Annotated in this window: 69 protein-coding genes and 1 tRNA gene (2 of these 70 only partly in view); 46 read left to right on the plus strand and 24 right to left on the minus strand. The window is 61.9% G+C overall.

Going from position 1 to position 51,889, the window contains the following annotated elements:
• The 3 genes in view from NGM28_RS03700 to NGM28_RS03710 are tightly spaced (at most 3 nt apart) and all read left to right on the plus strand, a layout consistent with a single transcriptional unit that may run on beyond the window.
• Positions 1 to 574, plus strand: partial view of a tyrosine-type recombinase/integrase gene (locus tag NGM28_RS03700; RefSeq protein ID WP_252088723.1) — the end only. It extends 728 nt beyond the left edge of the window; the window shows 574 of its 1,302 coding nt (coding positions 729-1,302); the start codon falls outside the window, past its left edge; the stop codon is at positions 572 to 574.
• Positions 571 to 888: a hypothetical protein gene (locus NGM28_RS03705; protein ID WP_104444119.1), complete on the plus strand. Its 318-nt coding sequence runs from the start codon at positions 571 to 573 to the stop codon at positions 886 to 888. The genes NGM28_RS03700 and NGM28_RS03705 overlap by 4 nt, the downstream gene beginning before the upstream one ends.
• Before the next feature lie 3 nt (positions 889 to 891).
• The gene (locus NGM28_RS03710) at positions 892 to 1,275 is read left to right on the plus strand and encodes an antiterminator Q family protein (protein ID WP_104444118.1); all 384 of its coding nucleotides are present in this window, start codon (positions 892 to 894) and stop codon (positions 1,273 to 1,275) included.
• A gap of 72 nt (positions 1,276 to 1,347) precedes the next feature.
• Here the strand turns inward: NGM28_RS03710 and NGM28_RS03715 are convergent, their stop codons facing one another.
• Positions 1,348 to 2,553 carry a PAS domain-containing sensor histidine kinase gene (locus tag NGM28_RS03715; protein WP_252088724.1) on the minus strand — a complete coding sequence of 402 codons (1,206 nt, stop codon included), beginning with the start codon at positions 2,551 to 2,553 and terminating at the stop codon, positions 1,348 to 1,350.
• Between the two features lie 1,238 nt (positions 2,554 to 3,791).
• Here NGM28_RS03715 and NGM28_RS03720 point away from each other — a divergent pair.
• From NGM28_RS03720 to NGM28_RS03865, 31 genes are all read left to right on the plus strand, one after another.
• Complete coding sequence (locus NGM28_RS03720) at positions 3,792 to 4,115, plus strand: phage holin, lambda family (RefSeq protein ID WP_252088725.1); 324 nt, start codon at positions 3,792 to 3,794, stop codon at positions 4,113 to 4,115.
• A 3-nt stretch (positions 4,116 to 4,118) separates the two neighbouring features.
• Positions 4,119 to 4,499: an HNH endonuclease gene (locus tag NGM28_RS28780; RefSeq protein ID WP_502943819.1), complete on the plus strand. Its 381-nt coding sequence runs from the start codon at positions 4,119 to 4,121 to the stop codon at positions 4,497 to 4,499.
• Positions 4,399 to 4,866 carry a hypothetical protein gene (locus NGM28_RS03725; protein ID WP_252088726.1) on the plus strand — a complete coding sequence of 156 codons (468 nt, stop codon included), beginning with the start codon at positions 4,399 to 4,401 and terminating at the stop codon, positions 4,864 to 4,866. Before NGM28_RS28780 ends, NGM28_RS03725 begins: the two co-directional genes overlap by 101 nt.
• A gap of 36 nt (positions 4,867 to 4,902) precedes the next feature.
• Positions 4,903 to 5,379 (plus strand): phage terminase small subunit P27 family, encoded by a 477-nt coding sequence (locus NGM28_RS03730; RefSeq protein ID WP_252088727.1) that lies wholly within the window; start codon positions 4,903 to 4,905, stop codon positions 5,377 to 5,379.
• Between the two features lie 8 nt (positions 5,380 to 5,387).
• Positions 5,388 to 7,124, plus strand: a complete 1,737-nt coding sequence (locus NGM28_RS03735; protein ID WP_252088728.1) for a terminase large subunit — start codon at positions 5,388 to 5,390, stop codon at positions 7,122 to 7,124.
• Between the two features lie 9 nt (positions 7,125 to 7,133).
• On the plus strand, positions 7,134 to 7,277 hold the full coding sequence (locus tag NGM28_RS03740) for a hypothetical protein (protein ID WP_178082049.1): 144 nt from the start codon (positions 7,134 to 7,136) through the stop codon (positions 7,275 to 7,277).
• Complete coding sequence (locus NGM28_RS03745) at positions 7,274 to 8,500, plus strand: phage portal protein (RefSeq protein ID WP_252088729.1); 1,227 nt, start codon at positions 7,274 to 7,276, stop codon at positions 8,498 to 8,500. Before NGM28_RS03740 ends, NGM28_RS03745 begins: the two co-directional genes overlap by 4 nt.
• 3 nt (positions 8,501 to 8,503) lie before the next feature.
• Positions 8,504 to 9,121, plus strand: coding sequence for an HK97 family phage prohead protease (locus NGM28_RS03750; protein WP_252088730.1), 618 nt, complete (start codon positions 8,504 to 8,506; stop codon positions 9,119 to 9,121).
• A 15-nt stretch (positions 9,122 to 9,136) separates the two neighbouring features.
• Positions 9,137 to 10,363, plus strand: coding sequence for a phage major capsid protein (locus tag NGM28_RS03755; protein WP_252088731.1), 1,227 nt, complete (start codon positions 9,137 to 9,139; stop codon positions 10,361 to 10,363).
• A gap of 14 nt (positions 10,364 to 10,377) precedes the next feature.
• A complete protein-coding gene (locus NGM28_RS03760) occupies positions 10,378 to 10,761 on the plus strand; it encodes a head-tail connector protein (RefSeq protein ID WP_252088732.1) in 384 nt (127 codons plus the stop codon).
• On the plus strand, positions 10,758 to 11,129 hold the full coding sequence (locus NGM28_RS03765) for a head-tail adaptor protein (RefSeq protein WP_252088733.1): 372 nt from the start codon (positions 10,758 to 10,760) through the stop codon (positions 11,127 to 11,129). The genes NGM28_RS03760 and NGM28_RS03765 overlap by 4 nt, the downstream gene beginning before the upstream one ends.
• Before the next feature lie 73 nt (positions 11,130 to 11,202).
• A complete protein-coding gene (locus NGM28_RS03770) occupies positions 11,203 to 11,541 on the plus strand; it encodes a hypothetical protein (protein WP_252088734.1) in 339 nt (112 codons plus the stop codon).
• A 9-nt stretch (positions 11,542 to 11,550) separates the two neighbouring features.
• Entirely contained in the window at positions 11,551 to 12,150 is a 600-nt protein-coding gene (locus tag NGM28_RS03775) for a phage tail terminator protein (protein ID WP_252088735.1), read from the plus strand.
• On the plus strand, positions 12,147 to 12,326 hold the full coding sequence (locus tag NGM28_RS03780) for a DUF2635 domain-containing protein (RefSeq protein ID WP_252088736.1): 180 nt from the start codon (positions 12,147 to 12,149) through the stop codon (positions 12,324 to 12,326). The genes NGM28_RS03775 and NGM28_RS03780 overlap by 4 nt, the downstream gene beginning before the upstream one ends.
• On the plus strand, positions 12,323 to 13,819 hold the full coding sequence (locus tag NGM28_RS03785; RefSeq protein ID WP_252088737.1) for a phage tail sheath subtilisin-like domain-containing protein: 1,497 nt from the start codon (positions 12,323 to 12,325) through the stop codon (positions 13,817 to 13,819). Before NGM28_RS03780 ends, NGM28_RS03785 begins: the two co-directional genes overlap by 4 nt.
• Positions 13,820 to 13,875: 56 nt before the next feature.
• Entirely contained in the window at positions 13,876 to 14,223 is a 348-nt protein-coding gene (locus NGM28_RS03790; protein ID WP_252088738.1) for a phage tail tube protein, read from the plus strand.
• The gene (locus NGM28_RS03795; protein ID WP_252088739.1) at positions 14,223 to 14,522 is read left to right on the plus strand and encodes a phage tail assembly protein; all 300 of its coding nucleotides are present in this window, start codon (positions 14,223 to 14,225) and stop codon (positions 14,520 to 14,522) included. The genes NGM28_RS03790 and NGM28_RS03795 overlap by 1 nt, the downstream gene beginning before the upstream one ends.
• Before the next feature lie 198 nt (positions 14,523 to 14,720).
• Complete coding sequence (locus NGM28_RS03800; RefSeq protein ID WP_252088740.1) at positions 14,721 to 16,913, plus strand: phage tail tape measure protein; 2,193 nt, start codon at positions 14,721 to 14,723, stop codon at positions 16,911 to 16,913.
• Positions 16,910 to 18,274: a DNA circularization protein gene (locus tag NGM28_RS03805; RefSeq protein ID WP_252088741.1), complete on the plus strand. Its 1,365-nt coding sequence runs from the start codon at positions 16,910 to 16,912 to the stop codon at positions 18,272 to 18,274. Before NGM28_RS03800 ends, NGM28_RS03805 begins: the two co-directional genes overlap by 4 nt.
• Before the next feature lie 4 nt (positions 18,275 to 18,278).
• Positions 18,279 to 19,391, plus strand: a complete 1,113-nt coding sequence (locus tag NGM28_RS03810) for a phage baseplate assembly protein (RefSeq protein ID WP_252088742.1) — start codon at positions 18,279 to 18,281, stop codon at positions 19,389 to 19,391.
• The gene (locus NGM28_RS03815) at positions 19,388 to 19,879 is read left to right on the plus strand and encodes a phage baseplate assembly protein V (RefSeq protein WP_252088743.1); all 492 of its coding nucleotides are present in this window, start codon (positions 19,388 to 19,390) and stop codon (positions 19,877 to 19,879) included. The genes NGM28_RS03810 and NGM28_RS03815 overlap by 4 nt, the downstream gene beginning before the upstream one ends.
• A gap of 5 nt (positions 19,880 to 19,884) precedes the next feature.
• Entirely contained in the window at positions 19,885 to 20,280 is a 396-nt protein-coding gene (locus tag NGM28_RS03820; protein ID WP_502943824.1) for a phage GP46 family protein, read from the plus strand.
• Positions 20,270 to 21,310, plus strand: coding sequence for a baseplate J/gp47 family protein (locus NGM28_RS03825; protein ID WP_252088745.1), 1,041 nt, complete (start codon positions 20,270 to 20,272; stop codon positions 21,308 to 21,310). Before NGM28_RS03820 ends, NGM28_RS03825 begins: the two co-directional genes overlap by 11 nt.
• Complete coding sequence (locus NGM28_RS03830; protein ID WP_252088746.1) at positions 21,301 to 21,897, plus strand: YmfQ family protein; 597 nt, start codon at positions 21,301 to 21,303, stop codon at positions 21,895 to 21,897. Before NGM28_RS03825 ends, NGM28_RS03830 begins: the two co-directional genes overlap by 10 nt.
• Before the next feature lie 6 nt (positions 21,898 to 21,903).
• Entirely contained in the window at positions 21,904 to 23,508 is a 1,605-nt protein-coding gene (locus NGM28_RS03835; protein WP_252088747.1) for a hypothetical protein, read from the plus strand.
• The gene (locus NGM28_RS03840) at positions 23,508 to 23,924 is read left to right on the plus strand and encodes a tail fiber assembly protein (RefSeq protein ID WP_252088748.1); all 417 of its coding nucleotides are present in this window, start codon (positions 23,508 to 23,510) and stop codon (positions 23,922 to 23,924) included. The genes NGM28_RS03835 and NGM28_RS03840 overlap by 1 nt, the downstream gene beginning before the upstream one ends.
• 56 nt (positions 23,925 to 23,980) lie before the next feature.
• Positions 23,981 to 24,403 carry a structural protein gene (locus NGM28_RS03845; RefSeq protein WP_252088749.1) on the plus strand — a complete coding sequence of 141 codons (423 nt, stop codon included), beginning with the start codon at positions 23,981 to 23,983 and terminating at the stop codon, positions 24,401 to 24,403.
• A gap of 17 nt (positions 24,404 to 24,420) precedes the next feature.
• The gene (locus tag NGM28_RS03850) at positions 24,421 to 24,948 is read left to right on the plus strand and encodes a DUF2514 domain-containing protein (RefSeq protein WP_252088750.1); all 528 of its coding nucleotides are present in this window, start codon (positions 24,421 to 24,423) and stop codon (positions 24,946 to 24,948) included.
• Positions 24,932 to 25,120, plus strand: coding sequence for a hypothetical protein (locus NGM28_RS03855; RefSeq protein ID WP_252088914.1), 189 nt, complete (start codon positions 24,932 to 24,934; stop codon positions 25,118 to 25,120). Before NGM28_RS03850 ends, NGM28_RS03855 begins: the two co-directional genes overlap by 17 nt.
• An 84-nt stretch (positions 25,121 to 25,204) precedes the next feature.
• On the plus strand, positions 25,205 to 25,498 hold the full coding sequence (locus NGM28_RS03860) for a hypothetical protein (protein ID WP_252088751.1): 294 nt from the start codon (positions 25,205 to 25,207) through the stop codon (positions 25,496 to 25,498).
• A 25-nt stretch (positions 25,499 to 25,523) separates the two neighbouring features.
• On the plus strand, positions 25,524 to 25,706 hold the full coding sequence (locus tag NGM28_RS03865; protein WP_252088752.1) for a hypothetical protein: 183 nt from the start codon (positions 25,524 to 25,526) through the stop codon (positions 25,704 to 25,706).
• 468 nt (positions 25,707 to 26,174) lie between these two features.
• Here the strand turns inward: NGM28_RS03865 and NGM28_RS03870 are convergent, their stop codons facing one another.
• The 4 genes from NGM28_RS03870 to NGM28_RS03880 all read right to left on the minus strand — a co-directional run bounded on the left by NGM28_RS03870 (position 26,175) and on the right by NGM28_RS03880 (position 28,768).
• Complete coding sequence (locus NGM28_RS03870; protein WP_240063394.1) at positions 26,175 to 27,020, minus strand: hypothetical protein; 846 nt, start codon at positions 27,018 to 27,020, stop codon at positions 26,175 to 26,177.
• An 8-nt stretch (positions 27,021 to 27,028) separates the two neighbouring features.
• Entirely contained in the window at positions 27,029 to 27,244 is a 216-nt protein-coding gene (locus NGM28_RS03875) for a hypothetical protein (protein WP_240063395.1), read from the minus strand.
• Between the two features lie 114 nt (positions 27,245 to 27,358).
• Positions 27,359 to 27,688 (minus strand): phage virion morphogenesis family protein, encoded by a 330-nt coding sequence (locus NGM28_RS28785; RefSeq protein ID WP_353620508.1) that lies wholly within the window; start codon positions 27,686 to 27,688, stop codon positions 27,359 to 27,361.
• A 33-nt stretch (positions 27,689 to 27,721) separates the two neighbouring features.
• Positions 27,722 to 28,768 (minus strand): sensor domain-containing diguanylate cyclase, encoded by a 1,047-nt coding sequence (locus NGM28_RS03880; protein ID WP_252088753.1) that lies wholly within the window; start codon positions 28,766 to 28,768, stop codon positions 27,722 to 27,724.
• Positions 28,769 to 29,075: 307 nt separating this feature from the next.
• Here NGM28_RS03880 and NGM28_RS03885 point away from each other — a divergent pair, with 307 nt between their 5' ends.
• From NGM28_RS03885 to NGM28_RS03895, 3 genes are all read left to right on the plus strand, one after another.
• The gene (locus NGM28_RS03885) at positions 29,076 to 29,258 is read left to right on the plus strand and encodes a hypothetical protein (RefSeq protein WP_240063397.1); all 183 of its coding nucleotides are present in this window, start codon (positions 29,076 to 29,078) and stop codon (positions 29,256 to 29,258) included.
• Between the two features lie 306 nt (positions 29,259 to 29,564).
• Positions 29,565 to 30,425, plus strand: a complete 861-nt coding sequence (locus NGM28_RS03890) for an RNA ligase family protein (protein WP_252088754.1) — start codon at positions 29,565 to 29,567, stop codon at positions 30,423 to 30,425.
• 14 nt (positions 30,426 to 30,439) lie between these two features.
• The gene (locus tag NGM28_RS03895; RefSeq protein ID WP_240063399.1) at positions 30,440 to 31,585 is read left to right on the plus strand and encodes an AAA family ATPase; all 1,146 of its coding nucleotides are present in this window, start codon (positions 30,440 to 30,442) and stop codon (positions 31,583 to 31,585) included.
• A 70-nt stretch (positions 31,586 to 31,655) separates the two neighbouring features.
• On the opposite strand, the gene NGM28_RS03900 is transcribed toward NGM28_RS03895, so the two are convergent.
• Positions 31,656 to 32,084, minus strand: coding sequence for an anti-virulence regulator CigR family protein (locus NGM28_RS03900; protein WP_252088755.1), 429 nt, complete (start codon positions 32,082 to 32,084; stop codon positions 31,656 to 31,658).
• Positions 32,085 to 32,205: 121 nt separating this feature from the next.
• Between NGM28_RS03900 and fos the strand changes: the two genes are divergently transcribed.
• Positions 32,206 to 32,616, plus strand: a complete 411-nt coding sequence (fos, locus tag NGM28_RS03905) for a fosfomycin resistance glutathione transferase (RefSeq protein ID WP_252088756.1) — start codon at positions 32,206 to 32,208, stop codon at positions 32,614 to 32,616.
• A gap of 11 nt (positions 32,617 to 32,627) precedes the next feature.
• Here fos and NGM28_RS03910 read toward each other — a convergent pair whose 3' ends face one another.
• A complete protein-coding gene (locus NGM28_RS03910; RefSeq protein WP_240063402.1) occupies positions 32,628 to 32,813 on the minus strand; it encodes a hypothetical protein in 186 nt (61 codons plus the stop codon).
• Between the two features lie 355 nt (positions 32,814 to 33,168).
• Between NGM28_RS03910 and NGM28_RS03915 the strand changes: the two genes are divergently transcribed.
• Positions 33,169 to 33,666 carry a GNAT family N-acetyltransferase gene (locus tag NGM28_RS03915; protein ID WP_252088757.1) on the plus strand — a complete coding sequence of 166 codons (498 nt, stop codon included), beginning with the start codon at positions 33,169 to 33,171 and terminating at the stop codon, positions 33,664 to 33,666.
• Positions 33,667 to 33,712: 46 nt separating this feature from the next.
• Entirely contained in the window at positions 33,713 to 34,066 is a 354-nt protein-coding gene (locus NGM28_RS03920) for an SH3 domain-containing protein (RefSeq protein ID WP_240063404.1), read from the plus strand.
• Positions 34,067 to 34,068: 2 nt separating this feature from the next.
• On the opposite strand, the gene NGM28_RS03925 is transcribed toward NGM28_RS03920, so the two are convergent.
• A complete protein-coding gene (locus NGM28_RS03925) occupies positions 34,069 to 34,629 on the minus strand; it encodes a cysteine hydrolase family protein (protein ID WP_252088758.1) in 561 nt (186 codons plus the stop codon).
• A gap of 515 nt (positions 34,630 to 35,144) precedes the next feature.
• Here NGM28_RS03925 and NGM28_RS03930 point away from each other — a divergent pair.
• Entirely contained in the window at positions 35,145 to 35,339 is a 195-nt protein-coding gene (locus NGM28_RS03930; RefSeq protein WP_240063406.1) for a hypothetical protein, read from the plus strand.
• 129 nt (positions 35,340 to 35,468) lie between these two features.
• On the opposite strand, the gene NGM28_RS03935 is transcribed toward NGM28_RS03930, so the two are convergent.
• On the minus strand, positions 35,469 to 36,374 hold the full coding sequence (locus NGM28_RS03935; protein ID WP_240063407.1) for a LysR family transcriptional regulator: 906 nt from the start codon (positions 36,372 to 36,374) through the stop codon (positions 35,469 to 35,471).
• Positions 36,375 to 36,472: 98 nt separating this feature from the next.
• Here NGM28_RS03935 and NGM28_RS03940 point away from each other — a divergent pair, with 98 nt between their 5' ends.
• Positions 36,473 to 37,234, plus strand: coding sequence for a sulfite exporter TauE/SafE family protein (locus NGM28_RS03940; RefSeq protein ID WP_240063408.1), 762 nt, complete (start codon positions 36,473 to 36,475; stop codon positions 37,232 to 37,234).
• 1 nt (position 37,235) lies between these two features.
• On the opposite strand, the gene NGM28_RS03945 is transcribed toward NGM28_RS03940, so the two are convergent.
• The 4 genes from NGM28_RS03945 to NGM28_RS03960 all read right to left on the minus strand — a co-directional run bounded on the left by NGM28_RS03945 (position 37,236) and on the right by NGM28_RS03960 (position 41,600).
• Positions 37,236 to 38,660 carry a GGDEF domain-containing protein gene (locus NGM28_RS03945; RefSeq protein ID WP_240063409.1) on the minus strand — a complete coding sequence of 475 codons (1,425 nt, stop codon included), beginning with the start codon at positions 38,658 to 38,660 and terminating at the stop codon, positions 37,236 to 37,238.
• Between the two features lie 115 nt (positions 38,661 to 38,775).
• Complete coding sequence (locus NGM28_RS03950) at positions 38,776 to 40,605, minus strand: SLC13 family permease (protein WP_240063410.1); 1,830 nt, start codon at positions 40,603 to 40,605, stop codon at positions 38,776 to 38,778.
• Between the two features lie 355 nt (positions 40,606 to 40,960).
• A complete protein-coding gene (locus NGM28_RS03955) occupies positions 40,961 to 41,341 on the minus strand; it encodes a glycine zipper domain-containing protein (protein ID WP_050706284.1) in 381 nt (126 codons plus the stop codon).
• 73 nt (positions 41,342 to 41,414) lie between these two features.
• On the minus strand, positions 41,415 to 41,600 hold the full coding sequence (locus NGM28_RS03960) for a hypothetical protein (protein ID WP_240063411.1): 186 nt from the start codon (positions 41,598 to 41,600) through the stop codon (positions 41,415 to 41,417).
• A 186-nt stretch (positions 41,601 to 41,786) separates the two neighbouring features.
• Between NGM28_RS03960 and NGM28_RS03965 the strand changes: the two genes are divergently transcribed.
• Entirely contained in the window at positions 41,787 to 42,137 is a 351-nt protein-coding gene (locus NGM28_RS03965) for a hypothetical protein (protein WP_240063412.1), read from the plus strand.
• A gap of 142 nt (positions 42,138 to 42,279) precedes the next feature.
• Here the strand turns inward: NGM28_RS03965 and NGM28_RS03970 are convergent, their stop codons facing one another.
• Positions 42,280 to 43,353 (minus strand): PAS domain S-box protein, encoded by a 1,074-nt coding sequence (locus tag NGM28_RS03970; protein ID WP_252088760.1) that lies wholly within the window; start codon positions 43,351 to 43,353, stop codon positions 42,280 to 42,282.
• Between the two features lie 135 nt (positions 43,354 to 43,488).
• Here NGM28_RS03970 and NGM28_RS03975 point away from each other — a divergent pair, with 135 nt between their 5' ends.
• Complete coding sequence (locus NGM28_RS03975) at positions 43,489 to 44,310, plus strand: class I SAM-dependent methyltransferase (protein WP_011533482.1); 822 nt, start codon at positions 43,489 to 43,491, stop codon at positions 44,308 to 44,310.
• 3 nt (positions 44,311 to 44,313) lie between these two features.
• Here NGM28_RS03975 and NGM28_RS03980 read toward each other — a convergent pair whose 3' ends face one another.
• From NGM28_RS03980 to NGM28_RS03995, 4 genes are all read right to left on the minus strand, one after another.
• Positions 44,314 to 45,081: an SDR family oxidoreductase gene (locus NGM28_RS03980; protein WP_011533483.1), complete on the minus strand. Its 768-nt coding sequence runs from the start codon at positions 45,079 to 45,081 to the stop codon at positions 44,314 to 44,316.
• 27 nt (positions 45,082 to 45,108) lie between these two features.
• Positions 45,109 to 46,176: a phosphotransferase family protein gene (locus NGM28_RS03985; RefSeq protein ID WP_252088761.1), complete on the minus strand. Its 1,068-nt coding sequence runs from the start codon at positions 46,174 to 46,176 to the stop codon at positions 45,109 to 45,111.
• A gap of 197 nt (positions 46,177 to 46,373) precedes the next feature.
• Positions 46,374 to 46,691 carry an SCP2 sterol-binding domain-containing protein gene (locus tag NGM28_RS03990; protein WP_125464629.1) on the minus strand — a complete coding sequence of 106 codons (318 nt, stop codon included), beginning with the start codon at positions 46,689 to 46,691 and terminating at the stop codon, positions 46,374 to 46,376.
• Between the two features lie 54 nt (positions 46,692 to 46,745).
• On the minus strand, positions 46,746 to 47,459 hold the full coding sequence (locus tag NGM28_RS03995; RefSeq protein WP_252088762.1) for a histidine phosphatase family protein: 714 nt from the start codon (positions 47,457 to 47,459) through the stop codon (positions 46,746 to 46,748).
• Between the two features lie 200 nt (positions 47,460 to 47,659).
• Between NGM28_RS03995 and sohB the strand changes: the two genes are divergently transcribed.
• Entirely contained in the window at positions 47,660 to 48,676 is a 1,017-nt protein-coding gene (sohB, locus tag NGM28_RS04000) for a protease SohB (RefSeq protein WP_240063417.1), read from the plus strand.
• Between the two features lie 144 nt (positions 48,677 to 48,820).
• Positions 48,821 to 48,894, plus strand: a tRNA-Cys gene (locus NGM28_RS04005).
• 97 nt (positions 48,895 to 48,991) lie between these two features.
• Here the strand turns inward: NGM28_RS04005 and NGM28_RS04010 are convergent.
• The 6 genes from NGM28_RS04010 to NGM28_RS04035 all read right to left on the minus strand — a co-directional run.
• Positions 48,992 to 50,044, minus strand: coding sequence for a site-specific integrase (locus NGM28_RS04010; protein WP_252088763.1), 1,053 nt, complete (start codon positions 50,042 to 50,044; stop codon positions 48,992 to 48,994).
• Position 50,045: 1 nt separating this feature from the next.
• Positions 50,046 to 50,291: a DUF4224 domain-containing protein gene (locus NGM28_RS04015; protein WP_186595520.1), complete on the minus strand. Its 246-nt coding sequence runs from the start codon at positions 50,289 to 50,291 to the stop codon at positions 50,046 to 50,048.
• 37 nt (positions 50,292 to 50,328) lie between these two features.
• Positions 50,329 to 50,706, minus strand: coding sequence for an XkdD/Y8K6 family phage-associated protein (locus NGM28_RS04020; RefSeq protein WP_252088764.1), 378 nt, complete (start codon positions 50,704 to 50,706; stop codon positions 50,329 to 50,331).
• 56 nt (positions 50,707 to 50,762) lie between these two features.
• A complete protein-coding gene (locus NGM28_RS04025) occupies positions 50,763 to 51,170 on the minus strand; it encodes a hypothetical protein (RefSeq protein WP_240063420.1) in 408 nt (135 codons plus the stop codon).
• Positions 51,171 to 51,314: 144 nt separating this feature from the next.
• Entirely contained in the window at positions 51,315 to 51,836 is a 522-nt protein-coding gene (locus NGM28_RS04030) for a DUF1643 domain-containing protein (RefSeq protein ID WP_234561045.1), read from the minus strand.
• Positions 51,833 to 51,889, minus strand: the 3' end of a protein-coding gene (locus NGM28_RS04035; RefSeq protein ID WP_252088765.1) for a hypothetical protein. Its footprint extends 195 nt past the window's final position; the window shows 57 of its 252 coding nt (coding positions 196-252); the start codon falls outside the window, past its right edge — the gene reads right to left on this strand; its stop codon occupies positions 51,833 to 51,835. The genes NGM28_RS04030 and NGM28_RS04035 overlap by 4 nt, the downstream gene beginning before the upstream one ends.

The raw sequence follows: 51,889 nt of genomic DNA on the forward strand, positions 1-51,889 counted from the left end.
AATCGGTGAGACCCGTGTGGCGCGGTGGGCTGATGTCTCGTTGGCGGCGGCCGAGTGGTTCATCCCTGCGGCGAACACCAAGACCCGCACCGAGCACCGCTTGCCTCTGACCGCCCAGCTGCAAGCACTGCTGACCCGGTACCGGGCGATTCAGCAGGCTCAGGGTTACCAAGGTGCCTACCTGTTCCCGAGTCGACGCGGGCTGCCGCTTAGCGAGACGCAGGCCAGTGCCGTCTTCACCCGGTTGGGGCAGGGCGCCTGGACCAGTCACGACCTACGCAAGGTGTCCCGCAGCACCTGGACCGACCTCGGCATCGACGGCCACATCGGCGAGATGCTGCTGAATCACTCGCTGGGCAAGATCGCCAGCACCTACATCCACACCCAGGCCATGCAGCAGCGCCGGGCAGCCCTGGAGAAGTGGCACACCTGGTTAGACGGCATTGGCTTCGGTGCCATTCACGGCCTTACAGAGGCCTTATCCGAGATTTCTCATAACGGCGCGCAGCCCGCTAATGGCGGGGCTTCGAGCGACCTTACCGAATTTGTTACTAGCGAGGATTCGAAAGCATGAAAAAGAGCCACGGACCGGCCCTGAAGAAGCCGGTGATTGAGCTGGCTCAATGCCCTGAATGCCGTGGGAGAGGGCTTATCAAGGGGGTGTTTTACGAGCTGTCATGCGAACGCTGCAACGCCTCGGGCTGGGTGGCGGCTTCAACCGGCGAGGCCTTGGCCCTGAATGACCTGGTGACCCAGCTCAGCATGAGGCTGCAAGCGGCGACACGGCAGATCGAGCAGTTGAGGATGGCGCGGGCCACGGGGCCAGCGGCCGGGTATCAGGAAAGCAACCGGCTCGGCGCTGGTGGCACCAATTACACTGGGGACTGAAGGATGAACATTAGGAAACCGTTGCATCGCCCATTGGGGGACACTGAATACATGCTTGAACAATGGGGTTGGTGGCGGATGGAAGGCATGGGAATACCCGGCTACACGTCGCCAGCTTTTGCCCTGATGCGCGATCATTTGCCGTCGGCTTCCAAGACATTTTCGATTACTGATGAACTGGCTATGACGGTCGACGGAGCCGTGGCTCGCTTGTGCCGGCGTGATCAGCAGATGGGGGATATGGTCTGGCTTTACTATGGTGCCAAGTGGCCTGCCATACGAGTGGGGCGGCATTATGGTTGCAGCGAGATGAAGGCTCGCGAACTCATCAAGGCGGGTGTAGCCTGGATCGATTGTGTGCTGGAAGCTAGTCGGGAAGCAGCATGACTACGTTCTGTGGGAGGGAAAGTCTACTGCGGAATACGGAGCCTTCTTGCCTTTTTGGGCCGGTACTCAGACCTAGTCATTAGGTGGTTCTGCTGAGTGGTCCAGAGTCGTCAGTGTGGGGAATGACGCAGTGAACGTCGTGCCTTTCTCTGCGGAGGAGGTCACGATCACTTCCCCGGAATGAGCTCTCACTATTTCGCGCACGATGAAAAGACCCAGCCCGATGCTTCGGAGGCCTGCATTGTCATGGCTTCCACGTATCATGGGTTCGAACAGATCCTTGATCAGCTCTTCGGGGATCGGCGTGCCTAGGTTGTGGACGGCGAGAATTACCTCCTCATCAGAAATGCGGGATTCTACGGTCACGCTGCCGTTGGGTGCGCCGTAGGCGATAGCGTTGGCAATCAAATTCCCAAGAAGCTGATAGAGCCGGTCGCTGTCCGCGCTGAACTCTCCTTGCCCAGCGATCTGGTGGATGAGTTCGTGGCCTGGGAAAACTAACCGTAGTTCTTCCAGGCACTCCTCCACCAGCATGTGCAGATCGACGGGCTCCCTTGTCACCGCGATGCCACGTCCAACCTGTACCAACGTAAAGTCGAGCAGGTCCGCCACCAGACGCTGTGCCCGGCCTACCGAATGCGTGATGTGGCCTACGGTCTGCAACGTCTTGGAATCTAGGTGCTTGCGTGCCAGTAGGTTGGCAGCCATTTTGATTGCGGCCAATGGGTTTCGTAGGTCATGGCTAACGATGCCTATCATCTGTTCCGCAAATAGGGCCCTGTCTTCCGCTGCCGCATAGGTCAGCCGCAACTTGCCCTGGGCCACGTCCAGGGCTCGCTGGGATTTCAGGTGGTTTGCCAGGTGCCGCTCTGCGAGCATGCGAGCATTGAGCAGCTCTCGTTCATATCGGTTGCGGTCTCGCGTCTTGAAAAGCGTTAGCTCGTGAAAAATACCGCTTGCATGCTCGCACCTGATGCCGTTGAGCATCATTGAAATGAGGTGGCCATCTCGGTGAACGAGGTCGAACTTCACATCTGAAATTGCTCCCTGTACATGCATGAGTGGGAGCCAATGGGTCTGGTGGAAGGCGCGCGCCTCATCGCTCATCAAGGTCTGAATTTGACGATTCAAAAGCTCCTGTTTGGAGTACCCGATCCAGCGGCAAAAGGTCAGATTGACCCTCTTGATAGCGCCGCCTTCCGCCGTCAGCAACAATCCACAGGCGGCATCGTCGAAGAAAATATCGCTGCTGGGTATCGAATCGCTCTCTTCTGCCATGGCGGCAATCACCCTGTGTGGGACATTATCCTGATGACTTTCAACAAGAAATTATAGCCTGCGCCTCGACGTGAAACGCTTTAGAGGAATATTTTGCTACGCTCGTTAATTGGTATTTTCTATTTTTGCCGGTGGTCCGATAAATAATTTCTTGGTCTTAATAAGCGCATACTCAATATAGCTCAGGACTTCTGAGCATTGAGAGGTGTGTATGACCAGAGAAGGGAATAATGGCCAGGGTGGCAGGAGACACGGGCAGGGTGACTTGCAAAACGGTCGAGAAGAGGATGCCAAAACAGCTCGCCCCGACGGCCGCAATGAGTACATTGATAAGCGACCATTTCGAGGCGGGCAGAAGCAAGGTCCGCCGGACCCATCGCGGGCATCCAATGCCGAGCGCTATAGCTTTAACGAGCGCCCACTGGAGTAATTGTGAATTTTTTCCATAAGGCTATTTGAAGAGCTTGTTTATGAATTCGCCTATTTCTGGTGATTACCAAAGAGAGAAGCCCAGCCATGCGCTGGGCTTTGCATTTAACGCGATATGCTCAGTTTCGCTGATTGCTGAGCCTTGAGTGGTTGTTTATCTCCAGTGTTCCAGGTTTCAGACAGTCGGTAGGGCGAGAGCGGTGCCCTGTAACAAAGCGACCGGTGGCTTGAAATAAGAACGAACAGGTTGGTGTCGGTAGTCATCAAATTAGGTGTGACATCTGATAATCCACTTGAGGTATGCCGCTATGAGCAGTGATCCAAGAGAACCGGGCGGAAGGAATCCAAATATCGCTACCGAGCCAGACTCGGTGGATGACGACCCACTCATCGATGAGGAAGAGGATCATGAGGAGGTCGAAACGCAGCGTGTAAATCCAGAAGAGGCGGATATGCCACATGAGTAACGCCCGTTGCTTAGGCCAAAGCCCAGCTTCCGCTGGGCTCTTTCATTTGGCTAGCCCGGGACCTCCTGGCCGCTATTCCTTATTCCTCGCCGCGAAAACAAAGGTTGTCCATATGGAATAGCTCTGTTTTCATAGCAGCGTGTCCGGCTGGCAACGCAACGTGACACTGACAGTTCCCAGCCAAGGAGTTGGTGTTTCCATTCTGCGAATGACGCTTCCACGCAGTGGCTGACCCAGCGTCCGACGATCATGCGGTAAGCTCCCGCTTCCGACTTACTTCGAAAGGCTCGCCACTCCGGCGGGCCTTTTTCATTTGCGCTCCCGATAGCGGGAGGAACTGAGATGGCCCATATGCCTGAGAAAGATCCCGGCCTTTGGGCCGCAGCGCTAGCTTGGCTGATAGCGCACCAACCCCAGCTTTCCACTGGCGGCATTGCCGCCGCAGTGGCCATGTTTCGAGTCATTTATGGAGGTGGCCGAGGCCGAAAAGTTCTGCTCGAAGGCGCCATCTGCGGCCTTATAGCAGTAAGCCTGTTGCCAGTGCTGGAGTACTTCGCTCTACCTGCCAACCTTTCGGTCTTCGCCGGTTGCATGGTTGGTTTCATGGGGGTGGATAAGCTGCGTGAGTACTCCGACCGCTTCATGGGCAAGAAGGTGGAGGGCTGATCTATGCCGCCCAAGGCCAAGCGCCCGTGTCGTGTTCCTATGTGTCCCGGCAAAACCGGCGATAGCCACGGTTACTGCACCGCGCATGGCTCGCTTGCAAGTGGTTGGAGCAACCCAAGCCGTGGCACTGCTGAGCAGCGTGGCTATGACTGGGCATGGCGCAAGCTTGCCAAGGCAGTACTCAAACGAGATCGCTATCTGTGCCAGTGCCATGACTGCAATGGTCGGCGACTGCCGGCCACAGAGGTTGACCATCGCATACCGAAGTTCGAAGGGGGAACGAATGACCCATCCAACCTGTCTGCCATCAATGAAAACTGCCACAAGTTCAAAACGGCGGCAGAGTCGGCACGGGCTCGGTCAGGCCGTCCGCCTGGCGCGTGAGGCAATGCGTTTGCGCGAAAGAGCGATCAAGCGCAGCCGAAGTACCGAGCTGATCTGCCATGGTGACTGGCACCTGGATCGAGCGCTGTACTGCTGGAAAAACATTCATAAGCTTGGAATTCCAGAGCTGATTTCGCGTGTTCAACATGAGTTAGTGGCAGCAATTGACGCATACATGCATGCCGCTGACGGAGTGCCAAAGCGTCCGTTTATACATCTGGCTGCCTTAATCGATGGCGAGAGTCTGCGGGCAAAATTAGCGAAAAGTGGTCAAAAATCGGCCAAATTAGGGGGCGGGGCAAAATCCCTACAGCTTTCGTCTCTCTCCACCGATCGCCCAGCCTTTTTCACACACCCGCGAAATTAAAAAAATCGCATTCCAGAAAATCGGGAGGCCTGAACGATGGGGCGACCCGCGAAACCTACCGCCCTCAAGCTGCTGCAGGGCAACCCCGGCAAGCGAAAACTCAAGAAAGACGGCCCCGCGCCGGCGCCGCTGGCGGAAACCCCAGACACCCCGGAGTGGTTGGGGGAATGGGCTGTTGAAATGTGGGGCACCATCGCGCCCTGGCTGACCCAGACCGGGATCATGACCCGCACCGACACGCACAATCTGGCGGTCTTCTGTGCCGCCTATGAGCGGTGGCGGCTGGCCGAGGAAGAAGTGGCCAGCAAGGGCATCACCGTCGTGGACGCCAAGGGCGTGCTCAAGAAAAACCCAGCCTGCACCGTGATCAACGAGGCGCTGCGTCAGTTGGCCAGCTTCGGGGCAGCCCTCGGGCTGGACCCGGCCAGCCGTGCGCGCCTGATGGGCAGCGGCGGGCCGGAGAAACCAGAAAACCCGTTCATCGTGCTCAAAGGAGGGCGGGCCTCGAAGTGAGTTAGGACATGGCCAGCTACCCGAACGTAAACGCGGCGAACAAGTACGCCCGCGACGTGGTGGCCGGCAAGATCCCGGCATGCAAGTACGTGCGTCGGGCCTGTCAGCTCCATCTGGATGACCTGGCCAAGTCGAAGAAGCGCAATTTTCGCTGGACCTTCGACCGCGACACCGCCGAGCAGGTGGCGGTGTTCATTCAGCTGCTGCCTCATGCCAAGGGCAAATGGGCGGCGCTGCGCGAGCTGATCAAGCTTGAGCCGTGGCAGCTGTTCATTTTCTGCAGCATCTTCGGTTGGGTCGACAAGAAGACCCGCCGCCGCCGGTACCGCGAGGTGTACATCGAGGTACCGCGCAAGAACGGCAAGAGCGTGCTGGCTGCCGGCGTCGGCCTGTACATGCTGGTGATGGATGGTGAATTCGGCGCCGAGGTGTATTGCGGGGCGACCACCGAGCGGCAGGCCTGGGAAGTATTCAAGCCGGCGCGGCAGATGGTGCGGCGCACGCCCGAGCTGGTCGAGGCCTTCGGCATCCAGGTCGCGGCGAAAAACCTGTCGGTGATCGGCGACGAAAGCAAGTTCGAACCCCTGATCGGCGACCCCGGCGACGGCCAGTCACCGAGCTGTGCCATCGTGGATGAGTTCCACGAACACACCTCGGCTGCGCTCTACGAAACCATGCTGACCGGCATGGGCGCTCGCGATCAGCCGATGATGTTTGCCATCACCACGGCGGGCTACAACATCGCCGGACCGTGCTACCTGCAGCGCGCCCAGGTGATCGACAAGCTGGAAGGGACGGTGCCGAACGACGAGTTGTTCGGGATCATCTACACAATCGACGAGGACGACGATTGGAAAGACCCGGCGGTCCTGCGCAAGGCCAACCCCAACTATGGCGTCTCGGTCGGGGCTGAGTACCTGCTGAAACGCCAGGCCGACGCAACGCGTTACCCGTCACGGCAAAACGCGTTCAAGACCAAGCACCTCAATATCTGGGTAAGCGCCAAAGAAGCCTGGCTGAATATGGCCGACTGGGAGGCGTGCGGCGATCCTACGCTGACCCTGGACCAGTTCCTGGGCCAGCGCTGTTGGATCGGCATTGACCTGGCCAGTAAGTCGGATATCTGTGCGGTGTCGCTGGTGTTCCTGGACAAGGTGGAGCTGGTCCCAGGCAGCGGCAAGTGGGTCAACCGCTGGACGATCTTCTGCAAGTCGTTTTTGCCCGAAGGCGCGATAGAGCGGGGCGGGCCGAACAAGGCCGCTTACGAGGCCTGGGCCAACGCCGGGTTGCTGGAAGTCTGCGACGGCGAGGAAATGGACTTCGACCTGGTGCGCGACATGGTGGGCGATTTCGCCGCGATGTTCGATGTGCAGGAGGTGGCGTACGACAAATGGCGCGCTACCCAGCTGGCCCACCAGTTGCAGAAGGACGGCGCCGAGGTGGTCGAGATGGGCGGTGGTGTGGCCAGCATGAACCTGCCCATGCGCGAGCTGGAAGCGGCGCTGTTGTCTGGTCGCGTGCGTCACTCCAGTGACCCGGTGCTGGCCTGGCAGGCCGGCAACGTCGTGGTGCGTCCGTACAAGGGCTGCATCACGCCGATGAAGGCCGACGAAGGCAAGACTGACATGCGCAAAATCGACGGCATTGTTGCCGCGTTGATGGCGATGAACCGTGCCATGGTCAGCGAATTTGAGCCGGAAGGGCTGTTGGCCAGCCTGACCGAAGACGACCTATTAGCTATGTGAGCCCCAACAATGAAATGGCTTCCTGAATCTATCGGGACGGCAGGCTTTTGCCTGTTCGTCGCGGGCCTCTACGTCCAGTTCGGGGCGGGGGTGGCCCTGATGGTCGGTGGCGGCCTGATGGTGGCCGGTGCCGCCAAGGCGGTGTGGCGATGATCCTGGGCGCGATGTTCGAGCAGCGCAGCAGCCTGGAAGTGCCCAGCACGCCGATGAACAGCAAGGAGCTGACCGAATACCTGTTCGAAGGGCAGGGCATCAGCGTCAGCCCGGCTTCGGCCATGCGCCTGACGGCGGTGTATGCCTGCATCTACGTGCTGTCCAGCTCCATGGCCCAGCTGCCATTGAGCGTGCTGCGCAAGGTCAACGGGCGGATCCAGGTGGCCACCGACCATCCGGCTCATTACCTGCTGCACGATGAGCCGAATACCTGGCAGACCTCCTACCGCTGGCGGGAAACCAAGCAAGCCCATGTGCTCGGCTGGGGCAACGGCTACACGCGCACGGTGCGCAGTCGCCGCGGTGAATTGTTGTCGCTGGAAATGCACGAGCCGCAACACACCGAGCTGGTGAAGAACGGCAATCGCTGGGTGTATTCGACCCAGGATGAGGACGGCGCGCCGCTGGCCGTGTCACCCGAGGACATGATTCACCTGCGCGCCATCGGCTCGCACCGGCGCATGGGTATCAGCCCCATCCGGCAGAACGCCGACACCATCGGCCTGGGCATGGCCACGGTGCGCTATGGCAAGGAGTTTTTCGAAGGTGGCGGCCGCCCGACTGGGCTGGTCACTGTCAAGGACGGGAAGCTGGATAACGCCAGCTGGGAGCGCCTGAAAACGGTCTGGCGCGCCGCCGTGGAACGGCTCAAACGCTCGGACAACAAGACGCTGCTGTTGCCCGCCGACCTCGATTACAAGGCGCTGACCATTGCGCCCGAGGATGCGCAATTTCTCGAGACTCGCAAGCTGACCCGCAGCGAGATTGCCAGCATCTTCAACGTGCCGGCGCACATGATCAACGACCTGGAAAAGGCCACGTTCTCGAACATCAGCGAACAGGCCATCCAGTTCGTGCGCCATACGGTCATGCCGTGGGTGAAGAACTGGGAGGAAGAAGTTAACCGCCGCGTCTTCACCCGCGCCGAGCGCATGGCCGGCTACTACGTCAAGTTCAACCTGGCTGGCCTGTTGCGCGGCACCCCGAAAGAGCGCGCCGAGTTTTACCGCATCGCCATTCAAGACGGTTGGATGAGCCGCAACGAAGTGCGCGTGCTGGAAGACCTCAACCAGCTGGAAGGCCTCGACTCGATGTTGCTCAACGTCAACACGCAGTTGCTCGGCGCCGACGGCAAGCCGTTACCCGTAACGAAGCAGGAATAACCCATGAGTGAATTCGAACAACGCATGTTGCAGGCACAGCATTGCGAGCTTCGTGCTGTCCAGCCGGATGACCAGGGCAGCGCACCGAAGATCGCCGGCTATGCCGCTGTCTTCAACCAGCGTAGCGACCTGTTGGGCGGCACCTTCGTGGAGATCATCGCCCCGGGCGCGTTTGATGACGTGCTCAATCAGGACACCCGTGCGCTGTTCAACCACGACCCGACTTACCTGCTGGGCCGCACGGCCAGCGGCACGCTGCGCCTGACCGTGGATGAGCGCGGCCTGGCCTACGAAATCGACACGCCCAATACACAGACCATCCGCGACCTGGTGGTCGAGCCGCTGCGCCGTGGCGACATGAGCGGCAGCAGCTTCGCCATGCGGGTGGCCAAGGGCGGCGATACCTGGCACGAAGAGAAAGACGGCCTGATCGTGCGCACCATTTTCAGGATCGCCGAGCTACGCGACGTAGGGCCGGTGGCGTTCCCGGCTTACCCCGACTCCAGCGCTGCCCAGCGCTCCCTGACTGCCTGGAAGCAGGCGCAAACCGAAGGCGACGAAGCCCGCGCAAATTTCGAGCGCGAGGCCCGCGAGCGCCTGCTTGACCTAACTGAACTGTGATCCCAAGGGGGAGCTATGACCCTGCAACAACTGAAAGAAGCCTATAACAAGCTGTCGGCCGAAATGCGCTCGCTGCACGACACCACCCCGGACGACGGTTGGACCGGTGAGGTCCGCGCCAAGTGGGAGGGCATGAAAACCGACCTCAAGGGACTCAAGGACAAGATCGAGCGCGAAGAAGAACTGCGCGCCCAGGATCAAAGCTTTGTCGAAGGTCTGGACCGTGACCGCCCGAACAAAACGCCGGAGAACGAAGCCGACACCGAGCAACGCAGCGCCTGGGACAACTGGGTACGCAGTGGCATGGAGGGGCTGAGCGCTGAACAGCGTTCCATGGTCCTGCAGATGCGCGCCCAGGGCACCAACCCGAGCGAGGCGGGCGGCTTCACCGTACCGACCACCCTGCAGGCGCGGGTGATTGAGTCGCTGGTGACCTACGGCGGTATTGCTTCGGTGTGCCAACTGCTGCAGACCGACAACGGCGCGCCAATTGCCTGGGCCACCAGCAACGGCGGCGAAGAAGAGGGCGAGCTGATCGGCGAGAACAAGGCCACTGGCGAAAAGGACGTCGAGTTCGGGATGGGCACCCTGGGGTCGCACACCATCAGCTCGAAGATCATCCGCGTCTCTGAACAGTTGTTGCAGGACTCGGGTATTGACATGGAAGCCTTCCTGGCCGGCCGCATCGGCAAGCGCGTGTCGCGTACCCGTAACCGCCTGATCGTCCAGGGCACCGGCGCCGGTGAAACTGCCGACGCGCCGGCGCAGCCGAAAGGCTTGGAATACTCGACTCCTCAAGGTGCCATGACGGCCAAGGCCACCGCCTTCACCTGGCAGGAGGTCAACAGCCTGATTCACTCCATTGACCCGGCGTATCGTGCGGCCGCCAAGTTCCGCTTGGCGTTCAACGACAAGACGCTGCAGGCGATGGAAGAAATGGTGGACGCCAACAACCGCCCGCTGTGGCTACCTGGCATCGACAGCGACCGTCCGGCCACCATCCTCAAGCATCAGTACGTGATCGATCAGGCGATTGCTGATATCGGCGCCGGCAAGAAATTCATGTATGCCGGCGACTTCAACGAATTGGTGCTGCGCGCGGTGCGTAGCCTGACCCTCAAGCGCCTGGTGGAGCGTTACGCCGAATACGGCCAGGTTGGCTTCCTGGCCTTCGTGCGCTTCGGTCTGGTACTGCAGGACACAGCCGCCATCAAGCACCTGGTGGGCAAGACCGCTGCCTAACGGGAGGGCTGCCGATGCTGACGCTTGAGCAAGTCAAGAGCCATTGCAAGCTGGAACTGGACGAAACCGAGGAAGACACGCTGCTGCAGGCCTACGCCCGCGCAGCACGTCGCCAGGTCGAGAAGGACAGCGGCCGGCGGTTGTACTGGGTCACGCTGCCGGCCGACGCGCCGGCCGACGCGACCGGCGATGAAGCCTACCTGCGTGGGCTGCTGCCGATCGATGCGCCGGAGAACGCGTTACCCGTAACGGATGACGTGGAGCTGGCCATGCTGCTGTTGGTCGCCCACTGGCACCGCAACCGCGAGCCGGTCACCGAGTCGACCAGCGGTGGCACCAAGGCGCTACCGCTGGCCTATGACGCCCTGGTGCAGCCATACCGCTGGTTCATGCTGTGAGGGAGCCGGAAGCGGGCGAACTGCGCACCCGGGCGGTGGTGCGCATCCGCAACGACACGCCCAGCGGTCCCAGCCTTGAATCGCACTTCGAGCCGGTGGCCAAGCGCTGGTGCAAGATCGAGCCATTAGGCACGGCCACTTATACCGGGTTGGTGCAGACCGGCACGACCATCACGCACCGCATCTACTGCCGGTTCGTGCGTGATCTCGACACCCGGCATGAGCTTGTCGCTGGCGGTCGGGTGTTCCGCGTCAAGCGGGCTACCGGCATGCGCGGGCGGCAGGTGTGGTCGGTGATCGAGGTCGAGGAACTGCAGGCGGCGAGTGCGCCGGCGGGAGGGGGCCGCGGCCAACTCCGTTTCGATTGACGGCTACCTGCATGTCGAAGGCTTTGACCAGTTCGACCGCGAGGCCTTCAACAAGCGAAAGGTACGCGCCGGCATGCGCAAGGTTGGCCAGGTCATCACTGGCAGGGCGCAGATGAACTTGGCCTTGGGTGGTGGCCAGGACGGCTACCCGATCAACCGAAGCGGGGCCACCACTGACTCCATTGGCTACAAGGTGTCGCGCTCGGGGTTCATGGTGCGAGTTGCCCCCACCAAGACACCGAGTATGAAGGCCTTCTACCCGGCCTACCTGCACTACGGCGTGCGCCGCAAGAGTGGGGGCGGCTGGCGGATCAAGCCCCGCGACAACTATATGAGCGACGCATTGGTCGACAGCCGCGCCGACGTGCAACGCATTCTGCAGCAGGCCTTCGCCGCCGCGCTGCTCAACTGAGTACATGACATGAAAATCACGCCTGTGATCGAGCAGCTGCGTGCGCATGCACCTGGCTTCGAGGGCCGCGTGGCCGGCGGTCTGGATTGGGATCCGACTGCCGACAGCGCCAAGATGGAGCCGCCAGCGGCCTACGTGATCGCCATCGGTGACTCGGCCGATGAGCCGGAATCGCAGAACGTCTACACCCAGGCCGTACGTGATGCCATCGACGTGTGCGTTGTGCTGCCGACCGACGATGAGCGCGGGCAATCGGTGGTCGACGTGCTGCATGACGTGCGTGCCCAGTTGTGGCGCGCCCTGGTGGGCTTCGAACCCGACGACGAGTCGGGGCCTCTGTTGTACGACGGTGGCCAGCTACTGCTGCTCGACCGCGACCGCATGGTGTACCGCTACCGCTTCTACGCCGACTTCCAGCTCGGTCGCTGGGAGCAGACCGGTGAAGGCAAACCGCAGACCTGGCAGGAAGTGCAGTTGGCCGGCTTGCCATATCTGGCGGGGATCGACACCCGATTCGACTTCCTCAACCCCCTGAAAGACCCCAACGTCAGCGCCCCCGGGCCTGATGGCCGGGTCGAGTTCACCACCCGTGAGGACTTGAACCCATGAAAACCGTGAGCCTCAAACCGGCACCGGGGCGTGATTGCCCGATGCCAGGCCAGCCGGGCAAGTACTTGCCCGCAGACGGGGCCGCCGTGCCCCGCGATGCGTACTGGGAGCGCCGCCGCATCGACGGCGACGCCCTGGAGCAGAAGACCACCACCCGAGGGAGCAAAGCGCAATGAGCGTCAGTTTCAGCAACATTCCGAGCGACCTGCGCGTGCCGCTGTTCTATGCCGAAGTCGACAACTCCATGGCCAACAGCGGCGCATCCAGCCTGCGCCGGCTGATCGTCGGCCAAGTCAACGATGACGCTGACAGCGACGAGATCGGACGCCTGGTGCTTGTGTCGAAGACCAGCGATGCCAAGGACATTGGTGGCCCCGGCTCGATGCTGGCCGCCATGCATGCCCGCTGGCGATCGATCGATGTGGCCGGCGAGGTCTGGTGCCTGCCGCTCAAGGTAGGCACTGGCGCGGCCGCAACGGCCACCGTTACGGTAACGGGCAGCGTCGCCACGGCCGGCCTGGTCAATCTGTACGTGGCTGGTCAGCGCGTGCGGGCCGACGCGGTGGTCGGGGCCTCGGCCGAGGCCATGGCGGCCGGCCTGGCAGCAGCGGTCAATGCTGCCATTGACCTGCCGGTGACGGCCACTGCTGCCTCCGGCGTGGTCACCCTGCAGGCGAAGTTCAAGGGCGAGCTGGGCAACGATATCCAGGTGCAATTGAACCGCCTCGGGCGGGCCAACGGTGAAATGACGCCGGCCGGGCTGACGGTGGTGGCCACGGCCATGACTGCTGGCGCCGGCATCCCGACCGTGTCGGCGGCCCTGGCCGCGCTCGGTGACGAAGAGTTCGAGTTCATCGCCCAGCCGTGGACCGATGCCGACACGCTGGGCGCCTGGAAAACCGCCATGGATGACAGCGCTGGCCGCTGGTCCTGGGCGAAACAGCTGTATGGCCATGTGTACTGCGCGCAGCGCGGCACGCTGGGCCAACTGGTCGCCGCGGGGCGCCTGCGCAACGACCCGCATATCTCCGTGCATGGCTTCGAACGCGGTGTGGCACAGCCGGCGTGGGAAGTCGCGGCAGCCTGGGGTGCGCGTACCGCAGTGTTCATCAGCGCCGACCCGGCCAGGCCGACGCAGACCGGTGCACTGACGGGGATCGACCCGGCGCAGGCAAGCGACCGCTTCACGCTGACCGAGCGCCAATCCCTGCTCACTAGTGGGGTGGCCACGGCCGTCTACAGCGGCGGCAGCTACCGCATCGAGCGGGCTGTTACGACCTACCAGCGCAACGCCTACGGCCAGCCGGATGATTCCTACCTGGACAGCGAGACACTGCACCAGTCGGCCCACGTGATCCGTTACCTGCGCAGCATCATCACCAGCAAGTACGGGCGCCACAAACTGGCCAACGACGGCACGCGCTTCGGCCCTGGCCAGGCCATCGTCACGCCGAAGGTGATTCGCGGCGAGCTGGTCGCGGCTTATGGCGCGCTCGAGCGTGACGGCATTGTCGAGAATGCCGAGGCGTTCAATCAGTACCTGATTGTGGAGCGCGACCCGAAGAACCCCAACCGCCTGAGCGTGCTGTTCCCGCCGGACCTGGTGAACCAGCTGCGCGTGTTCGCGCTGCTGTACCAGTTCCGCCTGCAGTACCCAGACGCGGCGTAACCTCATCATTCAACCCAAGCCCGCCCCGTGCGGGCTTTTTTATGGGAGTGCCCTTTATGGGTCAGAAAGTCGCGGGCACCTGCTTTATCAAGGTCGATGGCGATCAGTTGGTGATCACCGGCGGCGTGGAATGCCCGCTGTCGGACAGAAAGCGCGAAACCATCACGCGGGGGTACTTCAAGGAAGAAGACCTGATCCCGTACATCGCCGTGGACGCGGTGAAAACGCCGAACTTCCCCCGGGCCAAGCTGGCCGCCGGGATCAGCATGACCATCACCGCCGAGCTGGCCGACGGCTCGGTCTACGTGCTGAGCGGTGCGTACCTGGTCGATGAAACCAAAGTGACTGGCGACGACGCGAAAGTCTCGCTCAAATTCGAAGGCATCCAAGGAGACTGGCAGTAATGAGCACCGTAACCCACACCCTCGCAACCCCCATCCAGGCCCACGGCGAGGAAGTCAAAGAACTGACCCTGCGCCGCCCAACCGTGCAGGAGTGCCGCGCTATCAAGGTACTGCCCTACAACATCGGCGGTGAAGGCTATCCGGTGGTCGACCTCGAAGCGGCGGCCAAGTACGTGGCGGTCTGCGCCTGCGTGCCCACCAGTTCGGTCAACCAATTGGACCTGTCCGACTTGAATACCCTGGCCTGGACCGTCGTCGGTTTTTTCATGCCCCAAGGTTCGAATCAGTCGGAGGGCTGACCGAGCTGGCCTACGACCTGGCCTGGTGGTGGAAAGCCACCCCAGGTGAGGTGCTGGGGTGGACCCTCGACATGCTGTTCGAGAGTGAAGAAAACGCGTGGCGCATCAACGCGCTAACAGGGGGAACCGGTGGCGGATAAATTCCAACTCAAGGCGCTGATCACCGGCGTCGACAAGCTGTCGCCGGTACTGAGCGGGGTGCGCAAGAATGCCGCCATCCTGCGCAAGCAATTGAACAGTTCGGGGCTAGGCAAGATCAGCTTTGACGAGGTCTTGCAGGGCGGGGCGATTGCTGCCCCGTTCGTCATGGGCGTGAAAGCGGCCATTGACTTTGAAAGCGCCATGGCCGACGTCAAGAAGGTGGTCAACTTCGAGTCGCCAGCGCAGTTCAAGGCGATGAGCGACGACGTGCTTGGCCTGTCCGAGCGTCTGCCGATGGCGGCTGAGGGGATTGCGAAGATTGTCGCCGCAGGCGGTCAGTCTGGCATTGCCCGGGAAGAGCTGAACCGTTTCTCGGAAGACGCGGTGAAAATGGGCGTCGCCTTCGATCAGACGGCTGAAGAGTCGGGCTCGATGATGGCCAAGTGGCGCACGGCCTTCAAGATGAACCAGACTGAAGTAGTTGCGCTGGCCGACCAGATCAACTACCTGGGCAACACTGGCGCGGCCAGCACCGGGCAAATCTCAGCGATCCTGACCGCCATTGGCCCGCTGGGTGAAGTGGCGGGCGTTAGCGCGGGCCAGCTGGCTGCGATGGGCTCGACCCTGGCTGGGGTGGGCATCGCCCAGGACGTGGCCGCCACGGGCATCAAGAACTTCATGCTGACCTTGACCGCCGGTACGGCGGCCACCAAGGCGCAGAAGGATGCCTACAAGGCGTTGCGTTTGGACGCAAACGAGATCGCCAAGGGCATGCAGACCGACAGTGAGGGGACGATCAATCGCGTCCTGCAGACGCTGGCCAAGGTTGAGAAAAGCAAGCAGGCGGCAGTGCTCACCAATCTGTTTGGTAAGGAGTCAGTAGGGGCAATCGCGCCGCTGCTGACGAGCTTGCCCACGTTGCAGAAGAACTTCAAATCGGTCGGTGACGTCAGTCAGTACGCCGGTTCGATGAACAGCGAGTATGCCGCCCGGGCGGCCACGACCCAGAACGCTATGCAACTGCTGCAGAACCGGGTGACCCGTTTGGGTATCGCGGTTGGCAGCATGCTATTGCCGCCGCTGAACGACTTCATGGCGGCTGTAGGGCCGATCCTCAGCAACGTGACCTCGTTGGCGGGAGCCCAGCCTTGGTTGATCAAGGGCGTGCTGGGCGCCGCCGTGGGCTTCGCTGCGCTGCGCCTGGCCGCAGTCGGCACAACGGCCGCCCTGGCGTTGATGAGCAGTGTCGCAAGCTTGAGCCCGGTTGGCCTGGTGGTACGCGGCATTGCCATTGTAGCAGGGGTGCTGATTGCCAACTGGTCGACCGTGGCACCGTATTTCCAGCTTGTATGGGACAAGATCAAGGGTGCGGCGCTGGCCGTGTGGGGATGGATGAAGACCGCCTTCGCCTGGACGCCGCTGGGGCAGGTCGTGGAAAACTGGGGGCCACTGACACAGTTCTTCAGCGCGCTATGGGGGCTGCTCAAGGCACTATCGGTGCCATTTCTGAACTTCCTGAAAGGGATGTTCAACTACACGCCGCTGGGCCAGATCGTCGCTTACTGGGGGCCGCTGACCGAGTTCTTCGGGGTGCTGTGGGAAGTGATTAAGGCACTGTCGGTGCCGTTCCTCGACTTCCTCAAGATGCTATTCGACTGGTCGCCGCTGGGCCTGGTTGTCAAGCACTGGGAGCCGATCACAGGATTTTTTCGGGGTCTGTGGAACAAGCTTCGCCCCATCGTTGAGCCGATGATGAAGTTCCTGGGTTTCGACGGCGAGGTCAGCGGCGACGGCATGCTCAGTTCGGCGACGGCCAAGGTCAAGGCCTGGGCAGATCAGCAGAACGCACGTAATGCGGCCGGCGAGCCAGCGCCGGGGACGCTGGTTAAACCGATGGCGCAGCCGGTGCAACTGATGCCGCAAGCCACCAGCGCGGCCAGCTTGCTGCGCATGCCGGGTCAGCAGGGGGCGTTGGTGGCAACACCCCTAATGGCCGCACCGGCGGCCGGGCATGCGCAGGAGAGCCTGGCCCAAGGGCTGACCGGCTCTGCACCGGGAGCGCTGGCCGCGTCGCGTGGTTCATTGGTGCAGCAGGCCGCTCAGGCGAGTAAGGCCCGACTTGAGGGGCAAATGGTCGTGCGCTTCGACAACGCGCCGCCAGGCATGCGGGTCGAGCAGTCCGAAACCAATCAACCCGGGCTGCAAGTCAGCCCGCAAGTGGGCTATCGATCCTTGGGGAGGGCGTCATGACGACATGGCGGGATCAGTTGCACCCGGCATCATTCCGGGGCGTGCCGTTCCACGTCGACAGCGACAGCATGCCGGCGGGGCGGCGCACGCAAACGCACGAGTACCCGCAGCGCGATAAGCCCCTGGTAGAGGACTTGGGCCGCGTCACGCGGGACATCAAGCTGGCTGCGTTCGTGATCGGGGAGGACTGCTACGTCAAGCGTGACAACCTGCTCAATGCCCTGGACAAACCCGGCGCCGGTGAGCTGGTTCACCCCTGGTACGGTCGGTTGATGGTCACCGCGACCGACTGTAGCGTCAGTCACGAGCGACGTGATGGCGGCATGGTCCGCTTCGACCTGGCGTTTGTGGAGGACGGCGAGAAGGGCTTCCCGGTTGGCGTGCCAAATACCGCGAGGCAGCTGGAGGAGTCTTCGGAAACCCTACTTGAATCGGCCATTGCCCGCTACAAGGCAGTGATGGCGGTGGTCAACCGTGCGCGCTTGGCGGTGGTCGCGCTGCAGAACGGTATCGCCGGGGTGCAGATGGCCGTTGCCTCGGAGCTTCGCCAGTTGACTGGACTGGTCGGCTCGGTGGAAGCGCTGGCCGACATGCTGATCAACGCCCCGGGCAACTTCGCGGCGATGATTCGTGCGCAGTTCGCCAGTGTTGGCGGCAGCTCGCGGTCGTCGGGTTACCGCTGGGGGCCGTCGACCGGCACGGCAAGCCTGGAGGCCGACCCGGAATTCGCTCGCACCGTCGCTGCGCTGCCCGAGGTAACGCCAGAGTTTTCCAGCTTCACAGCCTCGGGACGCGCCATCGCCGCCCAGGTCGAACAGGCTCGCAAACTGGCGGCCGAGGTAGCGACAGCCCAGGCAACGCCCGGCGCTGTAGGTGGAAACGCAACGGCTGCCGTGGTCAGCGCCGCCCGCGATCTGGTCCGGGATGCATTGATCGTACTCGCTCTGCGCGAGGCGGCCGCTATGCCAGTCGTGCAAGCACCTGGACCATTGCCCGGCTTCCCCACGCTAGAGCAACAGGTGGTCGCTCCAATCCGGCGCCCTGACGTGCCAGTGACGGCTGACGTGGTGGTCATGCGCGACGCGATCAGCGATGCCCTGTGGTCGGCGGCTCTGGTGTCTCCGACCGAGCACGTCGAAGCGCTGCAGGTAGTGCGCAAGCATGTGCGGGCCCACTTGACCGAGGTGGCCCGCGCCGGGGTGCGCCTAGCCGAGATCACCACACGGGAAAGCCTGCCGGCGGTGGTACTGGCTTACCAGCGCTACGGCGACGCCAGCCGCGCCGACGAAATCGTCACACGTAACAAGGTTCAGCACCCGGGCTTCCTGCCTGTGGGGGTGTTGACCATCGCGAGAGAGTGAACCCATGAACAATCAGGATGCTGTCACGTTGAGTGTGAACGGCTTGGACTATCGCGGCTGGAAGAAAGTTAGCATCAGCGCCGGCATTGAGCGTCAAACCCGAGATTTTCGCCTTGATGTGACGTGGAGCTGGCCCGGCCAGGATGTTGAGATACCGGTGCGTCAGGGCGATAGGTGCGAAGTGCGGATCGGCGCCGACCTGGTGTTGACGGGCTGGGTGTTTGGTACACCGATCACCTACGACAACCGCAGTGTTGAGCGCTCTGTTGTCGGACGTTCGCTGACCGCCGACCTGGTGGACTGCTCGGCTGTGAACAAACCGGGGCAGTGGCGCAGCCAGACTGTGCAGAAGATCGTGCAGGCCTTGGCCGAGCCCTACGGGGTACGGGTTTTGAGCGAAGTGCCCGAAACCACAAAGCTGGCCGACCACAGCATCGAACCGGGGGAAACTGCTTTCGAATCCATCGACCGGTTGCTGACGTTGTCGCGGCTACTGTCGACCGACGACGCCCAGGGGCGCGTGGTGATTATCAAGCCCGGCAGCGCTGGACGCGCCGTCGACCGTCTGGAGCTCGGGCAGAACTTACTGACGTGTAGCGCCGAGCTGGATTTTTCTGGAGTGTTCTCGGAGTACCGAGTCACAGGCCAGCGTTCGGGAACCGATACCGAGTACGGCGAGAAGGCGAGCGAGGTCAAGGCCTCGGTCAGCGATCCGCGAGCCTCGCGGCGCCGGGTGCTGCTGATCCACGAAAGCGGCCAGATGACCCCGGAGCTCGCCCAGGCACGGGCAAACTGGGAGCGCGGCAATCGGATGGGGGAAGCGCTGAAACTTCGCTACAAGGTTCAGGGGTGGCGGCAGTCGAACGGTGCTTTGTGGCTGCCGAATATGATCGTGCGGGTGGTCGACCCCCTAATCGGGGTTGATCGCGACATGCTCATCAGCGAAATCGAATACGTGCTTAATGATCGCGGAACGATTGCAAATATCGAAGTAGGTCCGCCGGACGGCTTCGACCCTGAGCCAAAAGACCCGCACAAGTCGCGCAAGCTCAAGAAAGGCGGCAAGGCCGACAACTTCGAATACCTGATACCTGCTGACTGGAAACCTGGCCAATGAATCCCATGAGAAATTTTCTCGCCCGGGGCGTTGTAGCTCTGGTCGATGCCGGCCGCAAACTGCAGGGCCTGCAGATGCGTCTTACCGCCGATGAAGTGAAAGACGGCATGGAGCATTTCGAACCCTACGGCTTCACGTCCAACCCGCTGGCCGGCGCCGAGGGCCTGGCCGCGTTCCTGGGTGGAGACCGCTCCCACGGGGTGGTGATCTGCGTGTCTGACCGGCGCTTTCGCCTGCAAGCGCTCAAGAGCGGGGAGGTAGCTTTGTACACCGACGAAGGCGACCGTCTGCACTTCAAGCGCGGCCGCGTGATTGAGGTCGAGACGCTGACGCTCAAGGTCAAGGCGGGGGAGGCGGTCGAGTTCGATACACCGGTGATTCGCACCACAGGCCGTATCGAGTCGCTCGGCGACCAGATCGCGGTTGGTGTCAGCACCTCCTTGCACGTGCACGAAGGCTCGGACAAGAAGCCGGTTAAGGGGGGCTGATGGAACTGTTCACCGACGACCAGTCTGAACAGGCCTGGCGCCGCGCCGTGGTGATCAGCCTGTTGACCTGGCGGGGCGCCGAAGCCGGCGACCTGCTGGACGACGACCAGCGCTATGGCTGGTGGGGCGACACGTTCCCAACCCTTGCAAACGACCGCATCGGGTCGCGCCTGTGGCAGCTGCGCCGACGCACGCTGACCGACGACACGGTACGCACTGCCGAGGCGTTCGCCCGCGAGGCCCTGCAATGGGCGGTGGATGACGACCGGGTGAGCGCCGTTACGGTAACGGCGGCGCGCAAGGTCGACCGCCTCGACATGCAGGTGCGGGTCGGCCTGTGCGACGGCCCGGTGATCGATGTTCAACTAGACAACTTGTGGCAGGTGATCAATGCCGTTTGAAACCCCTACGTTGCCCGCGCTGATCGCCCGGGCACAGTCAGACCTGGCCGGCGGCAGCGCCCTGGTCCGGTCCGACGCCGAGGTGCTGGCCCGGGTGCTGGGCGCGGCGTCTGCCGGCCGCTACGGCCACCAACACTACATTGCCGACCAGATCCTACCGGACACGGCCGACGACGAAACCCTGCTGCGCATGGCCCGGGCCCGGCTTAAGCGTGGCCGCCTGGATGCCGTGAAGGCGAGTGGGGCGGCCACCTTCACCGGCGCCACCTCGGCGCTGCTCGATGCGGGCACGCTGTTGCAGCGCGATGACCAGGTGCTGTTCAGGGTTCGGGCTTCGGTGAAGCTGACCGGTACCGGCGGTGTCGCCCAGGTCGAGGCCCTGGAGCCAGGCGAGTTGGGCAACACGCCTGCCGGCACCCCGCTGCGCCTGGTGTCGCCGGTGCTGGGCGTCAATGACACGTTTACCGTGGCCGCCCCGGGCCTGACCGGCGGCACCGAGAAGGAGAGTATTGAGGCGCTGCGCGCTCGGGTGATCCGCTCGTACCGGGTCATTGCCCACGGCGGCAGCAAGAGCGACTACGAAACCTGGGCGCTGGAGGTCGCCGGGGTAACCCGCGCTTGGGTGGTGCGGCGCTGGGTGGGGCCGGGCACGGTGGGGCTGTTCTTCGTGCGCGATGGCGATATCGACATCATCCCCAACGCCGAGGCCCTGGCGACCGTCGCAGCGTACATCGAGCAGGAGCGGCCCGTCACGGCCGAAGTCTACGTGCTGCCGCCGGCAGAGAAGCCGGTGCAGTACCAGCTGTCAGTCACCCCGGACAGCAGCGCAGTCCGCCGCGCTGTGGAAGCCGCCCTGGTGGACCTGCACAACCGTGAATCGGAGCTGGGCGCCACGCTGCTGGCCACCCACATTGCCGAGGCCATTAGCGGCGCCACGGGCGAGCGTGATCACAAGGTCATCAGTCCCGCCGGCGACGTGCAGGCGGCCGCTAATGAGCTGCTGACCTATGGGGGTGTGTTGTGGTCGTGAGGACGGTAGAGGACTACTACGCCCACTTGTGCACGCTGCTGCCGCCGGGGCCGGCCTGGGATCGCGAGTTCAACCCAGGCGTTGACCAGGTGCTGCAGGCGGCGGCTCAGGAGCTGGCCACCGAGGATCGCCGCGCCGCCGACCTGCTGGCCGAGAGCGAACCCGCCACCGTGCGCGAGCTGGTCCCCGATTGGGAGCGGGTCATGCAACTACCCGACCCCTGCATGGGCGATTCGCCGGCGTTTGCCGATCGGCAACTGGCCGTGCGCCGCCGCCTGCTGGAGGTGGGCGGGCAGACGCCGGCCTACTTCGTTGAACTGGCCTTTTCGCTGGGCTACCGCAATGCCCGCGTGATCGAGCACCGAGCACCGCGCTTCGGCCGGTCGCGCTACGGCTCGGCCCGCTTCGGCACCTGGGGGGCACAGTTCATGTGGACTCTGGAGACGGGGCCGCGCCTGGCCCAGGGCAGCCGCTTCGGTTTTAGCCACTGGGGGCAGACCTTCGGCGGCGCCGCCAATGGCGCCCTTGAGTGCCTTGTAGGCCGCGCCGCCCCGGCACACACCCTTGAAACCATTACCTACGGATAACGCGATATGGACTACCCGAAACGCATTCCCAATGTCGGCCTTGTCGGCGGCAAGTTCGTGGACGAGAACGTCAGCACGGGCCTGCCTGGCTCGCTGATCCCCTCGGCTTGGGGCAATGCCGTCACCGACGAGCTGTTGGCCGTGATCAAGGCTGCCGGCCTCACACCGAGCGAGGACGACAACGCCCAGCTGCTGCAGGCCATTCAGGGGGTCGCCGCCAGTGACGTCAAGCGCGCCGTGCGTGTGGCTACCACCGGCCCCATCGCTTTGTCTGGACTGCAGACTATTGACGGCGTAGCCCTGGCGACCGGTGACCGGGTGCTGGTGAAGGACCAAGCTAACGCTTCGCAGAACTGGATCTACAACGCCGCCGGCGGGGCATGGGCACGGGCGCTCGATGCCAACGACAACGCGGAGTGCACGCCGGGCCACCTGATCATCGTGCAGGCCGGGGCGACTTACGCAGGGTCGATGTGGCAGCTGACCAACACCGCGCCGCCGCAGGTCGGTACCACGGCGCTGACCTTCGCCCAGCTGTTCGGCAAGACTGGTGTAGTCGCCGGCAGCTACCGACAGGTGTCGGTCGATGCGCAGGGTAGGGTTACCGGCGGTTCTAATCCTACGACACTGGGCGGGTACAGCATCAGCGATGCTTACACACAAGCGCAGACCAACAACCTGCTTGCAGAAAAAGCGGCCAAAGCCACGACGCTTGGGGGTTATGGCATCACTGATGCGTACACGCAAGCTCAAATGAGCGGCCTGCTGGCGAGCAAGGCTAACACCGCGACTACTTTGGCTGGTTACGGCATCACGGATGGCTATGCGGTAACTATGTTGGCGGGTGACTACAACGCGCTACAGAAGAATGGGCACTATCTGTTGGGGTCGAGCACGGCTGCGAATCGCCCGCCAAACTTCAATGGATCGTGGGCGATTCGCCAACTGGAGGCGGGTTATGGGGGGATCCTGGCATTCGATTTGGCCACCGATGTGATTGCGTACCGACGCACTACGCCGAGCGAGTATGGTCAGTGGGTCAAGATATTCCACACTGGCAATTTCAACCCAGACCTCAAGGCCGATAAAGCGGATGTTGCAGACCCTTGGGCTTTGATGCCGATTGGGGTGCCCATACCATTGTTCTTGCATCTGCACCCGGACGGCACTCCACCCCTGAACAAAAGCTATCGCTATGTTTCTTTGACGGCCTCTGACTCTTACAACGGTGGCGTACTGACGGGCGAGTCGATCAGTGGGTCGGCGCCGCTGGTTAGCGCAACGGCCGTTGTCAGTCTTGCGGGAAGTCCGCTCAACGGCAAGACCGTTAACTTGATCAACACCGAGCAACGGTTGTTGCGGGGTACAACCGTTCCCGGCCAGTTGCTGCAGGATGCGATGCAAAGCATCAGCGGCTCCGTGTCTGGGCTTGTCTCCGGTGTCGTGAGCGCGTCCGGGGCACTTTCTTTTGCGCAATCGGGTACCGCTTCGACTTTTGACGGAGCAAACGCCCGCGGGACTCTGACTTTCAACGCTGGGAGCGTCGCGCGTACAGCGGACGAGACTCGGATCAAGTCAATCGGGGTCGTCTACTTCATGAGGATCAAATAATGCCGTTTGCCGCCAATGGCCGTATAAGTACAGATGAATTTCCGGACAGCATCGAGATATCAGCAGAGCAGTATCAGGAGGCGTTGGAGGGCATGTGCAACGGGTTGGTTGTAACCATTGAGCATGGCTTTAAAGTCGCACTGGTTGATGCACCTGCTTCGACTCTGGACCCAGTGCCGACACCTGAGCCGACTTTGGATGAGCTCCTTGAAATGGCGAACGCTCGCCGTGATCGCCTTCTTGCGATTGCTGCTATTCGAATCGCACCGCTGCAAGATGCTGTCGATCTCGGTGAGGTCACGCCACCCGAGACCGCGTTATTGAATGACTGGAAGCGATACCGCGTCGCGCTGAACCGCCTTCCTGACCAGCCTGGCTTCCCAACTGAGATCGACTGGCCCCTGCCGCCGGCCTGATTGCGCTAAACCCAACGACCGCCGCCTGGCGGTATTTTTTTGTCTGGAGAAAACCCATGACCCAACTGCTTCCCCGCGGCGTACGCAATTGCAACCCGGGCAACATTGATTTCAACCCGGCAAACAACTGGGTCGGCCAGATCGGCAAGGAGCCTGAAGGCCGCTTCTGCATCTTCGACACTCCCGAGAACGGTATCCGCGCACTCGGTAAACTGTTGCAGACCTACTACAACAAGCACGGTCTGCGTACCGTCGCGGCGATCATCAAGCGCTGGGCGCCGGAAGTGGAGAACGACACCGGCGCCTACGTTCGTACCGTGGCCCATCGCTGCGGGTTGGGACCGAGCGACCCGATCAAGAACATCAAGAACCAGCAGGTGTTGCGCGGCCTGGTGCACGCGATCATCAAGCACGAGAACGCGAACTTCGAGTACCCGTCGGACGTTTTCGCCGAGGGCTTGCGTAGGGCCCTGATGTGAACGGCTGGGGTCTGCGTTTGACCGTGCTGCTGGCAGTGGTCGGGTCGTACTGGCTCGTCTACCAGCACGGACGCTCGGTCGAGCGAGCCGCCTCCGTCGCGGCATCAGCACAGAGGAACAGCGGCGATCGCTTGGCCGAAGTGCTCGGCGAACGTGCCGCCCGGGAAGAGGAACAGCGGCGCACCAACGCGCAGGAGGAGGTGAGGGTACATGCCGAGGAACAACGAACGATTGTCGAAGGCGCTGCTGCTGGGGCTGATGCTGCTGGCCAGCGGTTGCGCGACGAAGCCAGCAAGCTCGCCACCTCCGTCGGTTGCCCCGGCCCGGATCCCGCCGTTGTCGCTCGAAGCGAGGCAGCCCGCCGCGCCGCCATGGTGCTCTCCGACCTGCTCTCACGGGCTGATGCTCGAGCGGGAGAACTGGCGGCAGCGTTTGATCGTGCCCGAGTAGCTGGGCTGGCGTGCGAGGCGTCCTATAATGCCTTGATCAAGCCGTCAGGACCGAGCCGTGAAGCGAACCATAGAGGGAATGATCGAAGCGGGTGAGCCGTTGATTCGGGAGGCGATTGCCGCGCTTCGTCGGTATCACGAAGCCCAGGACGCTGGCGCGCCACCAGAGGAGATCGAGCGGCTGAGCTTGATTGCTGAGTCCGCATACAAGGCCGTGACAGACTACCAACTGTATGCACTCGGACATCAACCTCTCACGCGCCATTGACCTGGCGCCCAACCGCTGGGCGGTAGTGGTGCTGAATAAGCACGGATGGTCAAATACTGTATATGTATACAGTATTGGTGTGCCATGTACTTCCTCCTCGTCCGGCGCCGTGAACGCGGCGTTGCCATCCCGAGCGACCAGCTCAAGAAGATCCAGCCCATGCGCGCCGACGTGCACATCGAGTACGGCCACAGCAGTGTGCTGGGCCGGCACTGCATCGAGGCCTGGGTCTTCAACCCGACCCCAGGCCCCGACATCATCCCGCGCCTGCACGATGCTTGCGTAACGGGCATGGCTCAGCTCGGCATGAACATCACCGGCCTGGAGGAGGTAGACGGGGTGCTATACGCACAGTCGTGGTGGTGTCGTGCGCAGTAGCGCGGCGGGCATCCCGCAGCCATGGATGGACGAACTCAACGACCAGGTGTCGCTGAACGCCGACCCGGATGGTCGTGCGGAGGTGATGGTAGAAATGGCGATGGCCGCGCATCGCCGGCAGGACGTTGATGCGGCGGCGCTGGCCGAGATGTTGGAGCTCGCCGAGGCGGCTAGGTTGTGGGCTCATGCTGAGCGTGAAACGGAGTGAGAGTAGCGTCAGTCAGGACGGCTGACGGGGCGGCAGAACGCCGAAGAAAGGGTGAAAATCGGTTCCAAAACTGAAACGGCGGTCCTTGTAGAATGCGGCTTCTAGCCGTGCCGAATTGCGTTTGTTTTGGAATCGATTTCCATGTTGACGCCTTGCAATTGCTGGTCTTATGGTGCGGTCTTGAAAACCGTCGATGGGCAACTATCCTAGAGTTCGAATCTCTACGCTTCCGCCACATTCAAAGCCCTGATTTTTCAGGGCTTTTTGCGTTTTTGAGGTGTAGAAAAACCACCCGTGGGAACACCCATTGGGAATGGTTTGTTTCGGAAGCGCTTCCGATACTTCTTACTTGGTCGGTTTCGCCAAGGCTCCAACTCAGCTCCAAGCGCGTGATCCACCTACCGTCTTGAAGCGCTTTACAAGTCGATGAACGGCCCGTAGCTGTGTTGGTAGCCCGATGACAGGAGATCAGGCTTTGGCTACTTCTTTCTCCGGAGGAGGGACCTCTTTTTTCTTGAATTCCTCCCAGACGGCATCATCGAAGAAAGTCATTGAAACGATGTGCTTTTGTAGAAGGCTGATACTGAACAGGCTACCAATCTCGTCTGAGCGGTTGCTTTTCCCTGAACAGCGATCCTCAGTGCCGTCACCAATGCCGGAGCCATTGGCGCGCTCCACCTTGATGGCGTCATAGACCTTTTCGTACGGGGTTGTGAACTCCACCGTCAGCCGATCCTTGTCCCGGAAACCGCTGTAGATTGGGACGATGGAGAAGCCTTCATCGTTGTTGGAGTCGTGGTCCTGGAGGTTTCCGAAGTTCTTGACCCAACCGATATAGACCTTCCGGTCCTCCATGCTGAACATATAGAGCCGCTTATTGAACAATGAGTCCAGTAGCAAGGCTTGGTGGGTGCTGGTGGGCAGCATGGTCTTCAGGATGAAGGAGCGCGTGAGATAGTCGTTTTTCAGACCATGCCGGTACCGTGTGATCTTGAAACGCGCCTTGGCAGCCCAGTAGGCGTAAAGGGGGGCGAGTAGGATGGCTACGAAAAGCGTTGAAAACAGGTGTTCTTCAGTGGCTTTGCTGAAGCCTCTCTCGGCTAAGACGTCTGCCAACCCAAAGAAGCCGTTGGTCAACCACTCCAACAGAAAGATCGCAGCCAACCAGGGCAGGGCGAGGATCAGCCCCCTCATCGCGATGTGAAGGTACAGTGACTGTCCTTCGTACTTGGCGATGAGGGTCTTGTCGTAGAAGTTATATTTGCAGTAGATGAAGCCGCAGATGAGGATGGGGAGAACGAGTAGAAAACCCATTGTGCTACCTAGTGAGACTTCGAAATCGCTGTCTTCGCAGCCTCACAGGCTTTCGCAAACTCAGCATCATGCAGGATGGTCGAGGTTGAAATGGAAACCGCGCCATGGTCGCTGACTTGTACCTGTTCAGCGACCTCATTGAGTTGCCTGGCAATGGCCAGTGACTCTTCGGACGGTTTGGAGACCAGTTGCAGAACGGTCTCCCAGAAATTTTTGTCGCTCACTGTCGTAGCTCCTTTGTCTCAGGCCAGGCCTGAACACGTACCCCTAGATTAGCAGCTTGGTAGCGAAGCTCTGCTAAGCCGGGCGCGGAGACTAGCATACCGCAAGGTCCACACCTAAAGAGACAGATGGCTGGCCAGGATGTTTCGGATAGTTTCGAGGGCAGTCTCTGTGAAGCCCGGCAGTTGTCGGCGTTCATACCGCACGGCAGGTGCACCAAGCGCCGGGCGGTTCCTCAAGCCTTTCTGATGGACATTGGCGATCCTGGCGACCCGGCCGGTGAAGCCAACCGTTACGCCCGCAGCTTCACTCCGCGGCTTAGGTAGATTGCCGTGCACTGCTTCTGGAACATTTTCACAGTGCGGCCCACACGACCCTTCCTGCCCCGCAATTGGCGGGCTTGACTGAGCGCCAAAGTGGAGCGCGCGCTGAGGCCAGTTCGACACCAGCGCGGTTGGTCAGTTGTTTGATCCTACAATTCAATGATCCACAGCCGGCGCAGGCATATAGACAACTTGGTCACGCCCCCCCTGTTTGGCTGCATAGAGTCCGCTGTCAGCGCGCCGCAGTGCTTCATCGATCTGTTCGCTATCGGTAAGTAGAGTGCATCCAATACTGACGCTCACCCTCAACGGACCGCTGTTGAGTTGCACCGGTCTGCTGCCGATGAGTAGCCGCACGCGCTCCGCGATCAGCATCAGTTCTTCACGGTCATTTACCCGCAACAGGGCGACGAATTCCTCACCGCCCTGGCGCACCAGAAGGTCATCGGGACGAAGCGCAGCGCGCAGGCGACGCGCACACTCGCAGAGCACCAGGTCGCCCTCGGCGTGACCATGCTTGTCGTTGACAGACTTGAAATGGTCAAGGTCCGCATAAACAGCGCCCAACTGTAGACCTTTTTCCTCTGCCAGGCGCCGTTCACGATCCTGGAAGGCCGCCAGCGCGCCGCGGTTCCATAGCTGTGTAAGTGGATCAAGTAAAGCCTTGCGTTGCTCACGGTCCATTTCCAATCGAAGGTCGCGGTTGGCCTGTATCAAACTGCGTAGCTGTAGATAGCCCTCTGCAAGTGTCGCGAGATCCCTGAAGTTGGATTGTTGGGCCTCGCTCAGAAGGCGCGGGCGAGGGCCGAACATGCATAGGGTGCCGATGGCTTTGCCGTTCCCAGCACGCAAGGGGTGGCCGGCATAGAAGCGGATATAGGGTGCGCCCAGCACCAGCGGATTATCGGCGAATCGCGGATCGTTCTCGGCGTCCGGTACCAGCAAGGTGTCTTCACCCAGAATGGCATAGCCACAGAAGGATACATCGCGTGGGGTCTCACTCACGTCTAGCCCGATCCTGGCCTTGAACCACTGTCGATCTTGATCGATCAGGCTGATAAGCACTGTGTCCACGTGTGCAACTTCCTGGGTGAGCCGCACCAGGGTATCGAGGTAATGCTCAGCCGGCGTATCCAGCACATTCATCTCATCAAGGGTACGTTGCCGAAGTGTTTCGTCAGTCGGTATGGGGCAGACCGGCATGTCTTTTCTCCGTCCATGGGTAGGTGGCGTCAGCGGAAAGCAAGCTTTTGACGCCTAGACATGAAGTACTTTAGCCAGATGAGAGCATTAGATCGAAGCCAGTTTTGGCAATCGAACACCTGGTTCACCAACCCCGCCACATCCGGCCCGTCCTGGCTGATCTACTTCGCGTAATACCCGAAAATCATGGTCGTCGAGTTGTGCCCAATCGCCAATTATCAGTATTCCTGGCGTGCTTTGCGTGGGTACGGGATCTCTCGCCGCGACGCGTCTAGAATCTTGATAGACGGGGGTGGTGAGGTGAGTCATGCGTTACTCGAAAATTCGACCGTTTCTGTGGTGGGCTGCCGCACTGCAGTTTTTTGCCATCTTGGCGGCCATTGAGCACAAGGCGTGGGATGTCGTGTTCATCTGCCTGATGGTGATAGGGGTCGGGGTATGGTTCGCCAGGAATGCGCAGCGGCTGGAGACACCCAAGCAGCACAGCTGATCACGCCGATACCTGCTCAAGATGCTCTTGCAGCATCTGTCGCCGGCTCGCAGTTGGAAGTTGCGCAGTGGCACATGGCTGGTATGGCTTGACCCAACACGGCCATTTGCTGTTGAATGCCCGCCCTAAAGCCCCCACAACCTTTCCCCCAAGTGGTGAAACCAGTGCCCTACGCCAGCCAACACGCCTGATACCGACGACGGTCCATCGTGCCTGATGGCTGCCCGCGCCTGTGCGCGGCGGCGCTTCATCGCTGTGCCTGCCTGATCCTGTCGTCGGTTTTTCCCTATTTGAATGGAGAAACCCATGAACATGGATTTTCGTGCCGACGCGCACACCCTCGAACTGCTCAAGTACCCCCGCACGCCGCATCTGGAAGGCTCGCGCCTGCAGGATGGTGACACCGATGCGGGTCAGGTCCGCTATGCCTCTCTGGCCGGCCAATGGCTGGTGGTGGAAGAAAAACTCGACGGCGCCAACGCCGGTATCAGCTTCACCGAAGGCGGTGAGCTGCGCCTGCAGTCGCGCGGTCATTACCTCACCGGCGGTGGTCGCGAACGCCAGTTCAACCTGTTCAAGCAATGGGCCGTGGCCCACGAGCGCTGGTTGCTGGAACGCCTGGAAGACCGCTTCGTGCTGTATGGCGAGTGGCTGCACAAGAAACACTCGGTGTTCTACGACCACCTGCCGCACTACTTTTGCGAGTTCGACATCTGGGACCGCGGCACCGGGCTGTTCCTGTCCACCGCAGCGCGCCGACGCTTGCTCGAGGCCGGGCCGGTGCTGTCGGTGCCGGTGTTGTACGAAGGCCCGGCGCCGCGCCGTTATGCGGACCTGATGGCGCTGGTCGGTGATTCGCTGGCCAAGACTGCACGGTGGCGAGAGGTGTTCGAGCAGGTAGTGAGCCGCGAAGGCCTCGACCTGGCCCGCGCCTGGCGCCAGTGCGACCGCTCCAGCCGCATGGAGGGCCTGTACCTGAAGCTCGAGGACGAGCAGCAGACCCTGGGGCGGCTCAAGTGGGTTCGCCAGGACTTCGTCCAGGCCATCCTCGATGCCGACCAGCACCATGCCAACCAACCGTTCATCCCTAATCAACTGGCCGACGGCGTCGACCTGTACGCGCCTTGCCTGTCCATGGACTGGCAGGGCCCGCGCCACGGCTACTGAAGGAGCATCCCGAAATGGATATTCGACAACTGCAACAACTGGTGCCCGAGCCCGGGCACGACATGGACGCCACGGCCTGCCTGGCGGCCATTCCGGCGCTGGCACGCTTGGCCGATACACCGCAGGACCCGACCTACCACGCGGAGGGCGATGTGTGGACCCACACCCGCCTGGTGGTCGAGGCGCTGCTGGCACAACCCGCCTATCAGCAGGCCACCGCCGAGCAGCGCCTGGTGCTGTTCTTCGCGGCGTTGTTGCACGACATCGCCAAACCCGACACCACGGTGATTGACCCGGAAACCGGGCGTATCGGCCAGCCCGGCCACTCGCGCCGGGGCGCGGTGGATGCACGGTTGCTGTTATGGCGCGCGGGCGTGCCGTTCGACCTGCGTGAGCAGATCTGCCGCATCATCGCCGTACACCAGTTGCCGTTCTTTGCATTGCAGGGGGATCGCAGCGGGCGCAGCGCGGAGTTCCTGCTGCACAAGCTGTCGTGGGAGCTACCGGTGTGGATGCTCTGCGCGGTGGCCGAAGCCGACATGCAGGGCCGTCACTACGCCGGCAAGGCCGATGTGCTGACCGCCATCGAGCTGTGGAAGGAGCTGGCGGCCGAGGAGGGCTGCCTGCACGGGCCGCGGGCGTTCGCCGACGACTACACGCGCATCCAGTACCTGCGCGGTGCGCGGGTGCACCCCGATTACTCGCTGCACGAACCGGAGGGCTCGCAGGTGGTGATGCTCTCGGGCCTGCCGGCCAGTGGCAAGGACACCTGGACCGCGCGGCATCATCCGGACCTGCCGGTGGTGTCGTTCGACGACGCGCGTCAGGCTTTGGGATTGCGCCATGGGCAGAACGAGGGGGCCGCCGCGCATTACGCCATCGACCGGGCCAAGGCCTTGTTGCGGGAGCAGCGGCCGTTCGTTTGGAACTCGACGCACCTGTCGGCGCAGATGCGCAGCCGTACCCTGGACTTGCTCTACGGTTACGGCGCGCGGGTGGAGATCGTCTACTTGGAGCGCCGCGAAGCCGAGATCATGCGCCGCAACCAGCGACGTGACACCTCACTGCGCAACGACGATATCCGCCGCATGCTGTTCAAGTGGGAAGTGCCATTGCCGACCGAGGCGCACCGGGTCACGTATCAAGCCGTGACAGCTTGACTGGACCCGCATCACGAAAGCCCTGGCGCACAGGGCTTTCGCGATTCCATGTGCCCGTGGCCAAGCGCGTTCAGTCCAGCACATTGTGCAGGACCTCATAGATCACGCCGGTGGCAATCGTCACCAACAGCAGGTCCGTTCCGGCCTGTCGCCATTCATAGCCGTCGTAATGCGGAAGCTTCCCCATTAGCCGGCCATCCAGCTTTTTGGCGATACCCGGCGGCAGTGGCTTACCCCGTTCAAGGTTCTTCTGTACGCCAGGCGGTAACGCCGAGCCACGGCTCCAGTACTCGCGGTTGTCATCGAGCACGACCCGCACCCCACCCAGGTCCACGGATGGGCCGCCATGCCAGTCGCTACCGTTCTGTGGGTGGCCCTGACCGCCATGCGGGTTGCCTTTGTCATGGCCCTTTCCCTTGCCTGGATCCGCCAGCAAGGTAGGGGGCGCGCAAACAAGGGCCAGGCTCAATGCTGCAGTGAACACCGATTCAAGCTTCATTAATAGCTACCTCTGGACGGCTTCCCTATCAGCAAAGAGCGTAGTCAGTCTCTTGAGCCGTGCAGACATTTCACTGCCTGTGGCCTACAGTCCAGCGGTCAATCTTTCCAGAGTCTCTTCCATGCTGACGGGCTTCAATCACCTCACCCTCGCCGTAAGCCAATTGCCTCGAAGCATCGTGTTCTATCAGCAAACACTGGGCTTCAGGTTGCACGCGAGCTGGAAGGCAGGGGCCTATCTCAGCCTGGGTGACCTGTGGCTCTGCCTGTCATTGGACGAAGTGCGTGCGGCAGACTTGCCGCGCAACTACACGCACTACGCATTCTCCATCGAGCAGGTACATTTCCGTGCTTTCGCGCAACGTTTGCGTGAACGGGAAGTTCCGCTGTGGAAGCAGGACAGTAGCGAAGGTGATTCGCTCTACTTCCTCGACCCCGACGGTCATCAACTGGAAGCGCATGTCGGCGACTTGGCGTCGCGTTTGGCGGCGTGCCGCGCCAGCCCCTACAGCGAGATGGTGTTTTACGACTGACCCGTGTCAGATCACTGCAAGGTGGTCGGCTTGAAGGCTTGCGAAGTCGTGATCAATCCCTGTTCCAGCCTGGCAATGATACGCGCCAGCTCGTCCGCGCGCTTCAGGTCCCCGCTTGCCTTCAATTGTGCGTGGTCCTTGCGCATGTTCAGCAGGCATTTTTGTAGCCCCAGTGCGGAAGCATCGTAGTTTTCCATCGTGTTCTCACTTGGCGTGGCATCCGTGCCGTTGTAGGAAAGTGGCGACGGTATCAGCTCAATTCAGCATTCAATACTGATTATTCATACACGGGCGAGGGGGCAAAGCGAAATGTCCTACTTCACGAAAAGATCGGTCCTACAGTGTGTTCGTCGAGAATGTTTCCACGTGCTTCCAACCAATTAACTGCAGGCCATGAACCTTGCGGCCTTGCGCCGAAAAGGGGGGGTATGCATGGATGTTTTGGGTTGGCGGTGCTTGCGGGTCCCTGCTGAAAAGATATGTTGCAAATCAGCGCGGCAGGACAACTTCCGTTAGCATGTCGCGCTCTGTTTCCAGCCATCCGGACACCCCATGAGTTCCCTGACCTTCCGCCAGGCCACGCCACACGATGTGGACCGTTGTTACCAGATCGAAACCACCGCCTACGAGGGCGACGAAGCCGCCACTCGGGAAAAGATTGCCACGCGCATCGCCCAGTATCCGCAAGGTTTCCTGATTCTGGAGCTGGACGACCAGGTGATCGGCTTCATCAACAGTGGTTGCGCCCATGAAGTCGTGATGTCCGATGAAGCTTTCAAGGAACTGGTCGGGCATGATCCTCAGGCCCCCAACGTGGTGATCATGTCGGTGGTGCTGGACCCGGCACACCAGGGCCAGGGCCAGGGCCATGCCGGGCGCTTGATGGCGCGCTTCGTCGAGCAGATGCGCGAGCGCGGCAAGGCGACTATCCACTTGATGTGCAAGGACCGGCATGTCGGCCTCTACGAGAAGTTGGGCTACCGCTATGTCCGCCCATCGGCCTCCGACCACGGTGGCATGGCCTGGCACGAGATGGTCATGGTGCTCTGAGTCAGGTCTGCTAGCATCGACGCTTTTCGCAGCCAGGGAGAGGCTTGTGAAGTACGTCGTGATAGCACCCCACCGCAGTGAATACCCTGCACCCATCACCTTCGCCAGGGATACCCTGCTGGAAATAGGCCAGCGCTACGAGGGCGACGAGCACTGGGAGGACTGGTACCTGTGCAGTTGCGCGGGGCAGGCCCCGGGCTGGGTGCCGGCCCAGGTCATCGAGCGGCTCGGTGTTGGACGGGGCAGGGCACTGGAAGCCTACAGCGCCCACGAACTGGACATCGATCCTGGCCAGATGGTCGAGGGCCTGCGGCCGTTGAACGGTTGGCTGTGGTGCCGCAGCCTGCGTAGTGGCGAGCTGGGTTGGCTGCCGTTGGCGAAGCTGCGGCTGATGGCCTGAGCTCAGTTGGCGGCCAGTACAATGGCGCTGTCGATGATGCAGGCATAGTCCATGGCCAGGTTGCTCAGCGACAAGGTATGCACCTCTTCGGCGGTCCATCTGCGGCCCTGCAGATCCTGCTGGTCGAAGGTGTAGCAGGCATCGCTGACCACCACGGTGGCGAAACCCAGGTTGCCGGCCGAGCGCGCGGTCGACCCCACCGAATTGTTGGTGATCACCCCAACGATCACCAGTTTGGTGATGCCGCGCACCAGCAGCCAGTGCTCAAGGCCACTCTGGCAGAACGCATCGGGCACTTGCTTGGTGAAGACGGCCTCGTTGGCCAGTGGCGTGAACGCGGGCTGGAACTCGCAACCAGGCTGTCCGGGCCAGAACACCGAATCGGGGCCGCGCGAGGCGTGCCGTACATGCACCACAGGGCGGCCACGCAGGCGCCAGGCCGCCAGCAATTCGTGCATGCGCAGCTCCGCCTCAGGATTGTTGCGCCGACCGAGGCGAGGGTGGTTGATACCGGCTTGCATGTCGATGATCAGCAGGGTGGCGTTCCTGGTGAGAATAGTCATGCGCGGGGCGCTTTTCGGTGTGTATCGCGGACCGCAGCACAGCTTGCCCAAGTAGCGGATCAGTGATGCATCTGATCCGCTTTTTTTCCGCGAACCTGCATCTGTAACCGTATCAGCCAAGCACCGACAATAGCGACCAGGCCCAGCCTTGCGAACCGGCGTGCTGGGCAGGTTGGCCTAGCTCGGCCGGCCCCGCCGATTAGTCATCACATTGTAGAGGTTCCAATGGGCAAGCTCGCTCTGTTCCTGGGTGGTTTTCTGCTGCTGACCATCATGATTGGCCTGCTGGGAACCATTCCGCCAAGCTGACACGCACATTTTCCTTGTTTCAGCCCGCCTCGCCGCAAGGCGGGCTCGATCCTTCCCCCAGGCTTTCAAGCCGTCTTTTTGCAGTTGTCTGGACAAGCGGTAGCTGCAAGTCATTCTCAAGTGCAGGGCGCTCGTGTAATCTCGCGCCCCCATCTACCAGGTCCGGGCACACGGGCCAATCACCTGCCTTGGAGTCGAAGCTCACTATGGAATGCAAGAAAGGCACTGCAGCGATGCTGGAGTGGCGCGGTCGTTTTCTTGGAGAAGGTATCCTGCACGAAGAAGATTATGACCAGGCACTGCGCCGTGCCGAGGCGTTGGAGCGTTCCGGGGTGATCAGCCCAAGCGAGTGGATTGAACTGGTCAGGCTGGCCAATGCGGCCTTGTTGCGATTGCGATAAACCCTACAGCCCCTGCTGAAACTGTCCACAAAAATCGTGGGTAGGTCTGTGGATAAAACGCTACAGGCCAGTATTTGTAGGGGGTCTGTTAGATTGAGCAGAATTTGAACAGCGATTTCACGCAGGTGTTTACGGCCGAGGGTGAGCCTCACGCAAGGCCTGCAGCAGTTCGCGAACCCGTGCAGGCATATTGCCTGCGGGGTACACCGCATGCATCTGCGGGTCATGGCCGCTGCTGGATGTCAGGTGATATTCCGGGCATATCTTCACCAGGCGACCAGCCTGAACGTGTGGCTCGGCCAGCCAGTCGGCCAATCGCGCGATACCAGCGCCCGCCAACGTACTTTGCAATACGGCGACGCCCGAACCCAGCCGTAACCGTGGTTGTGGGCGCAGGCTGGTGATCTGGCCGTCGCGGCAGAAGTGCCAGGCCTTGAGGATGCGCGGGGCGGTGTGCAGGATCAGTGCGTGCCGCTCCAGTTCATCCAGCGTTGTGGGTGTGCCTGCGCTCGCCAGATAGCCTGGGCTGGCGTAGAGATAGCGACGATAAGCCCACAGCGGGTAGCCGATCAGTTCACTGGATTGCGGAAACGCCCCGCGGATGACGAAGTCGAACTTGCCCTGCAACGGGTCGAGCGCCTGGTCACCGAACTGCACATCGAGGGTCACTTTCGGGTGGCGCTGGGAAAAATCGGCCAGCACCGAGGGCAATACATGCTGGGCCAGCACCTCGGGTGCGGCCAGGCGGATCCAGCCCTGGGCCGAGCCGGTCAGTGCCGCGAGCTCGTCGGCGGCATCACGTTGCACATCCAGCAAACGCTCGGCGTGGGGCAGCAGCCGCTCACCGGCCTCGGTCAGGCTGACGGCAGTGGCGCTGCGATTGAACAGCTTGGCACCGGTATTGTCCTCGAGCGCCTGCACTGCTCGAGTCACGGCGCTGGGCGAACGTCCCAGCGAACGGGCGGCGCTGATGAAGCTGCGTTTGTGCGCAACGCTGACGAAGGCTTGTATCTCTCGCAACATGTCCAGGGCCATGGGCTTTCTCATTGCAGTTTTTGCAATGTGGCATTTCAACACAAGCGCGATGCTTTGATTAGTCTGGCGGCCTGTTTTCCGCTGCCCGGATGTTCAACATGATGGATATTGCCCTGCTTTCACTGTTCGCCTTCGCCGCTGGCTTGATCGATGCCGCCGTGGGAGGTGGCGGGCTGATCCAGATCCCGGCGCTGTTCAACGTGTTGCCGAACGCACAACCTGCCGCGTTGCTGGGTAGCAACAAGCTGGCTTCGGTGTGCGGCACAAGCTTTGCCGCGCGCTCGTTCATTCGCAAGGTGAAGTTGGACTGGGGGCTGATCGTGCCTGCGGCGTTGAGCGCCTTCGTCATGTCGTTCTGCGGCGCGGCCACGGTATCGTTGGTGCCAGCCAGTGTGATGAGGCCGATGGTGCTGGTGCTGATCGTGCTGATGGCGGTCTACACCTTCTGCAAGAAGGATTTCGGCACCTTGCACAAGCCCACCGTGATCGGCCGCAAGGAACAATGTCTGGCGGTACTGATCGGTGGCGCCATCGGTTTCTACGACGGGCTGTTCGGTCCGGGCACCGGCAGCTTCCTGATCTTCCTGTTCATCCGCTTCTTCGCCCTGGACTTCCTGCATGCCTCGGCGTCGGCGAAGCTGGTCAATATCGCCACCAACCTGGCCGCGCTGGTGTTCTTCATCCCTTCCGGCAATGTGCTGTGGGCCATCGCCCTGCCCATGGCGGTGTTCAACATTCTCGGCGCACTGACGGGAACCTGGCTGGCAGTGCGCAAGGGGGCGGGCTTTGTGCGGGGGCTGTTCCTGGTCCTGCTCTGCGTGCTGATTGCCAAGCTGAGCTGGGACCTGTTGGCCAGTTGACTCAGACCAGCTGGCGCAGTGTCTCGGCTTGCTCGATACGATTGCGGCCATGCGCTTTGGCCCGGTACAGGGCCAGGTCGGCCTGGGCCAGCAGTTCGTCGAGGCTGGACGATGGATGCTCGATGGAGCAACCCGCCAGGCCGATGCTGACGGTAATCTGCAAGCGTTGATCAGCTTGGCTGATGTGCAGGTCCTGCACCGTGCGGCGCAGGCGTTCGGCGCTGAACCTGGCCTGCTCGGGCGCCAGCCCAGGCATGACGATGGCGAACTCTTCCCCTCCCAGGCGGGCGAACAGTTCGCCTTCGTGCAACTGATCCTGCAGGGCCAGGGAGAATTGACGCAGCACCTGGTCGCCGAGTGCATGGCCATGGCGGTCGTTGATGCTCTTGAAGTGGTCGATGTCGAGCATCATCAAGGTCAGCGGCATGGGCTGCGCATCCCGCTGGCGGCTCTCCAGCAGGGTGTTGGCACGCTGGGTGAACGCGCTGCGGGTGAGGGCGCCGGTCAGGTGATCGATGGATGCCTGGTGCGCCAACCGGGCCATCAGGTTGCGGTTGGCGCTGCTCACACAGGCCAGTACCAGCGGGCCCAGCACGAGCATGGCGATGCCCAGCCGCGCCGACATCAGCGCGGTGACCCCAGCCTCGCTCTGCGGCACGCTGAAATGCATGAGGTTCTGCGCCACGGCGACGATCAGTGTGCTACCGGCGGTCAGCGCCAACAGCGAAACCAGGAAGGGCGTGTAGCTCAACGCACACCATAACAGCGCGGCGACGGGGAAGGCGATGGCGCCGGGGCCGCCGAAGGCGATGCTCAGGGCAAGGGAGGCCAGCAGCACCAGTAGCGGCGCGATAGGGATTGACTGGCTGCCGCTGCGTGTCAGGGCGCGCGGCGAGGGCGCGGTGAGCAGCACCGGCAATACCAGCACGCTGGTGGAGAACTGCTCACTGAACCAGGCCAGCCAGGTGGCACGCAAGGATTGCTCGAACCACGGTGTGGCCATCACGCAGGCCAGGCTGGCGGCCACTGCGGCACCGGCGGCGCAAGCGCCGAACAGGCAAAGCGTGCCATGTGGTGTTCGCAAGCGACGGTGCTGGCGCGGTAGGCGAGCTACCAGGTACCAGATAGTAGCAATGGCGCCCAGGTTGCACAGATTGAACCACAGGGCCGGTTGCCAGGCTGTACCGCAGGCCAGGTCGGCGATGACCATGGCCAGGTAGACCAGGCCGAAACCTGCTGGCTTGGCCTGGCGGGGGTTGCGCAGCAACACGCCGGCGAGCACCGCATTGACCGGCCAGAACAGCGAAAGGGACTCGATCGGCCGGGCCAGTATGCCGCCCAGGGTCAGTGCCAGGGTCAGGCCGAACAGGATCAGGGCAGGCAGCAGGCGCGATGTGACTGGAGACACCATAGGCTCGACCGGCAAGCGAGGACGGAATCCAGGAAAGCGGCTGTAGGCACCTGGGATGATGTCGTGTCAGTGTCTTTCAAGTCGCCAATTGATGTCAATTCACGGAAAACCGTGGGGATATTGCCAGGGATTACAAGTTGAACACCCAGGGCACCATCAGTACGGTCACCAGCATGACCAGCAGCGTGAAGGGCACGCCAACCTTGACGAAGTCGGCGAAGCGATATTGGCCTGGGCCGAGTACCAGGGTATTGACCGGTGACGAGACCGGCGTCATGAAGGCCGCCGAAGCGGCCAGGGCCACGGTCATGGCGAAGGGGTAGGGCGACATGCCCAATTGCTGGGCCGTGCTGATCGCCACCGGGGCCATCAGCACCGCGGTGGCGGTGTTGGAGATGAACAGGCCGATCAGCGCGGTGAGGGCGAACAGGCAGCCGAGGATCACGCCGGGGCCGGCGCCACCGAGCAGGCCGACCAGCGCCCCGACCGCCAGGTCGATGCCACCGGTCTTCTGCAGCGCCAAGGCGAAGGGCAGCATGCCGACGATCAGCACCAGGCTCTGCCAGTGGATGGCGCGGTAGGCGCTGTTCATGTCGATGCAGCGGCCGGCACCCATCAGCAGGCAGCCGATCAGTGCGGCGATGACATTGGGTACCAGGCCACTGACCATCAGCCCGACCATCACCGCCAGGCTGATCAACGCGTAGGGCGCGCGGGCGCGTGCCGGCGCCACCTGGTCGATCTCGGCGGGCAGGCTGAGCACCAGGAAGTCACGTGGCTTGCCTTGCAGTTGGCGCACCGCTTTCCAGGGGCCGACCACCAGCAGGGTGTCGCCCAGGCGCAGCTTTTCTTCCACCAGTTGCCCTTCGATGGCCACCTGGTCGCGGCGCAGGCCGACCACATTGAGGTCGTAGCGGGTACGGAAGGCCAGTTCGAGAATGGTCTTGCCGATCAGTTGCGAGCCGGGCGGTAGTGAAATCTCGGCCATGCCCACTTCCTGGGACTGGTCGATGAAGTAAGCCGCCTTGAAGTGCAGCGGCTCGAGCAGCATGCCCTGGCACAGGCTGCGCAGGTCGTCGCGATTGGCGAACAGGTCGAGCAGCAGGATGTCGCCTTGCTGCAGCAGCGTGCCGGAGTCGGCGGGGATCACCCGAGTGGTGAACTTGTGCTGGCGCTCGATGCCCACCACGTTGGCGCCGTGGCGGGTGCGCAGCTCCAGTTCGCCCAGCGTGTGGCCGATCAGCGGCGAGTGCGGGCGGATGCGCAAGCGCCGCTCGCGGCCGCTGAGCTTGTAGTCCAGGACCAGGTCGAGCAGGGTGCGACGGGTTTCCACCCGGCCATCCTTGCGTACTTCGCCATTGAGCCAGTGGCGGGTCAGCAGCATATAGCCGATGCCCAGCACCAGCACCACCAGGCCGAAGGGGGTAAAGCTGAAGAAGTTGAAGCCCTGTTCGCCGTGGCGTACCAGCTCACTGTGCACCACCACGTTCGGGGGCGTGGCCACGAGGCTGAGCATGCCGCTGATCAGGCCGGCGAAACTCAGGGGCATCATCAGGCGGCTGGGCGAGAGCTGCAAGCGCGCGGCAATGCTCAGCACCACCGGGATGAAAATGGCGACCACGCCGGTAGAACTCATCACCGAGCCAAGGCCGGCCACCGCGATCATCAGCAGCACCAGCAGGCGTGCCTCGCTGTTGCCCGCGCGTTCGCTCATCCATTCGCCGATACGGTAGGCGATGCCGGTGCGGACCAGCCCTTCGCCGATCACGAACAGCGCGGCGATTAGCACCACGTTCGGGTCGCTGAAGCCAGCCAAGGCCTGTTCCACGGTCAGGATGCCGGTCAGCGGCAGCGCGAGGATCACCAACAAGGCGACCACATCCATGCGCGGGCGGTTGATGATGAACAGGAAGACGACAACGGCGAGTAGGCCGAGGACCCAGAGCAGCTCATGGTTCATGGGGGGAGGGGATTCCTTCACACAAAGTCACGAAAGGCGATGCCACCAGTGTGGCAGCTTGGCGTGAAGGGGGTGTTGACGTGTTGCAGTATTTTGCCGGAGAGAATCAGACTGCTTGCGGGGCAGTCCGGTTGGAGCCGGCTTGCCGGCGAAGCCGGTGCCATTCACCGTGTTGGCTCCTTCGCGGACAAATGCTGACCAGATACCGCTTTCGTAGGAGCGGCTTTAGCCGCGATCACCCGCAAAGCGGGTGCCGGAGACCGCGATGCCCGTATCGCGGCTGAAGCCGCTCCTACAGGACCGCTGCGGCGGTCTGGGGCCCCGGTATCAGACCGTTGCCCCGCAGAGGCCTGAATCAGTGACGGTGCTTGTGCTTGCGATTGTTGTCGCCCATGTGGTTGCCGATGGCGCCACCGGCCGCGCCACCCAGGCCTGCACCAATGGTCGAGCCATTGGAACCACCCAGCTTGCCGCCGATCAGCGAGCCACCGGCTGAGCCCAGGCCGCCACCAATGGCCGCTTCGGTGCGGTTGCCTTTGCGCGCACCCACCGCGCTGCCGGCGGCGCCGCCCAGGCCGGCACCGATCGCAGCGCCGGTGCTGCCACCGATCTGTTTGCCGACGACGTTGCCCAGCGCACCACCCAGGCCACCACCAATAGCGGCGGTACCGTCACCGGCGAAAGCGCCTTGGCACAGCAACAGGCCGAGGGCGAGAGAAGGCAGAGTCAGACGCATGTTAAGAACCTCAGGGGGAGTCATCAGGGGATTTGCCGCACGGTCAGCGGCGAGTCAGGGATATAAAGACGTTTCAGCGGTAGTAACGGTCACGGTATTGGCGGTCATCGTCATCGCGGTCGTCCCGGTCATGGCGATGGTGGTGCCGGTGGTCTCGGTCACGCCAGCCGTCATTGTCGTCGTGGTAATGATGGCTGTAGCAGCCCCCAAGCAGCAGCAAGGTGGCAATCATCGAGGCACTTGCGAGGCGCGAAATCATCATGAAGTAGGTCCTTGATCCGAATAGGTTTACCGGATACGCGATCAGACCTGATGCGATTCATTTGGTTCTTTGTCGCGCAAAATTTTGTTGTGGTGTATTCATGTGGATCGCATAGAACGAGGGCTCACCCATCAGGCCTGCACGATGCTAGAGTCGCGTTCTTTTTTGTCCCGAGGATGGAACATGCGAGCGATTCTGCCGATCACCGTGGTGCTGCTGTTGGCGGGGTGTGCGTCATCTACCATGGAAGCGGCGCGCAATGGCACGCCGACCGCGCGACTGGACTCGCACAAGACCCCGGACGTGGTGGCCCAATGCATCCAGTTCAGCTGGCAGGAAGAGTCGTCGTTCGGCGTCGATGCCAGCGGCTACCTGGAGGCACGCAAGCAGGGTGGGTTTACGGTGTACACCCGTGAAGCGGAATCGTTCGTCGATGTCTATGCACAGGCGGGCGGGACACGGGTGGACTACTACGCCCAGCAGGATGATGGCATGGCGTTGCGCCGGCGGGCCGCTGCGGCGACCTGCCTGTAGAAGACTGTTGCCCGGCCTTCTGTAGGAGCGGCTTCAGCCGCGATGAAAGCACCGCGGTGTCGGGCACCCGCATCGCGGGTGATCGCGGCTGAAGCCGCTCCTACAGTCAGTGGCCAGGCCAAAGCAATGGGCGGCAGGGGCTTCAACCTAACCGAGCCTCGAGCCCGGCAATGTGCGCCTGCAGCCGTTCATGTTCTTCACGTTCGGCACTGATGTCCTCGAACACACTGATCAGGTGTTCCGGCTGTCCATCGGCCTGGCGCTGCAGCGAAGTCCGCGCACGCACCCAGAGATAGTGGCCATCCTTATGGCGCACGCGCTTCTCCACTTCATAACGCGTGATCTCTCCGGCGAGCATGCGCCCCAGCAGTTGCAGGTTGTCCGGCAAATCTTGTGGGTGGGTCAGTTGCTGGAAGGTCATGCCATACAGCTCCTGTTCGCTGTACCCCAGCAACTCGCAGAAACTGCCATTGACGCGCTGCCAGCTGCCATCCAGGTCGATGTAGGCGAGCGCGCCCCAGGCCAGCTCGAAGATCGTGCGAAAACGCTCCTCGCTCTGGCGCAGTTCCTCTTCGGCGACCTTGCGTTCGGTGTTGTCCATGCTGATACCGACCATCTTCACCGGGCGCCCGACGCTATCGCGCAATACCGTGGCACGCGAAGCGATCCAGCGCTGGCCGCCATCGGGGCGGGTGATGCGAAAGTCGCATTCGCAGCCGGTGCCATCGGCTACCGCCTGGGCATACATGCCCTGCATATGGCGGGCGTCATCGGCGTGGATATGCTCCCAGAAATCTTCGTTGCGCCGTAGCGGCCAGCCATAGACGGCTTCGACGTTGGGCGAGTAAGTCACTTCGTCGCTGATCAGGTTCCACTCCCAGGTGACGATACGCGCGCCTTCCTGGGCCAGCTTCATGCGTGTTTCGCTTTCCATGATCTCGGCGGTGTAGCGGCGCCGCACATCGGTCATGGGCAATTCGACCACTTCGGCCTGTTGTACGCTCTGCAGTGCTTCCTCGCCATAGCGCAGCCAGATCCAGTTGACCTTGAGAAAGTCCGCCAGCTTGCGCAGGTTCTCATAGTCGATCTCGCCACCGCGGGTCCATTTGTGCACCGCGGTGCGCGAAATGCCCAGCACGGTCCCGACTGCCTGCAGGGTCAGCTTGTGGTGCTCGAGCAGTTCCTTGAGGCGAAAGGCGAAGCTGTTTTCCGTCATGGGTGCTGGATCCTTGGGCGCGTGCCGAAGGCGGCAGTATACCCGAGCTGTAAACTTGAGGTTGACGGAGGGAGTTGCCTGCTGGGGTAGGCGCGATTAACGTAGCGCATCGTTATCAAACCAAGGAAGGACTGCATGAGCCGTTCACTTGAACTCAATCGCGCCAGCTGGGACGAGCGGGCGCCATTGCACGCTGCGTCGAAGGACTACGAAGTCGAGTGCTTCGTCAGCAACCCAGGGCACCTCTCCGAGGTGGTGCGTTTCGACCTGCCGCGGCTTGGCGACATCCGAGGTCTGCACGCGGTGCATCTGCAATGCCACATCGGTACCGACACCTTGTCGCTGGCACGCCTGGGTGCCCAGGTCAGTGGTCTGGATTTTTCAGCGGCCTCATTGCACCAGGCGCGGCAACTGGCCGAGCGCGCCGGCGCACGCATCGACTACGTGCAGGCGGATGTCTACCAGGCTGCAGAGGTATTGGAGGCGGGCAGTTTCGACCTGGTCTACACCGGTATCGGCGCCCTGTGCTGGCTGCCCAGCATTGAGCGCTGGGCACGCACTGTCGCGGCATTGTTGAAACCGGGCGGGCGGCTGTTCCTGCGTGATGGGCATCCGATGCTGATGGCCGTCAACGAAGACCATCCGGACCGCCTGCAGCTGGATTACCCGTATTTCGAGCGGGAGGCGCCGACGATCTGGCACAACGACCAGACCTATGTCGACACCGACCAGGCCCTGACCCAAACCGAAACCCATGAGTGGAATCACGGGCTGGGCGAGGTTATCACCGCACTGTTGGCCAATGGCCTGCGGATAGCCGGCCTGGAGGAACACCAGAGTATTCCTTGGGAGGCCTTGCCCGGGCAGATGGAGCTTGGAGCCGACGGCGAATGGCGCCTGCGCGAAGCCCCTTGGCGCCTGCCGCTGAGTTACACGCTGCAGGCGCTCAAGGCCTGAACGTCAGGACAGGAAGCCACCGTCGACATTGAGCGCGGTGCCGGTGGTGTAGCTGGAGGCGTCGCTGGCCAGGTACAGCACCGCGCCAGCCATCTCGCTCGGGTCGGCCACGCGCTTGAGCGGGATCTGTTGCAGGGCGGCATTGCGGATGCTGTCGTTCTTGACCAGCGCCGAGGCGAACTTGGTGTCGGTCAGGCCCGGCAACAGGGCGTTGCAGCGGATGCCGAACTGCGCGCACTCCTTGGCGAAGACCTTGGTCATGTTGATCACTGCGGCCTTGGTCACCGAGTAGATGCCCTGGAACAATCCTGGCGAGACGCCATTGATCGACGCCACGTTGATGATGCTGCCGCCACCGTGTTCGCGCATCAGCTTGCCCGCTTCGACCGACATGAAGAAGTAGCCGCGGATATTCACGTCGACGGTCTTCTGGAACGCACCCAGGTCAGTGTCCAGTACATTGCAGAACTGCGGGTTGGTGGCCGCGTTGTTGACCAGGATGTCCAGGCGCCCGAACTGCTCGCGAATGCCGGCGAACACCTGCTGGATCTGCTCCATCTCACCGATGTGGCAGGCCACCGCCGTGGCCTTTCCGCCCGCGGCGATGATCGCCTCGGCAACCTGCTGGCAGCCGTCGAGCTTGCGGCTCGAGACGATCACATGGGCACCCTGCTGGGCCAGCAGGTGGGCGATGGCCTCGCCGATGCCACGGCTGGCGCCGGAGACGAAGGCGATCTTGCCGTCGAGGTCGAACAGGTGGGTCTTGGACATGCCGGGATTCCTTGTTGTCTGCCGGTGTTACAGGCTGGATTTATCGATCAGTTGCAGGCTCATGTGCTCCAGCAGCCGGTTCATGTGGATGAACTGGGCGAAGCGCTTGTCCTGGGTCTGGCCGTGGAAGAAGCGGTAGTAGATCTGCTGGACGATGCCGGCCAGGCGGAACAGGCCATAGCAGTAATAGAAGTCGAAGTTGTCGATACGGATGCCGGCGCGCTCGGCGTAGTAGTCGACGAATTGTTGGCGGGTGAGCATGCCGGGTGCGTTACTGGGCTGACGGCGCATCAGTTGCACGGGCGCCGGGTCGCTTGCCTCGATCCAGTAAGCAAGGCTGTTACCCAGGTCCATCAGCGGGTCGCCAATGGTGGCCATTTCCCAGTCCAGCACACCGATGATGTGCATGGGGTTGTCGCTGTCGAGAATGACATTGTCGAAGCGGTAGTCGTTGTGCACGATGCCGGGGCGAGGGTGGTCGGCGGGCATTTTCTCACGCAGCCAGGCGATCACGTTCTCCCAGCGTGGCGCATCAGGGGTCAGCGCCTTTTCGTAGCGGCTGGCCCAGCCCTCGATCTGGCGTTGCACATAGCCTTCGGGTTTGCCCAGGTCGGCCAGGCCGCAGGCGGTGTAGTCCACCTGGTGCAGTTCGACCAGGCGATCGATGAAGCTCTTGCACAGGGCTTCGGTGCGGGTGGCATCGAGGTCGAGCTCGGCCGGAATGTCCGAACGCAGGATGATGCCCTTGACCCGCTCCATCACATAGAACTCGCCACCGATCAGCGCTTCGTCAGTGCAATGCACATAGGCTTTCGGGCAGTAGGGGAAGCCTTCGTTGAGCTGGTTGAGGATGCGAAACTCACGGCCCATGTCGTGGGCCGACTTGGCCTTGTGGCCGAACGGCGGGCGGCGCAGGACGAACTCTTTGCCTGGGTAGGCCACCAGGTAGGTGAGGTTGGAGGCGCCGCCTGGGAACTGGCTGATTGCTGGCGTGCCTTCCAGGCCTGGAATGTGATTTTTGAGGTACGGATCGATGACGGCGGCATCGAGTTCTTCGCCGGGGCGGACCTGGGTGGACTGGTCGGTGAGCGTCATGCGATTTCCTTATGATCGGTAGCAAGGACTATTGGCTAATCTAATTTCCTGAGGCAGTTGGTACAAGCGTGCCAGGCCGTTATAGGCCGGGGTGTTGCCGGACGATCAATGGCCCTGATAGCCCGACCTTTTCTTGTGCAAAAAAAAACCGAAGCGCGTTGGCTTCGGTCTTTTCTTTCTACGATACGCCCTGGCGATCAGGCCGGGAACAGTTCGCTGAGCTTCATCGACAGCATCATGTCGCCTTCGACGCGCAGCTTGCCGCCCATGAAGGCTTGCATGCCGTCGGTGTCACCGCTGACGATGCCCTTCAGCGTCTCGCTGTCCAGCACCAGGGTGCAGTTGGCGTCGGCGTTCTCGCCTTCCTGGATCTCGCAGGTGCCATCCTTGACGAGCAGCGCGTAGTGCTTGTCTTCGTCGGTGATGTTGAAGCCGAACACCAGGTCCAGGCCGGCGGCCGCTGCAGGGTTGAATTTTGCCTTCATCGCCTCGACGGCTTTAGCTACATCGCTCATGGTGTATTCCTTGTTAAGTGATATTCGCGTCCGCAGGGACACAACAGACCGGGCTCATCGATAGGTGATGAGCTCCGGCGCCCGCAACAGCTGCACGTGGGCTTGGCTGTTGAAGGAAGCCAGTGCCACGTCGCGGCCCCGGAATTTCAGGTGGCTGAGCGACGTGTTGATGATCTGCCAGTTCAGGTTGAAGGCCTGCGCCGGCGTGACTCCGGTAACCAGGTGGAGCAGGGCGGCGATGGTGCCGCCGGAAGTGAACAGGGCAATGTTGTCGCCACTGGCGGCGCTGGCGAGCAGGCGACGAAGGCCGTCGCCGACCCGGTCGATGAATGCCTGCCAGGTTTCAAGATTGTCGTCGTGGCTGTGCTCGCCGTCATGCCAGCGCTGCACCATCAGGGCGAACAGGCGCTGGAACTCGCTGCGATGCTGTGCGCCATTGCGCAGGATATGCAGTGCTTCGGGTTCGTCGGGCAGCAGGCCTGGCAGCAGGGCACGGATGACGCCGTCGGCGTCGAACTCGTTGAAGGCGGCATCGGTTTCTATGGCGGGTACCGGGCTGCCGCTGTGTTGCAGCGCCTGTAGCGCCAGCCGGGCAGTGTCCTGCTGGCGACGCAAGGTGCCGGCGACGCAGCGATCCAGGCGCAGCCTCAGCTGGGCGAGATGCTCACCCAGGGCTTGGCTCTGGCGCTCACCCACGGGCGAGAGGACGTCGTAGTCGTCGGCACCGAAGGAGGCTTGGCCATGTCGGATCAGGTAGAGGTTGCCCACGAGGTAGTCCGGCCCGGTTGGAGGTTGCTGCGAGGTTAGGATGCCCCAGGCAGGCTGTCAACGAAAAAACATACAAGCGTTTGAAAAGGTCGTTTGAACTGTGTTGCCAGCATTTTCCCTGGCTGGCAGCCGCCCATGCGCACCGGTATGCTTGCAAGCATTTCGCGCCCCTCGCGGCGCTGGTCTATCAAGGAGTCAATGTGGAGTTTCTTGCCGAATACGCAAGCTTTCTCGCCAAAACCGCCACGCTGGTGATCGCCATCCTGGTCGTGCTGTCGGCCATCGCCGGGCTGCGCGGCAAGGGTAGGCGCAAACCGGGCGGGCAGTTGCAGGTCACCCGCCTCAACGAGTTCTACAAGGAATTGCGCGAGCGCCTGGAGTCGGGCCTGCTCGACAAGGCCCAGCTCAAGGCCCTGCGCAAACAGCAGGCCAAGGCGGAAAAACAGCAGAAGAAAAAGCCCGAGGACAAGCGCCGGGTGTTCGTTCTCGATTTCGATGGCGACATCAAGGCATCGGCCACCGAGAGCCTGCGCAATGAGATCACTGCGTTGCTCACCCTGGCTACCCCGCAGGATGAAGTGGTGCTGCGCCTCGAGAGTGGCGGTGGCCTGGTGCACAGTTATGGCCTGGCAGCCTCGCAGCTGGCGCGCATCCGCGAGGCAGGTATTCCGTTGACCATCTGCATCGACAAGGTGGCGGCCAGCGGCGGTTACATGATGGCCTGCATCGGCGAGAAGATCGTTAGCGCGCCTTTCGCGGTACTGGGTTCTATCGGCGTGGTGGCGCAGATGCCCAACGTCAACCGCCTGCTGAAAAAACACGACATCGATTTCGAGGTGCTCACGGCGGGTGAGTACAAACGCACCCTGACCGTGTTCGGTGAAAACACCGACAAAGGCCGGGAGAAATTCCAGGAAGACCTGGACATCACCCACCAGCTGTTCAAGGACTTCGTCGCCCGCTACCGCCCGCAGTTGCATATCGACGAAGTGGCCACTGGTGAAGTGTGGCTGGGTATCGCCGCGTTGAATCGCCAGTTGGTTGACGAGTTGGGCACCAGCGACGAGTACCTCAGCCAGCGTGCCCGCGAGGCCAACCTGTTCCACCTGCGCTTTGCCGAGCGCAAGACGCTGCAGGAGCGCATCGGGGTAGCGGCCAGCGGCGCAGTGGAGAACACCCTGGTCGGTTTGTGGAGCAAACTCGGGCGTTTGCGCTAACACCTTGAACCCCTTGAAGATTTTTTTCGAAAAGGGGGTTGCAAGGTGAATCGAATGCCGACATAATGGCGTCCATCGAAACGCAGCTGACTTGAAAAAGCCCAGCGGTTTCAAGGAGATAGCGAAAGCTGACTCCGACTTTGAGGCCGAGTAGCAAAGTGGTTATGCTCCGGATTGCAAATCCGTCTACGCCGGTTCGATTCCGACCTCGGCCTCCACCATTCGAAAGCCCCGCAGATCTAGGTCTGCGGGGTTTTTCTTTGCGCGCAGAAAATGCCAAGAGTTCCGAAACAAAAGGCATGGAGTTCCGAAACTTCAGCCCTTCGAGGGCTTGGCGATCGCACCGACTCGACGGTAAACGCGCTCGGTGATTCCTTCTTTCGAGTGGCCCAACAGCACGCTTGCATCGCTCAGGTCGTTGATCTCCGACGCCGCCTTCGGTCGGATATCCCGGAACTGGAATTGAGCAATTCGGTTGGCCAGGTCTGGCTTCTTCTCCAGTTCAGCCTGCACTCTGGCTGCCTCTCTCGCTTCTGCCCATCTGTTGCGAAGCATCCCCCAGCTCATGCGCTTCCCGTACTCATTGACGATGAAGAACGGCGAGAGGTGCCTGCTTGTGCTTCGCATGATTCGTTCGAGCAGCAGGCCCAGGCTGTTCTTCGCGCCGTCTACCTCCAGGACGATCCTCAGCCGCTTGCCGGTCTTGCCTTGGCTTACCAGTAAGTAGCCACCCTGCATGTCATCCTTCCGCATGGACAGCACGTCCGACGGCCGCTGGCCGGTCAGATAGGCGAGATCCATCGCGTCCTTCAGCTCCGATGGGGCCTCCGCATAAACCGCCTTCCACACCAGCTCGTTTGCGTAGAAGTCTCGCGGTTTCTCCTTGTTCTTCCTCACACCCAGGCACGGGTTATCACGGGTTGTGAGCCCCCATTCCCTCGCTGTATTGAAAACGTGGGAGAGCAGGGCGATTTCCCTATTTGCCCTGGTCTTCGCCGACCGCGAGTCGCGGTACTGCGCGATCATGGCTGGCGTGATGGCATCGATCGGTGCCGAGTCGAACACAGTGCGCAGCTGCTTGAGCTCGTAGATGTTGTCCTTCTGGGTCCTGGCGGCCTTGCCCGGGATGATCTTGCGCTCGTACTCGTCGAAGATCCCCTTCATCGTCTTCAGCTCGGCCGGCGTGGCCTTGGCTTCAAAGTCGGCCCACTTCAGCTTGGCTTGCACCAGGTCGGTACCGAGGGGGATTTCCTTGCCGGTCTGGTCGCGGTAGTAGTACCCAACCCACACATTTCCGTTCTTCCTGGTGCGCTTGCGCCGGTACATGCCCGGCGGCAGGTCGCGGTTCTCGGTACTTCTGGGTCGCATTTCACTTTACTCGGGAGAAATCAGGGGTCCAGGCTGGCGCCGGGGGTGGGGCTGCAGCGACGGGCACGGTATCGATCACCACGCCGCTCAGCTTCTGTCGGGCGTACTGGCGCCCAACGAGTGGGCGCCCGCCGCGGCTCTCGACGAAATGCCAGCCTTTCTCTGTGAGCCAACGGCGTTGCCACGCCCGGGGTTTGTAGCCAGTGATCGTCACCAGCTCTTCGTCCGAAAGGATCTCGGTTTCCATGGGATGGTCTCCACGCCGCCGGTGGCGGCAGGTTGTGTCAGGATGTGGCCTTGGCGATGGTCTGCTCGAAGCGTGACGCCAGCTCGGCGTTGACATCGGCCTTCGCCAGACTGTCCACAGTGCCCTTGGCCTGGTGCAGGGCTTCGTACTTGCGCAACTGGGCGGCCGCCTCAACTAGGTCAGCTAGCATGGCCGGTGCTGCGGCGATCAACTTGGCGTTCGCCCGGCGCAGGTCCAGGCTGAGTTCCGCCGGCCCGACCTCGCTAAAGGTCACGCAGCCGCCGCAGTCAGCGATCATCCAGCCGTCAGAGGAGAGCGCTTTCACGCCGTCTCCGCTGTCGGCGCCTAGACCGGTGAAGACCTCGGTTTCGTTCAGGACTTCCCAGGGGCCCGGCGTGTGCTTGTGTTTCGTCATGGCAATAGCTCTCCATGCCCGCGCATGTCGGCGGGCTTGAGTAGTTGGGGGAGGGGTTATGCTTCGGGCGCGGCTGACTCTTGCCACTCGACGATGTCGGCGCCGAAGTCTTTGCTGGTGAAGGTGATGTTCCCGAAAGGCCAGAGGTAGGCGAATGGGCCGGTGCGCTCGCAGTTGGCAAGGATGCTGCCGCATGACAGGCGGATGTCGATCCGCTCCAGCCCAGGATCCTCGTCTGGGTCAGGCGGGCACCAATTGCCTGCGAGCTTGCGGACCTTCTCGACAACGGTGTCGATCTCGAATCCGCCCCGCGATTGGCCGACGAGCGATGCAACCCGCCACATGCCGGTCTGCCACCGGTCTTTCCTGACCAGCGCGCCATCCTCGCGGAATTCGTAATCTTCAACCTTGGCGTCGCGGAACTCCGGCTTCCTGAAGTCGAGTTCTGTCACTTCACGGCTCATCGCGGCGCCTTCCAGATCAGGTAGGCCATGTAGGCGAGGGCGATCATTTCGAGTCCTCCACGTATGGCGGATGAACCGGGCACGGCCAGCGCAATGAGCCGTCTCCGGATGGGCAGGTGCAGGTCTTCACTTCGGTCAGGTCGGTCATGGTTGTCCCCACGGGATCAGCGGAGTGTCATAGCCCAGCATAAGCGGGTGCTTCGGGTCGCCGCTGGCGGTCACCCCGAAATGCAGAACAGGCTTTCCGCTGGCGTTGAGCAGGCCCAGTACCTCGGCAAAGCAATATCTGATTGCTGCGGTCACCTTGGTGGTGCGCCCCCAGCACGGGACCAGCACGTCGGCATCAGTGATGATCTGACGGATGTGCTCGAGGTTATCCAAGTGGTGGGAAGGCGTGGGTAGGCCGTTGATGTAGGTTCGCCTGTCGTTCGAGAAACCAACATCGCGAGGGTCTGTCGCGCGATAGCAGAACACGTTGCCAACGATGAATCGCCGGCCGCCGTTACGCTGGGTGAAGCCGCGCCATTTGCGAACGGTCGCGTCATCCAGGGTGGCGTCTGCCGTGCTGGGGTTGATTCCAAAGAAGGCGAACACCTTGCCCTCGGCCTGCACCTCTCGTTCGAGGCGGTAACGGTAGAGCCCGCAAGAACTGATTACTGCGCTCACAGCTGATACCTCTCATCATTCCATGCCGCCGGCGCGGCAGCAGGTGTTGGTCC

Origin of the sequence: Pseudomonas sp. MWU13-3659 (assembly GCF_023757525.1) — a bacterium.
Lineage (GTDB): Bacteria > Pseudomonadota > Gammaproteobacteria > Pseudomonadales > Pseudomonadaceae > Aquipseudomonas > Aquipseudomonas entomophila_E.

Excerpts from the sequence above, each read along its gene's own strand:
- NGM28_RS03705 (WP_104444119.1), top strand. The coding sequence starts at position 571 with ATGAAAAAGAGCCACGGACCGGCCCTGAAGAAGCCGGTGATTGAGCTG.
- NGM28_RS03710 (WP_104444118.1), top strand. The coding sequence starts at position 892 with ATGAACATTAGGAAACCGTTGCATCGCCCATTGGGGGACACTGAATAC.
- NGM28_RS03715 (WP_252088724.1), bottom strand. The coding sequence starts at position 2,553 with ATGGCAGAAGAGAGCGATTCGATACCCAGCAGCGATATTTTCTTCGAC.
- NGM28_RS03720 (WP_252088725.1), top strand. The coding sequence starts at position 3,792 with ATGGCCCATATGCCTGAGAAAGATCCCGGCCTTTGGGCCGCAGCGCTA.
- NGM28_RS28780 (WP_502943819.1), top strand. The coding sequence starts at position 4,119 with ATGCCGCCCAAGGCCAAGCGCCCGTGTCGTGTTCCTATGTGTCCCGGC.
- NGM28_RS03725 (WP_252088726.1), top strand. The coding sequence starts at position 4,399 with ATGACCCATCCAACCTGTCTGCCATCAATGAAAACTGCCACAAGTTCA.
- NGM28_RS03730 (WP_252088727.1), top strand. The coding sequence starts at position 4,903 with ATGGGGCGACCCGCGAAACCTACCGCCCTCAAGCTGCTGCAGGGCAAC.
- NGM28_RS03735 (WP_252088728.1), top strand. The coding sequence starts at position 5,388 with ATGGCCAGCTACCCGAACGTAAACGCGGCGAACAAGTACGCCCGCGAC.
- NGM28_RS03740 (WP_178082049.1), top strand. The coding sequence starts at position 7,134 with ATGAAATGGCTTCCTGAATCTATCGGGACGGCAGGCTTTTGCCTGTTC.
- NGM28_RS03745 (WP_252088729.1), top strand. The coding sequence starts at position 7,274 with ATGATCCTGGGCGCGATGTTCGAGCAGCGCAGCAGCCTGGAAGTGCCC.
- NGM28_RS03750 (WP_252088730.1), top strand. The coding sequence starts at position 8,504 with ATGAGTGAATTCGAACAACGCATGTTGCAGGCACAGCATTGCGAGCTT.
- NGM28_RS03755 (WP_252088731.1), top strand. The coding sequence starts at position 9,137 with ATGACCCTGCAACAACTGAAAGAAGCCTATAACAAGCTGTCGGCCGAA.
- NGM28_RS03760 (WP_252088732.1), top strand. The coding sequence starts at position 10,378 with ATGCTGACGCTTGAGCAAGTCAAGAGCCATTGCAAGCTGGAACTGGAC.
- NGM28_RS03770 (WP_252088734.1), top strand. The coding sequence starts at position 11,203 with ATGCGCAAGGTTGGCCAGGTCATCACTGGCAGGGCGCAGATGAACTTG.
- NGM28_RS03775 (WP_252088735.1), top strand. The coding sequence starts at position 11,551 with ATGAAAATCACGCCTGTGATCGAGCAGCTGCGTGCGCATGCACCTGGC.
- NGM28_RS03780 (WP_252088736.1), top strand. The coding sequence starts at position 12,147 with ATGAAAACCGTGAGCCTCAAACCGGCACCGGGGCGTGATTGCCCGATG.
- NGM28_RS03785 (WP_252088737.1), top strand. The coding sequence starts at position 12,323 with ATGAGCGTCAGTTTCAGCAACATTCCGAGCGACCTGCGCGTGCCGCTG.
- NGM28_RS03790 (WP_252088738.1), top strand. The coding sequence starts at position 13,876 with ATGGGTCAGAAAGTCGCGGGCACCTGCTTTATCAAGGTCGATGGCGAT.
- NGM28_RS03795 (WP_252088739.1), top strand. The coding sequence starts at position 14,223 with ATGAGCACCGTAACCCACACCCTCGCAACCCCCATCCAGGCCCACGGC.
- NGM28_RS03805 (WP_252088741.1), top strand. The coding sequence starts at position 16,910 with ATGACGACATGGCGGGATCAGTTGCACCCGGCATCATTCCGGGGCGTG.
- NGM28_RS03810 (WP_252088742.1), top strand. The coding sequence starts at position 18,279 with ATGAACAATCAGGATGCTGTCACGTTGAGTGTGAACGGCTTGGACTAT.
- NGM28_RS03815 (WP_252088743.1), top strand. The coding sequence starts at position 19,388 with ATGAATCCCATGAGAAATTTTCTCGCCCGGGGCGTTGTAGCTCTGGTC.
- NGM28_RS03825 (WP_252088745.1), top strand. The coding sequence starts at position 20,270 with ATGCCGTTTGAAACCCCTACGTTGCCCGCGCTGATCGCCCGGGCACAG.
- NGM28_RS03835 (WP_252088747.1), top strand. The coding sequence starts at position 21,904 with ATGGACTACCCGAAACGCATTCCCAATGTCGGCCTTGTCGGCGGCAAG.
- NGM28_RS03840 (WP_252088748.1), top strand. The coding sequence starts at position 23,508 with ATGCCGTTTGCCGCCAATGGCCGTATAAGTACAGATGAATTTCCGGAC.
- NGM28_RS03845 (WP_252088749.1), top strand. The coding sequence starts at position 23,981 with ATGACCCAACTGCTTCCCCGCGGCGTACGCAATTGCAACCCGGGCAAC.
- NGM28_RS03855 (WP_252088914.1), top strand. The coding sequence starts at position 24,932 with ATGATCGAAGCGGGTGAGCCGTTGATTCGGGAGGCGATTGCCGCGCTT.
- NGM28_RS03860 (WP_252088751.1), top strand. The coding sequence starts at position 25,205 with ATGTACTTCCTCCTCGTCCGGCGCCGTGAACGCGGCGTTGCCATCCCG.
- NGM28_RS03865 (WP_252088752.1), top strand. The coding sequence starts at position 25,524 with ATGGACGAACTCAACGACCAGGTGTCGCTGAACGCCGACCCGGATGGT.
- NGM28_RS03870 (WP_240063394.1), bottom strand. The coding sequence starts at position 27,020 with ATGGGTTTTCTACTCGTTCTCCCCATCCTCATCTGCGGCTTCATCTAC.
- NGM28_RS03880 (WP_252088753.1), bottom strand. The coding sequence starts at position 28,768 with ATGCCGGTCTGCCCCATACCGACTGACGAAACACTTCGGCAACGTACC.
- NGM28_RS03885 (WP_240063397.1), top strand. The coding sequence starts at position 29,076 with ATGCGTTACTCGAAAATTCGACCGTTTCTGTGGTGGGCTGCCGCACTG.
- NGM28_RS03890 (WP_252088754.1), top strand. The coding sequence starts at position 29,565 with ATGAACATGGATTTTCGTGCCGACGCGCACACCCTCGAACTGCTCAAG.
- NGM28_RS03895 (WP_240063399.1), top strand. The coding sequence starts at position 30,440 with ATGGATATTCGACAACTGCAACAACTGGTGCCCGAGCCCGGGCACGAC.
- NGM28_RS03900 (WP_252088755.1), bottom strand. The coding sequence starts at position 32,084 with ATGAAGCTTGAATCGGTGTTCACTGCAGCATTGAGCCTGGCCCTTGTT.
- fos (WP_252088756.1), top strand. The coding sequence starts at position 32,206 with ATGCTGACGGGCTTCAATCACCTCACCCTCGCCGTAAGCCAATTGCCT.
- NGM28_RS03910 (WP_240063402.1), bottom strand. The coding sequence starts at position 32,813 with ATGGAAAACTACGATGCTTCCGCACTGGGGCTACAAAAATGCCTGCTG.
- NGM28_RS03915 (WP_252088757.1), top strand. The coding sequence starts at position 33,169 with ATGAGTTCCCTGACCTTCCGCCAGGCCACGCCACACGATGTGGACCGT.
- NGM28_RS03925 (WP_252088758.1), bottom strand. The coding sequence starts at position 34,629 with ATGACTATTCTCACCAGGAACGCCACCCTGCTGATCATCGACATGCAA.
- NGM28_RS03930 (WP_240063406.1), top strand. The coding sequence starts at position 35,145 with ATGGAATGCAAGAAAGGCACTGCAGCGATGCTGGAGTGGCGCGGTCGT.
- NGM28_RS03935 (WP_240063407.1), bottom strand. The coding sequence starts at position 36,374 with ATGGCCCTGGACATGTTGCGAGAGATACAAGCCTTCGTCAGCGTTGCG.
- NGM28_RS03940 (WP_240063408.1), top strand. The coding sequence starts at position 36,473 with ATGATGGATATTGCCCTGCTTTCACTGTTCGCCTTCGCCGCTGGCTTG.
- NGM28_RS03950 (WP_240063410.1), bottom strand. The coding sequence starts at position 40,605 with ATGAACCATGAGCTGCTCTGGGTCCTCGGCCTACTCGCCGTTGTCGTC.
- NGM28_RS03955 (WP_050706284.1), bottom strand. The coding sequence starts at position 41,341 with ATGCGTCTGACTCTGCCTTCTCTCGCCCTCGGCCTGTTGCTGTGCCAA.
- NGM28_RS03960 (WP_240063411.1), bottom strand. The coding sequence starts at position 41,600 with ATGATTTCGCGCCTCGCAAGTGCCTCGATGATTGCCACCTTGCTGCTG.
- NGM28_RS03965 (WP_240063412.1), top strand. The coding sequence starts at position 41,787 with ATGCGAGCGATTCTGCCGATCACCGTGGTGCTGCTGTTGGCGGGGTGT.
- NGM28_RS03970 (WP_252088760.1), bottom strand. The coding sequence starts at position 43,353 with ATGACGGAAAACAGCTTCGCCTTTCGCCTCAAGGAACTGCTCGAGCAC.
- NGM28_RS03975 (WP_011533482.1), top strand. The coding sequence starts at position 43,489 with ATGAGCCGTTCACTTGAACTCAATCGCGCCAGCTGGGACGAGCGGGCG.
- NGM28_RS03980 (WP_011533483.1), bottom strand. The coding sequence starts at position 45,081 with ATGTCCAAGACCCACCTGTTCGACCTCGACGGCAAGATCGCCTTCGTC.
- NGM28_RS03985 (WP_252088761.1), bottom strand. The coding sequence starts at position 46,176 with ATGACGCTCACCGACCAGTCCACCCAGGTCCGCCCCGGCGAAGAACTC.
- NGM28_RS03990 (WP_125464629.1), bottom strand. The coding sequence starts at position 46,691 with ATGAGCGATGTAGCTAAAGCCGTCGAGGCGATGAAGGCAAAATTCAAC.
- NGM28_RS04010 (WP_252088763.1), bottom strand. The coding sequence starts at position 50,044 with ATGCGACCCAGAAGTACCGAGAACCGCGACCTGCCGCCGGGCATGTAC.
- NGM28_RS04015 (WP_186595520.1), bottom strand. The coding sequence starts at position 50,291 with ATGGAAACCGAGATCCTTTCGGACGAAGAGCTGGTGACGATCACTGGC.
- NGM28_RS04020 (WP_252088764.1), bottom strand. The coding sequence starts at position 50,706 with ATGACGAAACACAAGCACACGCCGGGCCCCTGGGAAGTCCTGAACGAA.
- NGM28_RS04025 (WP_240063420.1), bottom strand. The coding sequence starts at position 51,170 with ATGAGCCGTGAAGTGACAGAACTCGACTTCAGGAAGCCGGAGTTCCGC.